The sequence below is a fragment of the Micromonospora sp. A200 genome (genome assembly GCF_029893845.1).
GTDB classification, from domain to species: Bacteria; Actinomycetota; Actinomycetes; order Mycobacteriales; family Micromonosporaceae; genus Micromonospora; species Micromonospora purpureochromogenes.
The window spans coordinates 1-56,086 of the sequence record NZ_JARXXY010000003.1 but is presented as its reverse complement, the minus strand read 5'-3'; the positions used below and the strand labels follow the sequence as shown (position 1 = coordinate 56,086).

At 76.4% G+C, this 56,086-nt stretch carries 53 protein-coding genes, 2 pseudogenes and 1 riboswitch (1 of these 56 cut by a window edge); of the genes and pseudogenes, 23 read left to right on the top strand and 32 right to left on the bottom strand.

The window, feature by feature from the left end:
• From M2302_RS03885 to M2302_RS03865, 5 genes are all read right to left on the bottom strand, one after another.
• Positions 1-231, bottom strand: the 5' portion of a protein-coding gene (locus M2302_RS03885; RefSeq protein WP_280836600.1) for an amino acid transporter. 1,869 nt of this gene lie to the left of the window's left edge; 231 of the gene's 2,100 nt are visible here — the first part of the coding sequence; the start codon lies at positions 229-231; its stop codon lies off the left edge, out of view.
• Between the two features lie 106 nt (positions 232-337).
• The gene (locus M2302_RS03880; RefSeq protein ID WP_280836599.1) at positions 338-730 is read right to left on the bottom strand and encodes a hypothetical protein; all 393 of its coding nucleotides are present in this window, start codon (positions 728-730) and stop codon (positions 338-340) included.
• A gap of 39 nt (positions 731-769) precedes the next feature.
• Positions 770-1,519 (bottom strand): phosphotransferase, encoded by a 750-nt coding sequence (locus tag M2302_RS03875; RefSeq protein ID WP_280836598.1) that lies wholly within the window; start codon positions 1,517-1,519, stop codon positions 770-772.
• 73 nt (positions 1,520-1,592) lie between these two features.
• Entirely contained in the window at positions 1,593-2,363 is a 771-nt protein-coding gene (locus M2302_RS03870; protein ID WP_280836597.1) for a DUF5995 family protein, read from the bottom strand.
• Positions 2,364-2,480: 117 nt separating this feature from the next.
• Complete coding sequence (locus M2302_RS03865) at positions 2,481-5,402, bottom strand: helix-turn-helix transcriptional regulator (RefSeq protein WP_280836596.1); 2,922 nt, start codon at positions 5,400-5,402, stop codon at positions 2,481-2,483.
• A gap of 190 nt (positions 5,403-5,592) precedes the next feature.
• On the opposite strand from M2302_RS03865, the gene M2302_RS03860 reads away from it, so the two are divergent.
• Positions 5,593-7,947 (top strand): adenylate/guanylate cyclase domain-containing protein, encoded by a 2,355-nt coding sequence (locus tag M2302_RS03860; RefSeq protein ID WP_280836595.1) that lies wholly within the window; start codon positions 5,593-5,595, stop codon positions 7,945-7,947.
• A gap of 499 nt (positions 7,948-8,446) precedes the next feature.
• Here the strand turns inward: M2302_RS03860 and M2302_RS03855 are convergent, their stop codons facing one another.
• The 3 genes from M2302_RS03855 to paaK are packed head-to-tail and all read right to left on the bottom strand — an operon-like array spanning position 8,447 to position 10,816.
• Positions 8,447-9,031 carry a dienelactone hydrolase family protein gene (locus M2302_RS03855; protein ID WP_280836594.1) on the bottom strand — a complete coding sequence of 195 codons (585 nt, stop codon included), beginning with the start codon at positions 9,029-9,031 and terminating at the stop codon, positions 8,447-8,449.
• Between the two features lie 47 nt (positions 9,032-9,078).
• Positions 9,079-9,507, bottom strand: a complete 429-nt coding sequence (gene paaI, locus M2302_RS03850; RefSeq protein WP_280836593.1) for a hydroxyphenylacetyl-CoA thioesterase PaaI — start codon at positions 9,505-9,507, stop codon at positions 9,079-9,081.
• Between the two features lies 1 nt (position 9,508).
• Positions 9,509-10,816: a phenylacetate--CoA ligase PaaK gene (gene paaK / locus M2302_RS03845; protein WP_280836592.1), complete on the bottom strand. Its 1,308-nt coding sequence runs from the start codon at positions 10,814-10,816 to the stop codon at positions 9,509-9,511.
• 407 nt (positions 10,817-11,223) lie between these two features.
• Here paaK and M2302_RS03840 point away from each other — a divergent pair, with 407 nt between their 5' ends.
• A complete protein-coding gene (locus M2302_RS03840) occupies positions 11,224-11,985 on the top strand; it encodes a hypothetical protein (protein WP_280836591.1) in 762 nt (253 codons plus the stop codon).
• A 129-nt stretch (positions 11,986-12,114) separates the two neighbouring features.
• On the opposite strand, the gene M2302_RS03835 is transcribed toward M2302_RS03840, so the two are convergent.
• On the bottom strand, positions 12,115-12,552 hold the full coding sequence (locus M2302_RS03835) for a DUF6766 family protein (RefSeq protein WP_280836590.1): 438 nt from the start codon (positions 12,550-12,552) through the stop codon (positions 12,115-12,117).
• 187 nt (positions 12,553-12,739) lie between these two features.
• On the opposite strand from M2302_RS03835, the gene M2302_RS03830 reads away from it, so the two are divergent.
• On the top strand, positions 12,740-13,219 hold the full coding sequence (locus M2302_RS03830; RefSeq protein ID WP_280836589.1) for a CrcB family protein: 480 nt from the start codon (positions 12,740-12,742) through the stop codon (positions 13,217-13,219).
• The gene (gene crcB / locus M2302_RS03825) at positions 13,216-13,578 is read left to right on the top strand and encodes a fluoride efflux transporter CrcB (RefSeq protein WP_280836588.1); all 363 of its coding nucleotides are present in this window, start codon (positions 13,216-13,218) and stop codon (positions 13,576-13,578) included. The genes M2302_RS03830 and crcB overlap by 4 nt, the downstream gene beginning before the upstream one ends.
• 71 nt (positions 13,579-13,649) lie before the next feature.
• Here crcB and cobA read toward each other — a convergent pair whose 3' ends face one another.
• From cobA to M2302_RS03755, 14 genes and pseudogenes are all read right to left on the bottom strand, one after another.
• Positions 13,650-15,332, bottom strand: a complete 1,683-nt coding sequence (cobA, locus tag M2302_RS03820) for a uroporphyrinogen-III C-methyltransferase (protein ID WP_280836587.1) — start codon at positions 15,330-15,332, stop codon at positions 13,650-13,652.
• A complete protein-coding gene (locus M2302_RS03815) occupies positions 15,329-15,925 on the bottom strand; it encodes a precorrin-8X methylmutase (RefSeq protein WP_280836586.1) in 597 nt (198 codons plus the stop codon). Before M2302_RS03815 ends, cobA begins: the two co-directional genes overlap by 4 nt.
• Positions 15,922-17,007 (bottom strand): HoxN/HupN/NixA family nickel/cobalt transporter, encoded by a 1,086-nt coding sequence (locus M2302_RS03810; RefSeq protein WP_280836585.1) that lies wholly within the window; start codon positions 17,005-17,007, stop codon positions 15,922-15,924. Before M2302_RS03810 ends, M2302_RS03815 begins: the two co-directional genes overlap by 4 nt.
• Positions 17,004-17,195 carry a 4Fe-4S binding protein gene (locus tag M2302_RS03805; protein ID WP_280836584.1) on the bottom strand — a complete coding sequence of 64 codons (192 nt, stop codon included), beginning with the start codon at positions 17,193-17,195 and terminating at the stop codon, positions 17,004-17,006. The genes M2302_RS03810 and M2302_RS03805 overlap by 4 nt, the downstream gene beginning before the upstream one ends.
• Entirely contained in the window at positions 17,183-18,877 is a 1,695-nt protein-coding gene (gene cobJ, locus M2302_RS03800; RefSeq protein ID WP_280836816.1) for a precorrin-3B C(17)-methyltransferase, read from the bottom strand. The genes M2302_RS03805 and cobJ overlap by 13 nt, the downstream gene beginning before the upstream one ends.
• 215 nt (positions 18,878-19,092) lie before the next feature.
• Positions 19,093-20,304 (bottom strand): annotated as a pseudogene (gene cbiE / locus M2302_RS03795) (precorrin-6y C5,15-methyltransferase (decarboxylating) subunit CbiE); the annotation flags it as partial.
• A gap of 137 nt (positions 20,305-20,441) precedes the next feature.
• Entirely contained in the window at positions 20,442-21,593 is a 1,152-nt protein-coding gene (locus M2302_RS03790; RefSeq protein WP_280836583.1) for a cobalt-precorrin-5B (C(1))-methyltransferase, read from the bottom strand.
• Positions 21,590-22,420: a precorrin-4 C(11)-methyltransferase gene (cobM, locus tag M2302_RS03785; RefSeq protein WP_088961633.1), complete on the bottom strand. Its 831-nt coding sequence runs from the start codon at positions 22,418-22,420 to the stop codon at positions 21,590-21,592. Before cobM ends, M2302_RS03790 begins: the two co-directional genes overlap by 4 nt.
• A complete protein-coding gene (cobI, locus tag M2302_RS03780; RefSeq protein WP_280836582.1) occupies positions 22,417-23,169 on the bottom strand; it encodes a precorrin-2 C(20)-methyltransferase in 753 nt (250 codons plus the stop codon). The genes cobM and cobI overlap by 4 nt, the downstream gene beginning before the upstream one ends.
• Entirely contained in the window at positions 23,166-24,530 is a 1,365-nt protein-coding gene (locus M2302_RS03775) for a cobyrinate a,c-diamide synthase (protein ID WP_280836581.1), read from the bottom strand. The genes cobI and M2302_RS03775 overlap by 4 nt, the downstream gene beginning before the upstream one ends.
• Positions 24,524-25,135 (bottom strand): cob(I)yrinic acid a,c-diamide adenosyltransferase, encoded by a 612-nt coding sequence (cobO, locus tag M2302_RS03770; protein ID WP_280836580.1) that lies wholly within the window; start codon positions 25,133-25,135, stop codon positions 24,524-24,526. The genes M2302_RS03775 and cobO overlap by 7 nt, the downstream gene beginning before the upstream one ends.
• Complete coding sequence (locus M2302_RS03765) at positions 25,135-27,405, bottom strand: VWA domain-containing protein (protein ID WP_280836579.1); 2,271 nt, start codon at positions 27,403-27,405, stop codon at positions 25,135-25,137. The genes cobO and M2302_RS03765 overlap by 1 nt, the downstream gene beginning before the upstream one ends.
• Entirely contained in the window at positions 27,402-31,097 is a 3,696-nt protein-coding gene (gene cobN / locus M2302_RS03760) for a cobaltochelatase subunit CobN (RefSeq protein WP_280836577.1), read from the bottom strand. The genes M2302_RS03765 and cobN overlap by 4 nt, the downstream gene beginning before the upstream one ends.
• 137 nt (positions 31,098-31,234) lie before the next feature.
• On the bottom strand, positions 31,235-31,384 hold the full coding sequence (locus M2302_RS03755) for a hypothetical protein (protein ID WP_280836576.1): 150 nt from the start codon (positions 31,382-31,384) through the stop codon (positions 31,235-31,237).
• Between the two features lie 47 nt (positions 31,385-31,431).
• Positions 31,432-31,561, bottom strand: a riboswitch (cobalamin riboswitch).
• A gap of 429 nt (positions 31,562-31,990) precedes the next feature.
• Between M2302_RS03755 and M2302_RS03750 the strand changes: the two genes are divergently transcribed.
• Positions 31,991-32,620, top strand: a complete 630-nt coding sequence (locus M2302_RS03750) for an MBL fold metallo-hydrolase (protein WP_280836575.1) — start codon at positions 31,991-31,993, stop codon at positions 32,618-32,620.
• 4 nt (positions 32,621-32,624) lie between these two features.
• On the opposite strand, the gene M2302_RS03745 is transcribed toward M2302_RS03750, so the two are convergent.
• The 5 genes and pseudogenes from M2302_RS03745 to M2302_RS03725 all read right to left on the bottom strand — a co-directional run.
• The gene (locus M2302_RS03745; RefSeq protein ID WP_154936393.1) at positions 32,625-32,960 is read right to left on the bottom strand and encodes a hypothetical protein; all 336 of its coding nucleotides are present in this window, start codon (positions 32,958-32,960) and stop codon (positions 32,625-32,627) included.
• Positions 32,961-33,052: 92 nt separating this feature from the next.
• Positions 33,053-33,949 (bottom strand): aldo/keto reductase, encoded by an 897-nt coding sequence (locus tag M2302_RS03740; RefSeq protein WP_280836574.1) that lies wholly within the window; start codon positions 33,947-33,949, stop codon positions 33,053-33,055.
• Positions 33,950-34,029: 80 nt separating this feature from the next.
• Positions 34,030-35,241 carry an MFS transporter gene (locus tag M2302_RS03735; protein ID WP_280836573.1) on the bottom strand — a complete coding sequence of 404 codons (1,212 nt, stop codon included), beginning with the start codon at positions 35,239-35,241 and terminating at the stop codon, positions 34,030-34,032.
• A 97-nt stretch (positions 35,242-35,338) separates the two neighbouring features.
• Positions 35,339-36,463, bottom strand: coding sequence for an FUSC family protein (locus tag M2302_RS03730; RefSeq protein ID WP_280836572.1), 1,125 nt, complete (start codon positions 36,461-36,463; stop codon positions 35,339-35,341).
• A gap of 48 nt (positions 36,464-36,511) precedes the next feature.
• Positions 36,512-36,979 (bottom strand): annotated as a pseudogene (locus M2302_RS03725) (NmrA family transcriptional regulator); the annotation flags it as partial.
• An 18-nt stretch (positions 36,980-36,997) separates the two neighbouring features.
• Between M2302_RS03725 and M2302_RS03720 the strand changes: the two are divergent.
• Positions 36,998-37,936: an AraC family transcriptional regulator gene (locus tag M2302_RS03720; RefSeq protein ID WP_280836570.1), complete on the top strand. Its 939-nt coding sequence runs from the start codon at positions 36,998-37,000 to the stop codon at positions 37,934-37,936.
• A gap of 106 nt (positions 37,937-38,042) precedes the next feature.
• Here M2302_RS03720 and M2302_RS03715 read toward each other — a convergent pair whose 3' ends face one another.
• On the bottom strand, positions 38,043-38,672 hold the full coding sequence (locus M2302_RS03715) for a TetR/AcrR family transcriptional regulator (RefSeq protein ID WP_280836569.1): 630 nt from the start codon (positions 38,670-38,672) through the stop codon (positions 38,043-38,045).
• 68 nt (positions 38,673-38,740) lie between these two features.
• Between M2302_RS03715 and M2302_RS03710 the strand changes: the two genes are divergently transcribed.
• On the top strand, positions 38,741-39,901 hold the full coding sequence (locus tag M2302_RS03710) for an FAD-dependent oxidoreductase (RefSeq protein WP_280836568.1): 1,161 nt from the start codon (positions 38,741-38,743) through the stop codon (positions 39,899-39,901).
• Between the two features lie 52 nt (positions 39,902-39,953).
• On the opposite strand, the gene M2302_RS03705 is transcribed toward M2302_RS03710, so the two are convergent.
• The 3 genes from M2302_RS03705 to M2302_RS03695 are packed head-to-tail and all read right to left on the bottom strand — an operon-like array spanning position 39,954 to position 41,131.
• Entirely contained in the window at positions 39,954-40,097 is a 144-nt protein-coding gene (locus M2302_RS03705; protein WP_280836567.1) for a hypothetical protein, read from the bottom strand.
• Between the two features lie 43 nt (positions 40,098-40,140).
• Entirely contained in the window at positions 40,141-40,617 is a 477-nt protein-coding gene (locus M2302_RS03700; RefSeq protein WP_154936386.1) for a cupin domain-containing protein, read from the bottom strand.
• A 28-nt stretch (positions 40,618-40,645) separates the two neighbouring features.
• Positions 40,646-41,131, bottom strand: coding sequence for an Rrf2 family transcriptional regulator (locus tag M2302_RS03695; RefSeq protein WP_280836566.1), 486 nt, complete (start codon positions 41,129-41,131; stop codon positions 40,646-40,648).
• 310 nt (positions 41,132-41,441) lie between these two features.
• On the opposite strand from M2302_RS03695, the gene M2302_RS03690 reads away from it, so the two are divergent.
• The 16 genes from M2302_RS03690 (at position 41,442) to M2302_RS03615 (ending at position 55,995) form a co-directional block, all read left to right on the top strand.
• A complete protein-coding gene (locus M2302_RS03690) occupies positions 41,442-42,251 on the top strand; it encodes a DUF3153 domain-containing protein (RefSeq protein ID WP_280836565.1) in 810 nt (269 codons plus the stop codon).
• Between the two features lie 118 nt (positions 42,252-42,369).
• Positions 42,370-42,714: a hypothetical protein gene (locus tag M2302_RS03685; RefSeq protein ID WP_280836564.1), complete on the top strand. Its 345-nt coding sequence runs from the start codon at positions 42,370-42,372 to the stop codon at positions 42,712-42,714.
• 14 nt (positions 42,715-42,728) lie between these two features.
• Positions 42,729-43,337 carry a glycine zipper family protein gene (locus tag M2302_RS03680; protein ID WP_280836563.1) on the top strand — a complete coding sequence of 203 codons (609 nt, stop codon included), beginning with the start codon at positions 42,729-42,731 and terminating at the stop codon, positions 43,335-43,337.
• Positions 43,334-44,029 (top strand): carboxypeptidase-like regulatory domain-containing protein, encoded by a 696-nt coding sequence (locus M2302_RS03675; RefSeq protein ID WP_280836562.1) that lies wholly within the window; start codon positions 43,334-43,336, stop codon positions 44,027-44,029. Before M2302_RS03680 ends, M2302_RS03675 begins: the two co-directional genes overlap by 4 nt.
• A 29-nt stretch (positions 44,030-44,058) precedes the next feature.
• Complete coding sequence (locus M2302_RS03670; RefSeq protein ID WP_280836561.1) at positions 44,059-45,297, top strand: phage tail sheath C-terminal domain-containing protein; 1,239 nt, start codon at positions 44,059-44,061, stop codon at positions 45,295-45,297.
• Positions 45,298-45,299: 2 nt separating this feature from the next.
• The gene (locus M2302_RS03665) at positions 45,300-45,785 is read left to right on the top strand and encodes a phage tail protein (RefSeq protein WP_088961616.1); all 486 of its coding nucleotides are present in this window, start codon (positions 45,300-45,302) and stop codon (positions 45,783-45,785) included.
• On the top strand, positions 45,757-47,343 hold the full coding sequence (locus tag M2302_RS03660) for a hypothetical protein (RefSeq protein WP_280836560.1): 1,587 nt from the start codon (positions 45,757-45,759) through the stop codon (positions 47,341-47,343). The genes M2302_RS03665 and M2302_RS03660 overlap by 29 nt, the downstream gene beginning before the upstream one ends.
• Positions 47,343-48,095 (top strand): hypothetical protein, encoded by a 753-nt coding sequence (locus M2302_RS03655; RefSeq protein WP_280836559.1) that lies wholly within the window; start codon positions 47,343-47,345, stop codon positions 48,093-48,095. Before M2302_RS03660 ends, M2302_RS03655 begins: the two co-directional genes overlap by 1 nt.
• Positions 48,092-49,669 (top strand): phage baseplate assembly protein V, encoded by a 1,578-nt coding sequence (locus M2302_RS03650; protein ID WP_280836558.1) that lies wholly within the window; start codon positions 48,092-48,094, stop codon positions 49,667-49,669. The genes M2302_RS03655 and M2302_RS03650 overlap by 4 nt, the downstream gene beginning before the upstream one ends.
• Positions 49,669-50,007 (top strand): hypothetical protein, encoded by a 339-nt coding sequence (locus M2302_RS03645; protein WP_280836557.1) that lies wholly within the window; start codon positions 49,669-49,671, stop codon positions 50,005-50,007. Before M2302_RS03650 ends, M2302_RS03645 begins: the two co-directional genes overlap by 1 nt.
• Positions 50,004-50,462, top strand: a complete 459-nt coding sequence (locus M2302_RS03640; protein ID WP_280836556.1) for a GPW/gp25 family protein — start codon at positions 50,004-50,006, stop codon at positions 50,460-50,462. The genes M2302_RS03645 and M2302_RS03640 overlap by 4 nt, the downstream gene beginning before the upstream one ends.
• The gene (locus M2302_RS03635) at positions 50,459-53,080 is read left to right on the top strand and encodes a putative baseplate assembly protein (protein WP_280836555.1); all 2,622 of its coding nucleotides are present in this window, start codon (positions 50,459-50,461) and stop codon (positions 53,078-53,080) included. Before M2302_RS03640 ends, M2302_RS03635 begins: the two co-directional genes overlap by 4 nt.
• Positions 53,061-53,735 carry a phage tail protein gene (locus tag M2302_RS03630; RefSeq protein ID WP_280836554.1) on the top strand — a complete coding sequence of 225 codons (675 nt, stop codon included), beginning with the start codon at positions 53,061-53,063 and terminating at the stop codon, positions 53,733-53,735. The genes M2302_RS03635 and M2302_RS03630 overlap by 20 nt, the downstream gene beginning before the upstream one ends.
• Positions 53,732-54,667, top strand: a complete 936-nt coding sequence (locus M2302_RS03625) for a hypothetical protein (protein ID WP_280836553.1) — start codon at positions 53,732-53,734, stop codon at positions 54,665-54,667. Before M2302_RS03630 ends, M2302_RS03625 begins: the two co-directional genes overlap by 4 nt.
• On the top strand, positions 54,664-55,116 hold the full coding sequence (locus M2302_RS03620) for a hypothetical protein (RefSeq protein ID WP_280836552.1): 453 nt from the start codon (positions 54,664-54,666) through the stop codon (positions 55,114-55,116). The genes M2302_RS03625 and M2302_RS03620 overlap by 4 nt, the downstream gene beginning before the upstream one ends.
• A gap of 123 nt (positions 55,117-55,239) precedes the next feature.
• Entirely contained in the window at positions 55,240-55,995 is a 756-nt protein-coding gene (locus M2302_RS03615) for a hypothetical protein (protein WP_280836551.1), read from the top strand.
• Positions 55,996-56,086: the final 91 nt, after the last annotated feature.

Sequence of the window (56,086 nt, the reverse complement as noted above, 5' to 3'; positions counted from 1 at the left end):
GGGACCGGCGGGCGGCACCTGGTGGGCGAAGAGCCACCGCCGCAGCGGGTCGGCCGCCGGGCGAGGGCGGGCGTGGCTCTCCACGCACTCGGGGACCGTCACCGACCCCGACCGGCTGCGCTCCCCCTGCAGCGGATCGCGGGCCGCCCGTACCTCAGGCCCGAGACCCGCCGGCGTGCCACGCCGCCCCCGGGTACGCCGTGGCGTCGCCCCGTCCCGCCCGTCCCCCATGCCCGTCCCACTCTCTACGGCCCTGCACCGACCGTAGGCGGTACTCGTGGCACCGCTCGGCGGAACCGGCAAGCCGGGAGATCATCGACCGCGTGGGCGGCTCGCCTCAGCCGGGCGGCGTCATCAGGGCGTCCCGCAGGGCCTCCGGGTCCGAGACGGTGACCGTGGCGCCGGGGTGGCGCGGCCACGGTCCCGGCACCAGGGCCGCGACGGGCTCGGCGAACCGCACGCACACCCCGGCGGCGGTGCTGCTGCCGAAGGTGACCCCACCGTCGGCGAACGACAGGCGCGGCCCGATCGCCCGCCACCACCGGTACGGCCCGTCGAGCTGCGCCCCGGTGATGTTGGCCCGGGGGGCGCGCAGCCGCCAGGGTCCGTACCGGATCTCGAGCGCCTCGTCGTCGACGAGCACCCAGGAGGTCTCCGGGCGTACGCCGAGCAGCGCCAGCGGGGCCCGGAAGGCCGGGTCGAAGCGGAACGCGGAGCGGTGCACGGGCATGACCCGCGCGTACCCGGTGCGGGCCGGCCGACACCCGGCTCACTCCAGCGCGCGGGTCCAGTCCGCGACGTGCGCGTCCAGGTGCGCGGCGGTGGCCCGCCAGTACGGGCCGTCGACGGTGAAGATCCGGGCCCAGGGCTGCACCCCGTCGCGGGCGCCGTCGCGCAGCAGCGCGTACATCGCCCGGGCCCGGCGGCCCAGGGTGGCGGCCAGCGCCGGGCGGTCCGCGCCGGCCAGGCCGTACCCGTCGACCAGGGCGCGCAGCCGGCGCGCGGACTCGGCGACCGGCCGGTCCGGCCGCATGCCCGCCATGGCCTGCGCGGCGTACGCCAACTCCCAGCGCCGGGTGCCGGGGCCGGCGCCGTCCCAGTCGATCAGCACCCAGCCGCGGTCGGCGCGGACCAGGTTCCAGGACGCGGCGTCGTGGTGGCAGACGAGGTCGGCGCCGTCCGGGGCGATGGCCACCCGCCAGCCGGCCGGCTCCGGGGGCACGAACCCCGCCACCGCGTCGTGCAGGTCGGCCAGCAGCCGGCCGATCGAGGCCAGCTCCGCCAGCGGGTACGTCCCGGCCTCCGGCCCGCACTCCCCCGGCACGTACTCCAGCACCTGGCGGCCCCGCGCGTCGCGGCCCAGCGGCCGGGGCGCGCCGGTGAACCCCACCTTGTGCAGGTGTGCCAGCAGCGCGTCGACGCTGTCGGTCCACGGGCCGGCCGGCCGGCGCACCGTGTCGCCGACCCGGACCACGCCGGTGGTGACGTTGCCGGGCAGGGGCTGTTCGGTCAGCGGCATCCGGCCATCCTGCCCGGCGGGGACGCGTCCCCGCGCCCCGGTTGCCCGGAGCGCGGGGACCCCCCGTCCCCGGCTACTGCAGGAACGCCCCCAGTGGCGACAGCAGCAGCCGGCCGAGCGCCGCGGCATTGTCGTCCAGCCGCGTGCGCTCGCAGTCGCGGGCATGCGGGTCGTGCCGGCACCGCCAGATCTTCTGGGCGTTGCGCCAGGCCACGTCCCGGGTGTATTCCACCAGTTCGCCCTGGTACCAGTCGTCGACGTCCCCGTTGAGCATGTCGATCAGCAGCTGCCACCGCTCCAGGTAGCCGCGCCGCAGCGAGGGGATCTTGTCGGCGAAGATATCGTTGATCTTGAGATAGTCGCGGTGCTGCTCACTGCCGTCGACCGGCTCGGACTCCAGGTGGTCGAAGGTCGTCACCAGCGCGAACGGCAGGTCGAAGTTGATGTGCGCGTTCACCCCCGCCGCCGCCGACGGCAGCGGCCGGGCGTCCGGGCCGCGCATCCGCTGGAACAGGCACGACCAGGCCTTCGGAGTGGTCGGGCTGGACTCCGTCCACAACCGCAGCGCGTCGAAGTAGCGGGTGGCGAACTCCACGTCGAGCCGGGACAGGAAGACCGGGTCGGCGAAGAAGTCGTCGTACAGCCCCTCCAGCACGCTGGTGGTGATGGTCAGGTACAGCTCGTTGAAGTCGGCCAGCGGGCAACTGCGCTCCAGCGGAGGCAGCCGCACCAGCAGGTCCTGGAGCTTGGTGAGGTGGTCCACCACCGCCGGCACGTCGCCCGGGTGGTCCGCCAGCAGCCCGACGATGTCGGCGTGGACCGGGCCCCAGACCGGTTCCGTCATGTCTCCTCCACAGTGGTCGGGGCACCCCCGTGCCGTCGGCGTCGCTGGACAGCCTTCCAGCGACACCGACGTACGGGATCAGTAGAACGACGTATTCGTCGCGGCCCGGTGTGTGCGTCAGTCGGCGCGGTTGCGCAGGTAGATCGCGCTGGCCTGGACCCGGGTACGCACCTGGAGCTTGTCGAAGATGTGCGAGACGTGCACGCCGATGGTCCGCTCACTGATGAACAAGCGCTGGCCGATCTCCTTGTTGGTCAACCCCTCGGCCACCGCGGCGAGCACCTCGCGCTCCCGGGCGGTCAGCACCGCCAGTTCGTCGCTGACCGGCTCGCTGCGGGTCGCCCCCGCGCCGCCGGCCGGCTGGGCGCGCTCCTCCAGCTCCACCCGGGCCCGCCCGGCGAGGGTCTTGATCTCGCTGGTCAGCGGCACGGCACCCAGCCCCTGCGCCATCTCGTACGCCCGGCGCAGCAGCTTGGCCGCGGTCGCGCTGCGGCTGCGTCGGGCGAGCAGCGCCTCGGCCTGCCGCAGCCGCGAGTACGCCGCCGGGTACGGGTGGTTGCGCCGGTCCCACTCGGCGGCCGACCGGGCCCACAGGTCGGGGTCGCCCCGCCCGTCGAGCCGGCTCAGCTCGGCCGTGCAGAGCACCAGGAAGCCCTCCGCGCCCAGGCGTACCGGCCGGGCGGCGTGGGCGCTCTTGCGGGCCACCCGGTCGACCACCTCGCGCAACCGCCGGACCACGGTCTCGTCGACCGGCACCGTCCGGCTGGCGTGCGCCTCCGCCTCGGCGCGCAGGCCGTGCCAGGCGAGGGTGGCCAGCAGCACCACGTCGTCCGAGCGGCTCTCGGTGAGACCGCGCTGCACGGCCTGCCGGGCCACGTCGTGCCGGCCCTGCCACATCGCCAGCCCGGCCCGCAGGATCAGCATCGGCAGCACGTGCCGCGCCCCGCCACCGGCCAGCACCGTGGCCACCGCCTCCAGATCGCGGTCGGACGCCTCCACGTCGCCGTAGCCGACGGAGAGGCGGCACCGGGCCAGCAGCAGCTCGACCGCGTCCGCGCCGGACGGGCGGTGCCGAAGCGCCGCCGCGACGACCTTCTCCGCCTCGGCCCACTGCCCCACCCGGAACAGCCCGTTGGTGGCGATGGCCAGCAGCCGGGTCTCGTAGGTGCGTCCCAGGCCCAGCTCGGCGACCCGCTCGGCGCCCCGGCGGGCCACCACCACCCCCTCCTCGAGGATGTTCAGCGGCCCGGTCAGCAGCTCCGCCAGGTGCAGGTACGCGCACGCCACGTCCTCGGGCCGGCCGGCCCGCTCGGCGATCTCCAGCGCCCGCCGCACCACGGCCAGGCCGGCGTCCGGGTCCTCCAGGAACGCCTCGCTGAAGCCGAGCGCCGAGCTGGCCAGCACCACCTCGGTGGTGCTGCCGTCGACCTCGGCCGCCAGCGCCAGCGCCTCCCGGGCCCGGGCGCCGGCGTCGGCGTACCGGCCCAGGTGCAGCAGCAGCTCGGCGAGGTGGGCGGCGGCGGTGGCCCGTTCGCGGGAGGTGCAGTCGGCGGCCTCCAGCACGCGCTGGTACTCGGCCTCGGCGGGGGCGGAGCGCCCGGCGGCGGCGAGGTAGCGGGCCCGCCGGATGCGCAGCGCGCAGGACGCCTCCGCGTCGTCCCCGCCGGCCAGCTCGGCCAGCAGGGAGAGCGCCCGGGCGTGCTCGCCGCACTGGTGGGCGGTCTCGGCCGCGTGCTCCACCAGCGTCGCCCGGTCGACCTGCACCGGCGCCGCCTCCGTCGGCCCGGCGGGCGGGGTGTCGGCCAGCTGCAACGCCACCGACCAGTGCCGGTGCGCCTCGGCGAAACCGTGCAGCCGCTCGGCCTCGCGGGCCGCGGCCATCGCCGCCGGCAACGCCCGGCCGGGCTCGCCCGCCAACCGCCAGTGGTGCGCCAGCCGGGCCTGGTGCAGCTCCGCCGGCGCCCGGGTGAGCGCCTCGGCGTAGCGCCGGTGCAGGGCGGAACGCTCGGCGGGCAGCAGCTCGTGGGCGAGCACCTCGGCGACCAGGCGGTGCCGGAGCCGGTAGCCGTCGTCGGCGCCGACCAGCAGCCGGTGCGCCACCGCGGCGCGGACCGCCTCGATCAGCTCCTGCTCGGGCAGGCCCAGCACCTCGGCCAGCAGCCAGTGCTCGACCGGCTCCACCCCGGCGGCGACGGCGTGCACCACCGCGTGCGCGTGCTGGGGCAGCGCGTCGACCCGGGACAGGAAGATCTCGCGCAGCGTGTCGGAAAGCCCGTCGCGGCCGTCGCGCAGGTCGCGCGCGAGTTCCTCGACCACGAAGGGGTTGCCGCCGCTGCGCTGCCATACCTGTTCGGCGGCCTCCGGCGCCGGCGGCGTGCCGACGATCGCGGCGACCAGCCGGTCGGTGTCCGCGCGGTCCAGCGGGGCCAGGTCGACCACCCGGACCGAGCGCAGCCGGCGCAGCTCGGTGAGCACCCGGCGCAGCGGGTGGGCGCCCTGCAACGACTCGGCCCGCACCGCGGCGAGCACGGAGAGCTGGAGGTCGCCCAGACCGGCGAGGAGGTAGAGCAGCAGCTGCCGGGTGCTCCGGTCGACCCACTGCAGGTCGTCGAGGACCAGCACCAGCGGACGGCCCTCGGCGATCAGGCTCAGCCCGCGGGACACCCGCTCCAGCAGCGCGCCGCCGTCGGCCGTGGCGGTCTCCTCGGCGAACGTCCGCAGCAGGCCGCGGACGGCCGACGAGGTCCGCGCCTGGGTGGCGGTCAGCTCGGCGTCGAAGCGGCGCAGCGCCTGGATCACCGGGTGCAGCGGCGAGGCATCGCCGATGTCCAGGCAGGTGCCGGTCAGCACGACGGCTCCCCCGTCGCGCAGCCGTGCCCCGACCTCGTGCAGCAGCCGGGTCTTGCCCACCCCGCTCTCACCGCTGACGAAGACCGCCGCCGTCTGCCCGGGCCCGAGCTCGTCGAGCAGCGCGGAACGCAGCGCCGTCAGCTGGTCGGCACGGCCGACGAGCGGTGCACTGTCCACATCGCTGGCCATGCCCGCAGCCTAGTCACAGGTCCCCGCACCGTTCTACGGGCTTGATCCCGCTGTGGTACTCCTCGCGTCGACATTGCGACTAAAGGTTGCGGCCGGCCGACATACGTCGTTCTGCAGATCCCCCGACGGCCCGGTGGTGACAGTGTCCGGATGTCGTAAGGCACCACTGCTGGGGGGAAAGGTGGGTGCGATGCCACTGTCCACGGTCGCCACCGGTCGGAAGGACGTCACGTCGCCCTGGCCGGTCCGGGAGGAACGGCGCGTGGTCAGCGTGCTGTTCGCCGACATCGTCGGTTCGACGGCGCTGACCGAACGGCTCGACCCGGAGGACGTCCGCGCGCTGCAGCGCGCGTACTTCGACACCGTCGCCGGGGTGCTGCGGCACTGGCACGGCGTGGTGGAGAAGTACGTCGGCGACGCGGTGATGGCGCTGTTCGGCGCGCGCCGCTCCGACGGGCTCGACGCGTACCGGGCGGTGCGGGCCGCGCTGGAGATCCAGCGCGCCCTGGACCGGCGGCCCATGCCGGGGGGCGTGCGGCTGCGGGTCCGGGTCGGGGTGGCCACCGGCGAGGCGGTGGTCGACCTGGCCGCCGCACGCGACGGCGGGCACGGCGCGGCCAGCGGCGCGGTCACCACGACCGCCGCCAGGTTGCAGGAGTACGCCCCGGCGGGCGGGGTGGTGGTCTGCGCCGCCACCCACCGGGCCACCGCCGACCTGCTCGACCAGCGGGCGCTCGCCCCGGTGGCGCTGGCCGGCAAGGCGCTGCCGCTCGACGTCTGGCGGGTCACCTCGCCGGCCCGGCCGCGACGGCCCCGGCACGAGGGTCCGCTGGTGGGCCGGCGCCGAGAGCTGGCCACCGCCCAGGACCAGCTCGTCCGGGCCGCCCGCGAACACCGCCCACGATGGGTGTCGCTGGTCGGACCGGACGGCATCGGCCGCAGCCGGCTGCTGCACGAGCTGCGCCACGCGCTGCGCGAGGTCGACGGGGTGGCGGTCCGCTGGTGCGTCGCGCACTGCCCGCCGTACCCGCAGGGGGCGCTCGGGCCGGTCGCCGAACTGGTGCGCGACCTGGCCGGGGTGCGCGACAGCGACCCGCCGGCGGTGGTCCACCGGCGGCTGACCACCCTGGTCGACGGGCTGGTCGCACCGGCCCGGGCCACCCCGACGGTCGCCGCCCTGGCGGCGCTGCTCGCCGCGCCGGAGGGCACGGCCACGGCGACCGGTGGCCCGGCGGCCTGCCGCCAGCTGCTGCTGGCCCTCGCTGCCCGGCAGCCGGTGGTGGTCGCGGTCGACGACCTGGACCGGGCCGGGCCGGAGCTGGACCGCTTCCTGCGGGCCCTCTTCGCGGCGGCCACCCTGCGCGGACTGCCGCTGGCCGTGGTCGCCACCCACCGGCCGCAGCTGGCCGACCCGCTGCCCGTGCCCGACGACCGCCGCTGCCGGGTGGCGCTGGCGCCGCTGGGCGCGGTCGACACCGGGCGGCTGCTGCGCCGGCTGCTCGGCCGCGCCGGACGGCCCGCCGCGCTCGCCGGCCGGCTGCTGCCGCTGGTCGGCGGCATGCCCGGGTACGCCGGCGCGTACGTCGCGGCGAGCGGCGACGGAGAGCCCGGACTGCCGGAGGCGGTACGTCGGATGGCCTCCGCCCGGCTGGACCTGCTCGACGACGCGCGGCGGGCGGTGCTGACGGCGGGCGCGGCGCTCGGCGTCGACTTCACCGCGCCGGCCGTCGACCGGCTGCTCGGGTGGGCGCCCGGGCGGGCGGCGGCGCTGCTGCGCCGGCTCGCCACCGCCGACGCCCTGCTCCGGTGTGACCGGCACGGCCGGTACGAGATCGTGGACCCGGCCCTGCGCCGGACCGCGTACGACCGGCTGCCCCGGGCCGTCCGCGCCGAGTTCGGCCGGCGGGCCGAGCAGTGGCGCGCGACGGCGCCCGGGCGGGTGGCGCCCACCCGCTCGGGCACGGCCGCTCCCCGCCTCGCCCCGCCCCGCCTGGCCGGCGCCGAGCCGGCTCCCGCCCTCGCCGCCGAGCAAGTGTCCGCCCTCCACGCCGAGCGGGTGTCCGCCCTCGCCGCCACGGCGGCAGCTCCCGAAGGCCGGCGGAAGCGCAACGCCACCGCAACGCGCCGCAATCCGGTGTCACCCGGCAGTTGGTCCGGTCTGGACGGTCCCGGGCGGTGGTCGACGCCACCGGCGTCGTCGACCCGAGACCGGGGCCGGAGCGGGCGTCACCGGGCGGCCGACGGGCTTGACCCCGACCGGAGTCGGAGGCCGATTTCCGGCGGTGCCCACGAGGACAGGGTCGTGCCGATCCTCCCCCGGCTCGCGGCCGGGCCGCGCCGGCACGGGCGAGCCTCCGACTCCGTCGCGGGCCACGACCGGCCCCTGCGCAGCGCGCCGGACGGGCGCGCGCACCGGCCGTCGTCGCCTCCCGCCTCCACCGGTCGGGGCAGCGCCGCCGTCGTGCTGGCACTGCGTCACGCGGCACCGGAGCGCGCCGACCAGACGCGGCCCCACGGTGGCCCGCCGCCGAGACGAGTGGCCTGAACGAGTAACCGGCACGCGGGGCCGGCCGGCGAACCGGCGGATCGCGCGGCCCGAGGACCAGGGCGGCCCCGGGCTTCGGGGCGACGGCCCGCCGCTCGTGCCAGTGGCCTCAACCGCGAACGCCCCGAAGACCGCCGGGGACGGCACCACCCCTCGCGCCCCGTTTGCTCTGCTGCCGCGGACGCAACAGTGACCCCGCGTGCCTGTTGCCTCGGGGGCAGCAGAGCAAAGGAGGTACCGAGGGTGCGGCCTGCCGGAAGCCCGGGTGACGCCCTCCCGATCGGCCGGGCTTGGGTCCCGGCGTGTCGTGGCGTCGGTGGCAACGTCGGTGCGAGCGATATGCCTGAGAGGCATATTTATGACTCTCAGGCATATCGCTCGTGCGGGTGTCCGCCTTCCGGCCGGCCCCGGTTCCGGGAGGTCGCGCTGTCGCGTCCGGAGCATCCGTGGTTCACGGACGAGGCGCACCTCAAGCCGGACAGGCCCCGGCCGGGTCGGGTCAGTCGGCCGACGGGCCGGGCAGCCCGGCGAGGAAGGTCAGTACCCGCTCCCAGGTCTGCTCGGCGGCCCCCGGGTCGTGGTCCGGCACGTCCGGGTCGGTGAAGAGGTGCCCGGCCCCCGGGTAGCGGAACACCTCCAGCCGCGCCCCCGCCCCGGTCATCGCCCGCTGCCACTCGGCGATCTCCTCCGGCGTCTCGTACTCGTCGGGGTCGGCGAGGTGCAGTTGCACCGGCAGGCCCGGGCGGACCGCGGCCGGGTCGGCGCCGGTGCCGTGCAGGAGCAGCAGCGCGGCGGCGTCGGGCCGCTCGGCCAGCAGCGCCCCCGCCACCCCCGCGCCCATCGACCAGCCGGCCAGCACCGTCTCGGGCGGCAACGGGGCCAGCGCGGCCCGGCCCCGCCGCAGCACCTCGTCGTGGCCGATCTTGTCGAACAGCGCGAAACCCGCCTCCACGGTGTCGGTGGGCGGCTCACCGTAGAGGTCGGGGGTGACGACGCGGTGCCCGGCCGCGCGCAACCGGTCGGCCTGGGCCAGCACGGCCGGCCGGAGCCCGTACACGGAATGGAAGAGCACGATGTGTGTCATCCGGTCATCGTGCCGGAGACCGCCGACAGCGGCGGCGCGCCGCGCGGTCAGCCCCCGGTCCCGCGGGCCAGCGTCCGGCTGCGGCCCCGGAACTCGGCGACCACCTCGTCGCCCCGGGAGACGGTGACGTCGTAGATGCCGCTGCGACCGTAGCGGGTCCGTTCGGTGGCCCGGGCGGTCAGCAGATCGCCCTCGCGCACCGGGCGCAGGAAGCTGATCTCTCCGCCGGCGGCGACCGTGGCCGGGCCGTGGCTGTTGCAGGCCAGCGCGAAGGCCGTGTCGGCGAGCAGAAAGACGAAGCCGCCGTGGCCGATGGCGTGCCCGTTGAGCATGGCCGCGGTCACCCGCATCCGGGCCACCGCGGCGCCGTCACCGGCGGAGACCAGCTCGATGCCCAGAGCGCGGGAGGCCACGTCCGCGTCGAACATGTCGTGCGCGGCGGTACGCCCCGCCGCGACCCGGCCGTTCTCCGCCATCTCAGCCCACCCGCCGCTGGTCGACGATCCGCCGCATCTTGCCCATCGAGCGCTCCACTCCGTCCGGCGCGATCACCTCCACCGCCACGCTGACCCCGATGGTGTTCTTCACCTGCTCCACCAGGGCCCGGCCGGCGCGGGCGGCCTCCTCGACGCCGACTCCGGTGCGGCGCTCCACCTTGACCGTCAGGGTGTCCATCCGCCCCTCGCGGGCCAGCACGCACTGGAAGTGCGGCGACAGCGCGGGGGTACGCAGGATCAGCTCCTCGATCTGGGTCGGGAAGACGTTCACCCCGCGCACGATCATCATGTCGTCGGTCCGGCCGGTGATCTTCTCGATCCGGCGCATCGGCCGGGCGGTGCCGGGCAGCAGCCGGGTGCGGTCGCGGGTGCGGTAGCGGACCACCGGCATCGCCTCCCTGGTCAGCGAGGTGAGCACCAGCTCGCCCTGCTCGCCGTCGGGCAGCACCGCGCCGGTGACCGGGTCGATGATCTCGGGATAGAAGTGGTCCTCCCAGAGGTGCAGCCCGTCCTTGGTCTCCACGCACTCGGTGGCCACCCCCGGGCCCATCACCTCGGACAGGCCGTAGATGTCCACCGCGTGCATGTCGAGGCGCTGCTCCATCTCCCGGCGCATGTCCTCGGTCCACGGCTCGGCGCCGAAGATGCCGACCCGCAGCGAGGTGGCGCGCGGGTCGACGCCCTGCCGCTCCATCTCGTCCACGATGGCCAGCATGTAGCTGGGGGTGACCATGATGACCTCGGGCTGGAAGTCGCGGATCAGCAGCACCTGCCGCTCGGTCATCCCGCCGGAGACCGGGATGACCGTGCAGCCCAGCTCCTCGGCGCCGTAGTGGGCGCCCAGGCCGCCGGTGAACAGGCCGTAGCCGTACGCCACGTGCACCCGGTCGCCGGGCCGCCCGCCGGAGGCGCGGATCGAGCGGGCCATCAGCCGCGCCCAAATACGCAGGTCCTCGCGGGTGTAGCCGACCACAGTGGGCCGGCCGGTGGTGCCGGAGGACGCGTGCAGCCGCGCCACCTGCTCGCGGGGCACCGCGAACATGCCGAACGGGTAGTTCTCCCGCAGCTCCGCCTTGCCGGTGAACGGGAACCGGGCCAGGTCGGCCAGTTCCCGACAGTCGTCGGGGTGCACGCCGGCCGCCTCGAACGCCCGCCGGTAGTGCGGCACGTTGTCGTACGCGTGCCGCAGCGACCAGCGCAGCCGGTCGAGTTGCAACGCACGCAACTCGTCGACGCCGACCCGCTCGACGGGTTCCAGCTCATCCGGCGAGGGGGTGCGGTCCTGCACGGTGCCTCCTGTGCGCGCGGGTACCGGCGCGGGTCCACGCCGAGGCGACGTTGCGTACCGTACGCCCCACCCCGGACGGCCGACCAGCGCGGCGACGGTCGATGAGCCTGCTGCCCGATCACGCAGCGAAGCGGCACAATGGCCCAGGGTGGCACACGGCGTGGGAGGGTGGCGACGATGACGCGTACCGACACGGCACCGGCGGGGATCGGCGGGCGGGCGGCCAGCCGACCGGGGGTGGCCCCGGCGAGCCGGCGGGAGGATCTGGTCACCGTCCTGCTCGGCGCGTGCCTGGTGGGCGGGGCGCTGGCCGACGGGTGGGCGCACACCAGCCTGCTCGAGACCATCGAGGGCTTCTTCACGCCGTGGCACGGCCTGCTGTACGCCGGCTTCGCCGGCAGCGCGGGGTGGATCTGTGGCTGGCGTACCGGCGTCGGGAGCGCGCGCCGCGGTGGTGGCGCGACGGCTGGCCGCAGGGGTACCGGGTGGGCGCGATCGGCGTCGCGGTCTTCGCCGCCGGCGGGCTGGCCGACCTGGTGTGGCACGAGACGCTCGGGGTGGAGGTCGGGCTGGACGCCGAGTTCAGCCCCAGTCACCTGCTCCTCGGCGGCGGGGCGGTGCTGCTGCTGACCAGCCCGGTGCGCTCCTGGTGGGCCAGCCGGGAGGGCGGGGCCCGGGCGGCGATCGGGGTGGCGTCGTTGGCGCTCGGCACGATGGCCACCACCATCCTGCTCAGCCATTCCTCGGCGTTCCTCAGCGCCGCCGCCACCGGGGAGACGGGGGCCGCCGGTGCCCAGCAGGCGGCCGTCCTCGGCGTGGACGCGTACCTGGTCACCACGGTGGTCATCGGCGTGCCGTTCCTGCTGTCGCACCGCCGCCGGGCGACGCCCGGGGCGGCCACCGCCGTGGTCGCCGGGGTGGCGCTGTTCGCCCTGGTGATGTTCGAGTTCCCGGTACCGCAGGCCTGGGGTGCGGTCGGCGCGGTCGCCGGCGCCGCCCTCGCCGACCTGGTGCTGTGCCGGTCGGACGCGGTACGCGGCCCGGACGCGGCGCTGCGGCTGCCGGTCGCCGGCGCGGTGCTGGCCGCGCTGGTCTGGGGTGGCCACCTGGCCGGGCTGGCGCTGGCGACGGGATCGGCTGGACGCCGGAGGTGTCCAGCGGGGTGGTGACGCTGACCGCGGTCGAGGCCGCGCTGCTCGGTGGGCTGGCCGCCCGCCCGCTGCCCGGCGCGAACTGATCCCCCGACGGGCCGGGCCCGGGCGGATGGTCCGGCCAGGCCCGCCGTGGCCCGGCCGCTGTCAGGGGTTCTGCGGGTCCAGGTTCCGGTCCCGGAGCAGGGCGTCGAGCTTCGCCTCGATGCGCTCGTCGGACTCGCGGGACTGCGACGATCCCCAGTGGTAGAACAGCGCCAGCCCGGCGGCCTGCCAGATCAGCTGGAGGAACTCCGACTGCCAGTTCTCCAGCGTCGAGGCGAAGAACTGCGGCAGGAACTCGCTCCAGGCGAAGGACTGCCCGTGCTGGCTGGCCTCGTTGCTCTCCACGACCATCTGGAAGATGAACTGACCGGCCCAGGAGAGGAGGAAGAACGCACCGGTGACCAGGGCGAACGAGTACGCCTTCGGCCACCCGGGCCTGCGGAACGGCGGGCCGTCCGGCCGCCGGCGACCGCCATGGGACCCCTTCTGCTCCCCGTCCCCCGCCGCGCGTGTGCCGGCTGTGGTGCTGCTTCCCGCCATCACGAACCCCCTCTCGACGATCGTTGTCGCGCGGGTTGTGCCCGGACGCCGGTCAGTCGAAACCGAGGCAGCGCGGCGCGGGCGGTGCTCCAGGCCTCATCGACGCCACCGCCGACGACCGTATGGTGGACCCGATCGGGCAGGTCAGGCCCCTGCGCCCGGGGGTCGACCGGTGGTCCGTTCACTGATGGGAGGACGGGTGTCAGCAGCCCGGCGGATCGACCCCGACGTCGACCTGCGCGTACCCGCCGACCGGCGCGAGCTGGGCGCACACCCGGCCGCCGTGCTCGGCGCCGTCGCCGCCGGCGGGGTGCTGGGCGCGCTGGCCCGGGCGGGCGTGCAGGCCGCGCTGCCGCACCCGCCCACCGGCTTTCCGTGGTCGACCTTCTGCGTCAACGTGACCGGGTGCCTGCTGATCGGGGCGCTGATGGCGGTGCTCGGCCGGCGTGACGCCGCCCCGCTGGTCCGCCCGTTCCTCGGCGTCGGCGTGCTCGGCGGGTTCACCACCTTCTCCGCGTACGTGGTGGACGCCCAGCGGGCGGTCACCGCTGGGGCCGTGCCGATCGCGCTGGCGTACCTGGCGGCGACGCTGGTCGCCGGCCTGCTGGCGGTCTGGATAGGCGACGCGCTGGCCAGCAGGCTGCTGGATTGGGGCGCCGCCCGGTGACCGTCCTGCTCATCGCCGTCGGCGCGGCGCTCGGCGCGCCGCTGCGCTACCTGACCGACCGGGCCGTGCAGGCCCGGCACAGCTCGCTGCTGCCCTGGGGGACCCTCACCGTCAACGTGGCCGGTTCGCTGCTGCTCGGCGTGCTGCTGGCGGTCCCCGCCGGGTCGGCCGTCACCGCCCTGGTCGGCACCGGCTTCTGCGGCGCGCTGACCACCTGGTCCACCTTCGGCTACGAGACCCTGCGGCTGGCCCGCGCCGGCGCCCGGCGCCACGCGCTGGCCAACGTGCTGCTCAGCGTGGCCGCCGGGCTGGCCGCCGCGACCCTCGGGTACGCGCTGGGCCGGGCGCTGGCGGGCTGACGTCGACCGGGGCCCCGACGGGTGGGGCCACGGGGACACGTCCCACCCGTCCGGGGCGGGCCGGTCCGAGGCTACGGAACCGGATCGGCCGGCCGGGCGGGCCCGGGCAGCCCGACCACCGGGCCCACCACGAAGACCGCCGGCGGCCGGACGTCCTCCCGGGCCGCCAGCTCGCCCACCTCGTCCAGCCGGGACGACAGCGACCGCTGACCCGGCTGGCCGGCGTCCTGCACCACCAGGACCGGGGTGTCGGCCGCCCGGCCGTGCTCGACCAGCACCGCCGCGATCTTCTGCACCGTGTCGACCGCCATCAGCAGCACCAGGGTGCCCCGGGCCCGGCCCAGCGCCGCCCAGTCCACCAGGGAGTCCGGGTGCCCGGGCGGCAGGTGGCCGGAGACGACGGTGAACTCGTGCGCGACGCCCCGGTGGGTGACCGGCACACCGGCCAGGGCCGGCGCGGCGACCGCGCTGCTCACCCCGGGCACCAGCACGGTCTGGACCCCGGCCGCCGCGCAGGCCTGGACCTCCTCGTGGCCCCGGCCGAAGACGTACGGGTCGCCGCCCTTGAGCCGGACCACCCGCCGGCCGGCACGGGCGTGCGCGATCAGGGTGTCGTTGATGGTGTCCTGCCCCATCGACGGCCCGCGCGGCACCTTCGCCGCATCGACCACCAGCACCCCGGGGCGCAGCCCGGCGAGCAGGCCCTGCGGGGCCAGCCGGTCGGCCACCACCACGTCCGCGGCGTCCAGCAGCGCCCGGCCCCGTACCGTGATCAGGTCGTCCGGGCCGGGGCCGCCGCCCACCACGGCGACCTGCCCCGGGCGCAGGCCGGGGTCCTGGCCGTACTGGTGGTGCCCGTGGTGGTGGTGCCCGTCGTGGTGGTGGTGATGGTGGCCGCCCACCGGGTCGTCCGGGTGGTCGTGCGGGGTCTGCGGCCGGCCCACCTTGTCGGCGAAGCCCGGCATCAGCACCCGGTACGCGCAGGTGTCGCAGTTCATCCGGATGTCCCCGCGCAGCGCCTCGGCGTGCCGTTCCAGCACCAGGTCGGCCAGCGCGTCGCAGTCGCCGATCAGGTCGGCCACCCGCACGTCCAGGTCGGGGTGGGCGGCGGCGAACTCGGTCGACCGGGCGACGATCCGGTCCGGCAGCACCCCGGCGAAGAGGAAGTACGGGGCGACCACGATCCGTCGGGCGCCGAGCCGGCGCAGCCGCTCCAGCACCGCCGGCACGGACGGCTCGGCCAGGGAGACGAAGCCCGGTTCGACCCCGGCGTAGCCGCGCCCCTCCCAGAGCAGCCGGGCCACCTTCGCCACCTCGGCGTTGGCGTCCGGGTCGGTGGAGCCCCGGCCGATCAGCGCCACCCAGGTGCCGGCCCGGTCGGCCCCGGCCAGGGCGGCGTCGATCCGCTCCGCCAGGGCGGTGAGCAGCAGCGGGTGCGGCCCGAGCGGCCGACCGTAGCGGTAGGTCAGGCCGGGGTGGCGGTCCTGCTCGCGGGCCAGCGCGGCGGGGATGTCGCCCTTGCCGTGCCCGGCGGCGGTGAGCACCAGCGGCAGCGCCACCAGCGACCGGTGGCCCCGGCCGGCCAGCGCGCCGACCGCGTCGGTCAGCGGCGGGCGCGACAGCTCGATGAAGCCGCCCTCGACGTCGCCGACGCTGCCGGCGGCGCGCCGCCGGACCCGGTCGACGAGCGCGGTGAACTGGTCGACCCCGGCCGCGCTGCGCGTGCCGTGCCCGACGATGACCAGCGCGGTCATGGCGCCTCCTCCTGGTACAGCAGGGCGTTGAGGGCGGCGGCGGCGACCGCCGAGCCGCCCTTCTCGCCGACGTTGGACACGGCGGGCAGGCCGCTGGCCCGCAGCGCCGCCTTGCTCTCGGCGGCGCCGACGAAGCCGACCGGCAGCCCGACCACCAGGGCGGGCGCCGCGTCGAGCGTGATCAGTTCGGCCAGCGCGGTCGGCGCGCAGCCGACCACCCAGACGGCGCCCGGCCCGACCCGGTCCAGGGCGATGCGCACCGCCGCCGCGGACCGGGTCAGGCCGGTGTCGCGGGCCAGCTCGGCGGCGGCCGGCTCGGCGACCGGGCAGACGATGTCCCGACCGGCCCCGGTGATCCCGGCGGCGACCATCCAGACGTCGGCCACGATGGGCGCGCCGGCGCGCAGCGCGGCCAGCCCACCTGCCAGCGCCGCCTCGTCGCAGACCAGCTCGGTGACGTAGCCGAGGTCGGCGCTCGCGTGCACCACCCGCTCGGTGACCGCCCGGCTCAGCGGGGGCAGGTGGCGCAGGTCGACCCGGTCCCGCAGGATGCGGTACGACTCCCGCTCGATGGGGTGCACGACGCGGGTCACGGGCGCTCCTCGGCCGCACCGCCGTAGCGCCGGTCGTGGCCGCGCAGCTTCCACAGCACCACCGCCCCGACCCAGGCCAGCACGAAGAGCAGCACCACCGCGTAGCCGAGCTGTTCGAAGTGGTCGCCCAGCGCGGCGTACCCGGACAGCGCGGTCAGCCCGAGCTGGTCGACCAGCAGGCTGGCCAGGTAGACGCTGGCGACCAGCGCGCCGACCAGCACGGTCATCCCGGTGGTGGCCAGGTTGTACCAGAGCCGCCGGGCCGGGTGCCGGTACGCCCACGAGTAGGCGCGGGCCATCAGCAGGCTGTCGGCGGTGTCCATGGCGGACATCCCGGCGGCGAAGAGCAGCGGGAGGGTGAGCAGGGCCAGCACCGGCAGGCCGCCGCCGGCGGCGGTGCTCGCCGACAGCGACAGCAGGGTGACCTCGCTGGCGGTCTCCAGCCCCAGGCCGAAGAGGAAGCCGATCGGGGCCATGTGCCAGGAGGAGCGCACCAGCGACCGGGCCCGCGAGCCGAGGATCCGGTGCACCAGGCCCCGGTTGAGCAGCAGCAGGTCCAGCTCGGACTCGTCCAGCGCGCCGGCCCGCAGCCGCCGCCACAGCTTCGCCAGCCCGGCCAGCACCGCCGCGTTGAGCACCGCCACCAGCAGCAGGAACGCGGTGGCGGTGGCCGCGGCGACCACCGCGCCGACCTCGCGGACCCCGGCCAGGCCGCCGTCGGTCATGGTGGCCGAGGCGAGCCCGATCACGAGGGAGAGCAGCAGCACCACCGCGCTGTGCCCGAGGGCGAAGAAGAACCCGACGCCGACCGCGCGGCGGCCACGCAGCAGCATCAGCCGGGTGGTGTCGTCGATGGCGGCGATGTGGTCGGCGTCGAAGGCGTGCCGCACCCCGAGCGCGTACGCGAGGGCACCGGCGCCGGCCAGCCCGCCGGCCGCCGCGGGCTGGTCGTTCCAGTACAGGTAGAGGCTCCACCCGGCGACGTGCAGGGCGGCGACGGCGAACACGATGCCGCCGAGGCGTACCCGCTCGGCACGGCTCCAGCGGCCCACGGGCGGGACGGCGGTCGGGGTGGAAGTCATCGCTCTCCTCGGGGTTCGGCGGTGGCGCGGATGGCGTCCACCGGGCAGATCTCCAGGCACTCCAGACAGCCGGTGCAGCGGTCCTCGCGGACGGTCAGGCCGCCCGGCGTCGGCCGGATGGCGTGCGTCGGGCAGGTGAGCAGGCAGGCGCCGCAGCCCTGGCAGGCGCCGATGGTCACCCCCGCCACCGGTACCCCCGGGGCGTGACCATCCGGCCGGCGACCAGCCGGGTCCGGGTGCTGCCGACGACCACCACGCCGTACATGTCGACCAGGGCCGGGTCGAAGGTGGCCAGGGTGGCCAGGTGGACCCGTTCCCCGGCGCGGCTGGCGTTGCGCACCACGCCGACCGGGGTGTCCGGCGGGCGGTGCGCGGCGAACAGCTCCAGCGCCGCGCCGAGCTGCCAGTCCCGGGCCCGGCTGCGCGGGTTGTAGAGCAGCGTCACCAGGTCGGCCTCGGCGGCGGCGGTGATCCGCCGGACGATGACCTCCCACGGGGTGTGCAGGTCGGACAGGCTCAGGTAGACGTGGTCGTGCCCGAGCGGCGCGCCGAGCAGCGCCGCGGCGGCCAGCCCGGCGGTCACCCCGGGCACGCCGACCACGTCGACGCGGGCGTCGGCGTACTCCAGGGCGGGGCTGGCCATCGCGTACACCCCGGCGTCGCCGGAGCCGATCAGCGCGACCGCGTGGCCGGCGGTGGCCTCGGCGACGGCGGCGCGGGCCCGCTCCTCCTCCGCGCCGAGCCCACTGGCGAGCACCCGGGTGCCCGGCCGCAGCAGGTCGCGGACCTGCGCGACGTACTGGTCGAGGCCGACGACCACGGCGGCCCGGCGCAGCTCGGCCACCGCGCGCGGGGTGCGCAGGTCGGACGCGCCGGGGCCGAGCCCGACGATCGCCAGCCGGCCACGCGGCGCGTGCTGGGCGACGGCGACCGTCGCCATCGCCGAAGCGGTCTTCGGCACCAGCAGGGTGGCGTCGCCGCCGCGCAGCGCCGCGGCCTCCGCGACGCTGGGGGTGCCGACGGCGGCGCGGACCACCTCGCTGGGGTGCGGCACGTCGACGGCGGCCAGCTCCGCCACCGGCCAGGTCCGCAGGGGTACGCCGAGCGCGCCGGCGGTCTCCACGATGCCCACCTCGTCGGCCTTGAGGTCGACGCTGGCCAGGCAGCGCAGGCTGGCCTCGGCCAGCCCGGCCCCGGCGAGCGCCCGGCGCAGCAGCCCGGCCACCTCGGCGGCGGCCACGCCCCGGCTGGAGCCGATCCCGGCGACCAGGGACGGTGGGCGCAGCACGGCGGTCCGCCCGTCCAGCGGCACGACCCGGTCGGTGACCAGCAGCCGGTACCCGCCGTCCGGCGCGTCGGCGCGCACGTTGTCGGGCAGCGGCGGCAGCGGCCAGGTGGCGTCGGCGTCGAGGCGGACCGGCTCGCCGTCGAGGATCGCCCGGGAGACGGCGGCCACCGCCCCCTCGACCGGCCAGCCGAGGGTGTCCAGGCCGGGCAGGCCGACCGCGTCGGTGGCGGTGGTGACCACCGGGCGGGCGTCGAGCAGCGCGGCCACCTCGGCGGCGAGGGCGTTGGCGCCGCCGGCGTGCCCGCCGAGCAGGGCGACCGCGTGCCGGGCGGCCTCGTCGACGACCACCACGGCCGGGTCGGTGCGCTTGTCGCCGAGCAGCGGCGCGAGGATCCGGACCACCGCCCCGGTGGCCAGGAACGCCACCACCGCGTCGCACTGCGCCCAGGCCGTCCGCAGCGCGTCGGCGACCGTCTCGCCCGGGATCTCATGGGCGTGCGGCCAGGCGTCGGCGAGGGTCCGGACGTGCCGCCGCCCGGCGGCGGTGGCGGCGACGAGCCCGAGGGTGCCGGGGCCGGGCACAGGGCCGGCCGTCGCACTCGTGTTGGCCGCAACGGTCGTGGCCCCGCCCGGGCCGGGCACGGTGGCAGCCGAGCCGGGCGCGGTGGCAGCCGGGGTGGGCACGGTGGCAGCCGGGCCGGGCGCGGTGTCGGCTCCGGTCGGGGCGGTGCCGGGTGGTGCGGTCTGCTGCACGTGCGCTCCCCGTGAAGGTCCGGTGTGGTGGGTGGATGGACTGGTCACCGGCGCTCCCCGGTGAGGACGACCACCGGGTTGGTGGCGGCCAGGCGCAGTGAGCCGCCGGGCAGGTCGGCGAGGCGGGCGGCGGCGAGCTGGCTGCCCTCGACCGCGTAGCCGGCGTCGCGCAGCAGGTGTACGGCGGGGGCGACCCGGTCCAGCGCGGCGAGGGTGACCACCACCCGGTCCGGCCGGCGCTCGGCCACCGCGGCCAGCACGTCGGTGCCGCCGCCGCCGACGAAGACGGCGTCCGGGTCGGGCAGCCCGCGCAGCGCCTCGGGGGCGGAGCCGGTCACCAGCCGGACGTCGACGCCGTGCCGGGCGGCGTTGGCCCGCACCGGCGCCCGCGGGTCGCGTTCCACCGCGATCACCGCCGCGCCGAGCAGCGCGCACTCGATGCCCACCGAGCCGCTGCCGGCGCCCACGTCCCAGACCAGCCGGCCGAGCCGGGGGCGGAGCCGGGCCACCGCGAGGGCGCGAACCTCCGCCTTGGTGATCATCGAGTCCCGGTGGGCGTAGGCGGACTCGGGCAGCGCCCAGCCGCCGGCCGGCGCGGCGGCCGGCTGGTTGTCCGCGCGCATCGGGCTGATCCCGCCGCCGGCAGCCCGGTCCAGGGCGAGGCTGAGCAGGACGTGCGGGTCGGCCCAGCAGCGGCCGGCGGCCTCCTCGGGGGTGGTCCAGGTGACCCGCTCGTCGGCCGTGCCGAGATGCTCGGCCACCACCAGGCGGCGGGGCCAGCCGACGAGGCCCGCGCCGAGTTCGGCCGCCCCGGCGCCGGGCGCGGTGAGCACCACGACGGCGGGCAGCGCGCGGCAGGCGTTGAGCGCCGGCCGGGGGTCGCGGCCGTGCGCGGTGACCACGGCGGCGCCGTCCCAGGGCAGCCCGGCGCGGGCGAACGCGGCGGCGACGCTGGAGACCGCGGGCAGCACCCGCAGCGGCAGCCCGGCCGCTCGCAGCCGCCGGACGATGCCGAAGAGGCCGGGATCGCCACTGGCCAGCACGACGGCATGCTCGCCGGCGGCGACGGCGGCGCGCAGCCGGTCCACGGCGGGGGTGAGCGGCCCGAGGGTCACGGTCGGGCAGCCGGGCGGCACCGGCACGGCGGCGAGGTGCCGGGCCGCCCCGACCACCAGCCCGGCCGCGGCGAGCGCCTCGGCCAGCCCGGGGTGCGCCGGGCGACCGGCGGCGTCGATGCCCACCACGGTCACTGCCGCGCCGGAAGAAGGGTCTTCGGTGAGCGGTATTCCTGTCAGGCATAAATATGACTGGGAGTCATATCGGTCGCCGGTGGATCGCCCGGGCCCGCTACCACCCTGAGTGACCGGGTCACCGTTCGGCGACGACGGGGCGGTCACGCCGCCCACCGGCCCGAGGAGGCGACGACCCGGGAGCCGGCGAAGTCGACCATGGCCACGTCGACGGTGACCGCCCGCTCGGCGAAGCGGAGCAGCACCTGCCGTACCCGGTGGCAGAGCAGGTCCCCGGCGGGGCCGAGCAGGCCGGCCGCCTCCCACAGCTCGTACGCGTGCCGCCCGGTGTTCGCCGCGGTGACCGCCGCGACCAGGTCGGCGTCGCCGCCGGCCTCGGCGGTGACCGCGCCGAGCAGCGACAGGTCCACCTTGGATCGGGTGTAGTGGGTCATCAGGATGCCGGCGGCGAGCTTGGCCAGCTTGCCGGCCATCCCGACGAAGACCACCCCGGTCATCCCGTCGCCGACGGCGGCGGTGACCGCGGCGCCGGTGAAGTCGCCGACCTCGACGAAGCACACCTCGGGCAGCTCCGGCAGCAGTTCCCGGGCGGCCCGCTCGGTCCGCCCGCCGGTGCAGAGCACCACGGTGGACTCGCCCTGGGCGGCCATCACGTGCACCGCCTGCACCACGCTGGCCCGCCAGGAGGCGGTGGAGAAGGGCCGGACGATCCCGGTGGTGCCGAGGATCGAGATGCCGCCGAGGATGCCGAGCCGCCGGTTGGTGGTCTTGCGGGCCATCACCTCGCCGCCCGGCACGCTGATCACCACCCGGACGCCCACCTCGGTGAGGTCGACCACCTCGGCCACGGCCTGGCCGATCATCCGGCGCGGGGTCTCGTTGATCGCCGGGCCGCCGACGGCCAGGCCGAGCCCGGGCTTGGTGACGGTGCCGACGCCGGGGCCGCCGGCGAGGTCCAGGCCGGGCTCGGCGCGCCAGCCGACGGTGGCGGTGAGGTGCGCGCCGTGGGTGACGTCCGGGTCGTCGCCGGCATCCTTGACCACCACCGCCTCGGCGCGCGCCTCCGGCGCCGGGGTGAGGTCGCACCGGGCGACCGGGAAGCTCACCCGCCGGCCGCCGGGCAGCCCGATCTCCACCTCGGGCAGCGGCACGCCGGTGACCAGGGCGGTCACCGCGGCCTTGGCCGCCGCCGTCGCGCAGGCGCCGGTGGTCCAACCGGTACGCAGCGCGGTGGGCCGGACCTTCGCGGTACGCGGCAGGTCCGGCTCGCGCAGCGGCGGCTCGGCGTACGTCACCGGGGGCCGTCCCCCGACCCGGCGGCGCGGGCGCGGCGCAGCTCGGCGCGGGCGGCCGGCTCGGCCCGGCGGAAGGTGTGGAAGTGCCCGGGGTGGTAGAGGTGCGAGCGGGTGCCGGTGGCGGCGAGCGCGGGGCCGACCAGGAAGAGGGTGTGCTTCCAGAGCCGGTGCTCCTTGACGGTGGCCTCCAGGTCGGCCAGCGCGCAGCGCACCACCAGCTCGTCCGGCCAGGTCGCCTGGTACGCCACCACGACCGGGGTGTCCGGCGGATAGCCGCCGGCGAGCAGCTCGGCCTGCGCCTGCCCGGAGCGGGCGGCGGAGAGGAACAGCGCCATCGTGGTGCCGTGGCGGGCGAAGTCGCGGACCCGCTCCCCCGGCGGCATCGGCGTCTTGCCGCCCTCGAGGCGGGTGAGGATCACCGACTGGGCCACCTCGGGGATGGTCAGCTCCCGGCCGACGATGGCCGCCACCGCGGTGAACGAGGACACCCCGGGCACGATCTCCACCGCCAGGTCGAGCGCCCGGCAGAGGTCGAGCTGTTCCTGCACCGCGCCCCAGAGCGCCGGGTCGCCGGAGTGGATCCGGGCCACCGTCAGCCCCTCGGCGGCGGCCCGCCGGTACAACGGCAGCACCCCCTCGATCGGCAGTTGCGACGAGTCGACGATCTCGGCGTCGGCGCGGGCGTGGGCGAGGACGTCGGCGTGCACCAGGCTGGCCGCCCAGATCACCACGTCAGCGGCGCCGATCACCCGGGCGGCGCGCAGGGTGAGCAGGTCGGCCGCGCCGGGCCCGGCCCCGACGAACCAGACCTTTCCGGTGGTCGTCACAGTTTTCCTCCCCGGCGGTCCCGGCGCGCCGGGACCAGCAGTGTCGACAGGTACGGCAGGTCGTCGGCGGCGGCGTCGACCGGCCCGATCCGCTCCCCGGGCAGGCCGACCGACCGGCCGAGCACGGCGTCCGGCAACCGGTCGTGGCGGCGCAGCTCGTCGACCAGCTCGGGGTGCCGCCGCCAGCCCTTGTAGACGACGACGGTGCCCGGCCCGGCCAGCGCGTCGGAGACGAGCGCCAGCCCGGCGGTGGCCGGCAGCAGGGTGAGCGGTTCACGGCCCTCGCAGAGCGGCACGCCGCTGCGCGCGGCCAACTCCTGCATGGCGGTGACCCCGGGCACGGTGCGCACCTCGACGGCCGGCCGCAGCGCGCGGACGCTCTGCGCCAGGTAGCCGAAGGTGGAGTAGACGTTCGGGTCGCCGATGGTGGCGAAGGCGATCGAGGCAGCGCCGCCGTCGAGGGCGGCCACCACGGCCCGGGCGGCGGCGTCCCAGGCCCGCTCCCGGCGGGCGGTCACCCCGCCCCGGTCGTCCAGGGCGAACGGCAGCCGGCGCAGCCGGTCCGCGTCGACGTGCGCGAGCACGGTCGCCTCCGCCCGGCCCGGGGGCGCGTCGCCCTCCGCGGCCAGCCGGTCCATCACCGGTACGACCACCAGGTCGGCCTCGCGCAGCACCCGCACCGCCTTCAGGGTGAGCAGTTCGGGGTCGCCGGGGCCGACGCCCACCCCGGTCAGCGTCGGCGCGCTCACCGGGCCGCCGCCTCGACCAGGCGGCGGGCGGCCGACGGGTGCGCCGCCCAGTGGGTGTGCAGGTAGGAGGCGTGCACCCGGCCGTCGACGAAGCCGTGCCGGCCGCCGTCCCAGCCCCACGCCGCCCGCTCGCCGTGGCCGGGGTCGGTGGCGGTGCGGTGGAACTCGTGGCCGCGTACCGGCTCGCCGGCCCGGTGCGCTGGGGAGTCGGCAGCGGCGACGGCCTCCCGGTAGCCGAGGGTGAGCGTCCCGGTCATCCGGGCGGTGTGCGGCAGCCGCCCGCACATCGGCACCCCGTCGAGGGAGCGCCCGAGGTAGAGCAGGCCGGCGCACTCGGCGACGACCGGCCCGTCGAAGTCGGCCAGTTCGGCGCGGAGCGCGGAGTTCGCCGCGAGGGCCTCGACGTGCACCTCGGGGAAGCCGCCGCCGAGGACGACGGCGCGGGTGCCGGCGGGCAGGGCGGGGTCGCGCAGCGGGTCGAAGCGGACCACGGCGGCGCCGGCCGCGGCGAGCAGTTCGGTGGTCTCGGCGTACGAGAAGGTGAAGGCCGGACCGCCGGCCACCGCGACGACCGGACGGTCCCGGCCGGCGGGGCCGCCGACGGCGCTGGCCGGGTCCCAGGCTCCGACGGTCAGCGGCGGGGCGGTCCGGGCGAGGTCGAGCACCGCGTCGAGGTCCACGGTGGACTCGACCAGTTCGGCCAGGGCGTCGACGACGGCGAGCGACTCGGGGGCCCGTTCGGCGACCGGCACCAGCCCGAGGTGCCGCGACGGTGCGGTCACCTCGGCGGCCCGGGTGACCGCCCCGAGCACCGGTACGCCCACCTCGGCGAGGGCGTCGCGCAGCAGGGTCTCGTGCCGGGGCGAGCCGACCCGGTTGAGCAGCACTCCCCCGATGCGCACGTCGGGGTCGAAGGCGCGCATGCCGAGCACCAGCGCGGCGGCCGAGCGGCCCTGCGCGGTGGTGTCGAGGACCAGCAGCACGGGCGCGTCGATCAGCCGGGCGACGTGCGCGGTGGAGGCGTACGACCGGCGGCCGACCGCGCCGTCGTGCAGCCCCATCACGCCCTCGACGACCGCCATGTCGGCGGGGGTGGGCACGCTCGCGCCATGCCGCAGCAGGGGCGCGATCCGCTCCTCGCCGACCAGCCAGGGGTCGAGGTTGCGACCGGGCCGGCCGGCGGCGAGGGCGTGGTAGCCGGGGTCGATGTAGTCGGGGCCGACCTTGTGCGGGCTGACGGTCAGCCCGCGCCGGCGCAGCGCGGCGAGCAGGCCGGTGGCCACGGTGGTCTTGCCGTGCCCGCTGGCCGGGGCGGCCACCACCAGCCGGGGCAGCGGCCACGGCGCGTCCAGGCTCACCATTCGATGCCCTTCTGACCCTTCTGGCCCGCGTCCATCGGGTGCTTGACCTTGGTCAGCTCGGCGACGAGGTCGGCGGCGGCGACCAGCCGCGGGTCAGCGTCCCGGCCGGTGATCACCACGTGCTGGAAGCCGGGGCGGCCGGCGAGGGTGTCGACGACCTCGTCGACGTCGACCCAGCCCCACTTCATCGGGTAGGTGAACTCGTCGAGGACGTACAGGCCGTAGCGTTCGGCGGCCAGGTCGCGCTGGATCTGCCGCCAGCCCTCCAGGGCGTCGGCGGCGTGGTCGGCCTCACCGCCGCGCTGGATCCAGGACCAGCCCTCGCCCATCTTGTGCCAGGCGACCGGGGCGCCCTGGCCGGTGCGCTCGTGCACCTCGCCGAGGGCGCGGAAAGCGTTCTCCTCGCCGACCCGCCACTTGGCGCTCTTGACGAACTGGAACACCCCGATCGGCAGCCCGGCGGTCCAGGCGCGCAGGGCCAGCCCGAACGCGGCGGTGGACTTGCCCTTCATCTGTCCGGTGTGCACGACCAGCAGCGGGCGGTGGCGCCGCTGCCGGGTGGTCAGCCCGTCGGCGGGCACCGTGGACGGCTTGCCCTGCGGCATCAGGCGCTCCTTCTCGTCGTGGTGGCGGGTCCGGTCGCGCAGTTGTGGTGGGTGCCGGCACGGCAGGCGCAGGCCGGACCGGTGGCGAGCTTCAGGAGGGGGTCGGTGGCAACCGCGTCGAGGCGGTGGTGGTCCGCGCCGAGTTGGGCGGCGAGGCGGCGGCCGAGGCCGAGCCGGACCGGGCCGGACTCGCAGTCGACGACCACGCTGGGCGCGCCGGTGGCGGCGAGCACCGCCGCGGCGCGGGCGGCCCGGTCCAGCGGGCGGTCGCCGGCGGTGGCCCGCCCGTCGGTGACGACCAGCACCAGCGGACGGCGCTTCGGGTCGCGCAGGCGCTCCACCCGCAGCAGCTCGGCGGCGGCGAGCAGCCCCTCCGCCAGCGGGGTGCGCCCGCCGGTGGGCAGCTCGGCCAGCCGGGTGGAGGCGGCCAGCACCGAGGAGGTGGCCGGCAGCAGGGTACGCGCGCCGGTGCCCCGGAAGGCGATCACGGCGACCTTGTCCCGGCGCTGGTAGGCGTCGGTGAGCAGGGCGAGCACCGCGCCCTTGACGGCGGACATCCGCTGCCGGGCGCCCATCGACCCGCTGGCGTCGACCACGAACAGCACGAGGTTGCCCTCGCGTCCCTCGCGGACCGCCTCGCGCAGGTCGTCCGGGCGCAGCAGCAGCGGCCCGCCGCGCCGGCCCCGGCCCGGCTGGTGCGGGGCGGCGGCCCGCAGTGTCGCCGGCAGGTGCAGCGCGCCGGGCCGGCCGGCCGGCACCCGCGCGCCGGTGGTCCGGCCGCGCCCGGTCCGGGCCCGGGAGCGCCGTCCCGGCACGCCGTCGCCGACACCGGGCGCGGTGAGCAGCCGGGCCTTCAGCCCGCTGTGCGGCACGGCCACCGACCGGGTACCGGGCGACCCGTCGTCCCCGGCCCGGTGGCGGTCGCCGTGCTCCCCGGTCGACCCGCCACCCTGGTCGGGGCGGGTGGCACCGCCGGCGGAGTGACCGGTGTCGGTGGGTTCCGGCCGGCCGTCGGTGGCGTCGCGCTCCGGCGTACCGGCGTCAGCTTCGTCGTCGCCGAACCCGTGGGCCGTCCGACGCCCGCTCCCGCCGTCGTCCCCGGCGTCACCGTCCCCGGGGCCGGGCGGACCGGCCCCGGGCTGACCGGGACCACCCGGGCCGGTGCCACCAGGACCCGCGCCGGGACCACCCGGACCGTCGTCGGGGTCCCCGTCGGGGCCGGGGCCGTCGCCGCCGGGCGGGTCGTCGTCCGGGTGCTCGTCCTGGGCCCGCTGCAACGCCTCGTCCAGGCGCTTCTCGTCCAGGTCGGGGCTGTCGAACGGGTCGCGGCGGCGCCGGTGCGGCAGCGCGAGCCGGGCGGCGACCCGGACGTCCTCGGCGCCCACCCGGTCCCGGCCCTGCCAGGCGGCGTGCGCGAGGGCGGTGCGGGCGGTGACGATGTCGGCGCGCATCCCGTCCACGTCGAACGCGGCGCACACCTCGGCGATCTGGCGCAGCGCGGCGTCAGGCAGCCGTACCCGGTCCAGCCGCCGCCGGGCGGCGGCGACCTGGTGGGCGATCTCGGCGTCGGCGGCGGCCCACCGGGCGGCGAACCCGGCCGGGTCGGCGTCGGCGGCGAGCCGGCGGCGGACCACCTCGACGCGGACGGCCGGGTCGCGGCTGGCGCCGACGGCGACGGTGAGCCCGAACCGGTCGAGCAGCTGCGGGCGCAGCTCCCCCTCCTCCGGGTTCATCGTGCCGACCAGCAGGAACCGGGCGGCGTGGCTGACCGAGACGCCCTCCCGCTCGACGTGGCAGCGGCCCATCGCGGCGGCGTCGAGCAGCAGGTCGACCAGGTGGTCGTGGAGCAGGTTCACCTCGTCGACGTAGAGCACGCCGCGGTGAGCGGCGGCGAGCAGGCCCGGCTCGAAGGCGCGTACCCCCTCGCCGAGGGCCTTCTCCAGGTCGAGCGAGCCGACCACCCGGTCCTCGGCGGCGCCGACCGGCAGCTCGACCAGGCGGGCTGGGCGGCGCTCGGCCGTCGGCTCGGCCGGGTGCGGCCCGTCCGGGCAGGCGGGGTCGGCGGCGGCCGGGTCGCAGGCGAAGCGGCAACCGGCGACCCGGTCGACCGGGGGCAGCAGCGCCGCGAGGGCCCGCACGGCGGTGGACTTGGCGGTGCCCTTCTCGCCCCGCACCAGCACCCCGCCGATGGCCGGGGAGACGGCGTTGAGCAGCAGGGCCAGGCGCATGTCGTCCATGCCGAGCACCGCGCTGAACGGGTAGCCACTCATTGCCGGTCCTCCAGGTCGCCCTCGCTGGCCAGGTAGGTCTCGCGGAGCCGGTCGAGGGTGGCCGGTTCGGGCGCCGCCCACAGGCCGCGGTCGGCGGCCTCCAGCAGCCGCTCGGTGATGCCGCGCAGCGCCCACGGGTTGGACTGCTCCAGGAACTCCCGGGTGGTCTCCTCGAAGACGTACGCGGCGGCCAGGTGCTCGTACATCCAGTCGTCGACGACGCCGGCGGTGGCGTCGTAGCCGAACAGGTAGTCCACGGTGGCGGCCAGCTCGAACGCGCCCTTGTAGCCGTGCCGGCGCATCGCGGCGATCCACTTCGGGTTGACCACCCGGGCCCGGAACACCCGCCGGGTCTCCTCGCCGAGGGTGCGGGTGCGTACGTCGTGCGGCATCGCCGAGTCGCCCACGTACGCGGCCGGCGCGGCGCCGGTGAGGTGGCGGACCATCGCCACCATCCCGCCGTGGTACTGGAAGTAGTCGTCGGAGTCCACGATGTCGTGTTCGCGGGTGTCCTGGTTCTTGACGGCGACGGCGATGCGGGCGAAGGAGCGTTCCATGTCGGCCCGCGCCTCCCGCCCGTCCAGGTCCCGGCCGTAGGCGTAGCCGCCCCAGACGGCGTACACCTCGGCGAGGTCGGCGTCGGTGCGCCAGTTCCGGGCGTCGATCAGCGGCAGCAGCCCCGCCCCGTACGCCCCCGGTTTGGAGCCGAAGATCCGGGCGGTGGCCCGGCGGGCGTCGCCGTGTTCGGCGAGGTCGGCGTCCACGTGGGCCCGGACGTAGTTCTCCCCGGCCGGCTCGTCGAGGGCGGCTACCCGGCGTACCGCGTCGTCGAGCAGCGCCACGACGTGCGGGAAGGCGTCGCGGAAGAAGCCGGAGATGCGGACGGTCACGTCCACCCGGGGGCGGCCCAGCTCCGCCAGCGGCACCACCTCGACGCCGGTGACCCGCCGGGACCGGTCGTCCCAGGTCGGCCGGCAGCCGAGCAGGGCCAGCACCTCGGCGATGTCGTCGCCCTGGGTACGCATGGCGCTGGTGCCCCAGACGGTGAGCCCGACCGAGCGGGGGTACCCGCCGGTGTCGGCGAGGTGCCGGGCGAGCAGCGAGTCCGCGAGCGCCACCCCGACGTCCCAGGCGTTGCGGGACGGGATGGCCTTGGGGTCGACGGAGTAGAAGTTGCGGCCGGTGGGCAGCACGTTGACCAGGCCACGGGTGGGTGAGCCGGAGGGGCCGGGCGGCACGAACCGCCCGTCGAGCGCGCCGAGCACCCGGTCGATCTCGTCGGTGGTCCGGGCCAGCCGGGGCACCACCTCGCGGGCGGCGAAGCGCAGCACGTCGGCGGCGTCGCCGATCGCCCGGCCGGTGACCTCCTCGACCACCGCGTCGACCTTGTCGGCGTCCCAGCCGAGGGTCTCCATGCCGACGACCAGCCGGCGGGCCAGGGCCTCGACCAGGTCGACGGCGTCGGCGGCGGTGGCGGCCGGCCCGTCCGCCGCCTCGGTCAGCGGCTCCGGGACGGCGATCCGCCGTCCCGGCTCGGCGAGCAGGTCCTGCTCGTCCAGCCCGTACGCGGCGGCGAGCGCCTGGCGCAGGCCGGGCAGGGCGCGGGTGCCGCCCCAGACCTGGGGGGCGCGCAGCACGGCGAGGACGAGGTTGACCCGGGCCTCGCCGGTGGGCGCCTCGGCGAGGATGTGCAGACCGTCGCGGATCTGCACGTCCTTGACCTCGCAGAGGTACCCGTCGAGGTGCAGCACGAAGTCGTCGAAGTCGTCGGCGGCCGGCATGTCCGCGGTGTGCAGGTCGTGGTGCAGCTCGGCGGCCCGGACCAGCTCCCAGATCTGCGCCCGCACGGTCGGCACCTTGGCCGGGTCGAGCGCCTGGACGGTGGCGTACTCGTCGAGGAGCTGTTCGAGTTTGGCCAGGTCGCCGTACGTCTCGGCGCGGGCCATCGGCGGGACGAGATGGTCGACGACGACGGCGTGCGCCCGGCGCTTGGCCTGGGTGCCCTCGCCGGGGTCGTTGACGATGAACGGGTAGACCAGCGGCAGGTCGCCGAGGACGGCGTCGGGGGCGCAGTCGGCGGCGAGCCCGAGCCCCTTGCCGGGCAGCCATTCCAGGGTGCCGTGCTTGCCGAGGTGCACCACCGCGTCGGCGCCGAAGCCGCCGTCGGCCACCGGCGCGGCCAGCCAGCGGTACGCGGCCAGGTAGTGGTGGCTGGGCGGCAGGTCGGGGTCGTGGTAGATGGCGATCGGGTTCTCGCCGAAGCCGCGCGGCGGCTGGATCATCAGCACCACGTTGCCGAAGCGCAGCCCGGCCAGGACCAGGTCGCCGCCGTCGGCGTACAGCTCGCCGGGCGGCTCGCCCCAGTGGGTGCGCATCCGGTCCCGCAGCGGCGCCGGCACCCGGGCGAACCAGCGCCGGTAGGTCTGCCCGGGTACCCGCGCCTCGGCGCCGGCGAGCTGCTCGGGGGTGAGCCATTCGACGTCGTGCCCGCCGGCGGCGATCAGCGCGTGGATCAGCGCGTCCCCGTCGGTGGGGACCGGCTGGTCGCCGAGGTCGTAGCCGGCGTCGGCGAGGGCGGCGAGCAGCCGTACCGCCGAGGCGGGGGTGTCCAGGCCGACCGCGTTGCCGACCCGGGAGTGCTTGGTCGGGTACGAGCTGAGCACGACGGCGAGGCGCTTGTCGGCGTTGGGCACGTGCCGCAGCCGGGCCTGGCGGACGGCGATGCCGGCCACCCGGGCGGCCCGCTCCGCATCGGCGGCGTAGACGGAGAGCCCGTCGGCGTCGACGCGCTTGAACGAGAACGGCACGGTGACGATCCGCCCGTCGAACTCGGGGATGGCCACCTGCATCGCGGCGTCCAACGGGGAGAGTCCGGCGTCGCTGCCGGCCCACTGCTCGCGGGTGCTGGTGAGGCAGAGCGCCTGCACGATCGGCACGTCGAGGGCGGCGAGCGCGCCGACGTCCCAGGCGTCCTCGTCGCCCCCGCCGGAGGCGTCCGCCGCGACGGCGCCGCCGGCCGCGAGCACGGTGACGACCAGGGCGTCGCAGCGGGCGAAGAGGGGCAGCGGCCCGTCGCCGGGGGTGAGCCCGCGCAGCGAGCCGCAGAAGATCGGCAGCGGGTCGCCGCCGGCCGCCTCGACCGCGTCGGCGAGGACGTCGACGAAGCCGGTGTTCCCGGCGAGGGCGTGCGCCCGGTAGAAGACGATCCCGACGGTGGGGCGGGTCTCCGTGGCCGCTCCGGTCGCCGTCGAGACCGCGGCGGCCCGGTCGCCGTGCACCCCGTACGCCGGGGTCGGCGCGGGCGGGTCGAAGCCCTCGCCGGTGAGCAGCACCGTGTCGGAGAGGAACCGGGCCAGCTCGGCCAGGTTCGCCGGACCCCCCTCGACCAGGTAGGACAGCGCCTGGGTGGCCACTCCGGAGGCCACCGTGGAGGCGGCCATCAGCTCCGCGTCGGGCACCGCCTCGCCGCCGAGCACCACCGTGGGCACGCCCGAGGCGAGCACGGCGGCCAGCCCGTCCGGCCACGCCTGCCGGCCGCCGAGCAGGCGTACGACGGCGAGGTCGACGCCGTCGAGCAGCGCCGGCACGGCGTCGGCGGCGACCCGGGCGGGGTTGGCCAGCCGGTAGTCGGCGCCGCTGGCGCGGGCGGCGAGCAGGTCGGTGTCGGCGGTGGAGAGCAGCAGGATGCGCACGGACGGCTCCGGAGAGTGACGCCCGGACCGGCGCGGGGCCGGTCGGGCGAGGCGAGGGGACGGGCGCGGTTCAGCGGGTACGACGGGCCGCCGGGCGGATCACCGGCGATGAACCGGTGGGCGGCACGGTGTGGCGGTCAGCGGTGAACGGCGGAACGCGGGGCGCGGGCGCCGGACGGGGTGTCCGGGCCGTCGGCCGGCGCGACGGCGCGGCCGGGCAGGGGCGCATCAGCGCGCCCGGAACGGGTACGACGGAACTCGTCGACGGTGGAGACGCTGCGCGTCATCGGGGTCCTCCTCGGGTGTCCACGCCCTGGGGTCGCTCCGACGGCCGAAGTATCCTGGCTTCCGGATCAACGCTCTCCCCCGGCCTTCCAACCGCAGGAACACGGCCGTGACTCGCAAGGGGGGATCGCTCCCCGGTGACAGTGGCGGGACCGCGCCGGAATCGCACCGACTTCCTTCACTGCCGTCAGGCCGCGAATGCTGCCACACCCCGCGGCGCCGGGTCAACGCCGCCCCGGCTCGCGCCGGGCGGGCCGGCCCATCGAAGCCTGACGATCATCAGCGACCGTACCCGCACTTCGGACAATGTCCGACCTCGATGCCGCACCCCCTTTGCTCTGCTGCCCCGGAGGCACCACTGGGAGCGCTTTGCTGGTGCCGGGGCGGCAGCAGAGCAAAGGGGACGGTGCGGGCGGGTATCCGCCGGTCAGCGTCGACGGCGGGGCCATCGGCCGGGGGCCGAACGCCTACGATCGGTCCCGCCGGCCGAAGAATCGCCGGTCGATCGGGAAAGGACCCCAGCCATCGCCGAGCCCACATTCCACCACCTCGCCGGCCGGGTCTGGCTGTACCCGGGCGATCCCGACCCGGGCACCATCCAACCGAGCGTGGCGTTGATCACCGACGAGCGCGGCGGCGTGCTGGTCGACGCCGGGCACAGCCCGGGCCACGCCCGCGAGATCCGGGCCGCCCTGACGGCGGCGGGGCTGCCCGAGCCGCGCTGGCTGGTCTACACCCACCACCACTGGGACCACGTGTGGGGCGCCTGCGCCTGGCCGGGCGTGGAGATCGTCGGCCACGTCGCCGGGGAGGCGCCGCTGCGCGCCGAGGCGGCCCGCCCGTGGAGTCATCGCTACCTACGCGAGCAGGTCCGTGCCGAGCCGCGACTCGGCCCCAGCTTCCGGGCCCGCGCCCTGGCCATGGACTCCTGGGACGACTTCGCGGTGCTGCCGCCCACCCGCACCTTCACCGACGAGCTGGAGCTGCCCACCGGCGTACGGCTGCGCCACGTCGGCGGCCGGCACGCCGCCGACTCGACCGTGGTGCTGGTGCCCGACTCGGCGGTGCTGCTGCTCGGCGACTGCTTCTACCCGCCCCCGGTGCACCTGCGCCAGGACGGGGACGGCCCCGACCTGGCGCTGGTGCGCCGGCTGCTCGACGACCGCTACCACTGGTACGTCTCCAGCCACGCCGACCCGATGACCCTCGACGAGGCCCGCGCCGCCGCCGAGGGGTGAGCGGTCAGCGCATCCGGCGTTCCGGGTGGGCCCGGTTCCAGACCCGCATCCGCTCCGGGTAGCCGGTCTTCGCCGCCTCGTAGAGCGGCACGGCGTGCCGGCCGGCCAGCTTCGCCGCCACCTGCGGCGAGCCGGTCCGGCGGCGGATCCACTCGCCGTCGTGGGCGATCGCCACCACCGTGGTGTCCGTGGCGGTGGTCTCCGGCTCCAGGTAGAACTCCACGCCCTGCCGGCTCGTCACGAACTCCTCCAGCGCGGCCAGGTCCTCGCGGGTGGCCTCCCGGTCGAGCTTGGTCGGGGTGGGGACGGCGGCCCGCGACCGCCGGCTGAACCAGCCCATCTGCCCGCTCCTCTCCTCGGCGTCCATCCAGTGGAGCACCGTCACCTGACAGTCGGCTGCGAGGCTGGTGAGCGTGAGCTGACCGGGCGTGCTCAGTCGAGCGCGGCCAGCTCCTCGGCGGAGAGCCGCAGCGCGCCGGCCGCGACGTTCTGGATCAGGTGCGCCTCGTCGCCGGTGCCGGGGATGGCCAGCACGTGCGGCCCCTGGTGCAGGGTCCAGGCGAGGCGTACCTGGTGCGGGGTGGCGCCGTGGGCCCGCGCGATCTCGTGGACGGCGGCGGTGTGCTCGGCCGCCGCGCCCGCCTCCCGCCGGACGCCGGCGATTGCGAAGAACGGCACGTACGCCACCCCGCGCGCCCCGCACTCGCGCAGCAGCGCGTCCTGGTCGCCCCGGTTGTCGACGGCGTAGCTGTTCTGCACGCACACCACCGGGGCGATGGCCTGCGCCTCGTCCAGGTGGTCCAGGCGGACGTTGGAGAGGCCGAGGTGCCGGATCAGCCCGGCGTCGCGCAGCTCGGCCAGCGCGCCGAAGGACTCCGCCACCGAGTCCCGCCCGGGGCGCTTCACGATCCGCAGGTTCACCAGGTCGAGGTGGTCGCGGCCCAGCCGGCGCAGGTTCTCCTCGACCTGGGCGCGCAGCTGGGCCGGCGTGGCCTCCTCGCGCAGGCCGGTCGCCGGGTCGTACCCGAAGCCGACCTTGGTGGCGATCACCAGGTCCTCCGGGTACGGGGCGAGCGCGGCGCGGATCAGCTCGGTGGCGTACCGGGCGGGGCCGGTGCCGACGTTCAGGGTGCCGCCGGGCGAGACGTAGAAGGCGGCGGTGTCGATGTGGTTCACGCCCAGCTCGACGGCGCGGCGCAGCACCCGCACCGCGCGGTCCGGGTCGGGGTCGGCGGTGGTCCGCATCGAGCCGAACCCCATCCGGCGGACGGCGCGGTCGCCCAGGGTCCAGTTGCCCGCGGCGGCGGCGGTGATCTCTTCGGTAGGCATCCGGCGACCGTAGCCAGCACGGCTGGACTGCGCAGTCGGCCGCGCACCCGATACCGGCCGGGGCCGGCCGCTGTTAGGTTCTATCTGCTGGCGGGGTGCGCCGGCGGCCGGGTCACCGGCACCAGCGCCAGGGTGGGCAGCAGCAGCAGCGGCACCACCAGCAGCGCGTGCAGGATGCCCACCCGGTCGCCGAGCAGGCCGAGCAGCGGCGGCCCGGCGAGGAACGACGTGTAGCCCAGCACCGCGACCACGCTGACCCGCGCCGGAGCCCGCTCCTCGTCGTCGGCGGCGGCGCTCATCCCCACCGGGAAGCCCAGCGAGGCGCCGAGCCCCCAGAGCGCCACCCCGGCGATCGCGACCGGCCCGGAGCCGGCCAGCACCGCCACCGCCGCGCCGAAGGCGGCGAGCAGGATGGTGGCGAACAGGACGGGCACGCGCCCCCAGCGGTCGAGGGCGACGGTGCCGGCGGTCCGCCCGATCGTCATGCCGGTGACGAAGACCGCGAAGACGGCGGCGCCGACGGCCTCGCTCGTGCCGTACCCGTCGACGAAGGCGACCGCGAGCCAGTCGTTCGCGCTGCCCTCGGCGAACGCCATCACCAGCACCAGCAGGCCGAGCAGCAGGGTGCGCGGCTCCCGCCAGGCGGCGAGCAGGCCACCGCGCCGGGTGGCGGCGGTGTCCGGTGCCGGCTGGGCGGGCAGGAAGGCCCGGGCGCCGAGGATCGTGCCGCCGAGCACCACCACCGCCAGCACCGCCAGGTGCACGCCGATCGGCAGCCCGACCCGGGCGGCCCCCGCGCCGATGCCCGCGCCGGCCACCGAGCCGAGGCTCCAGGCGGCGTGGAAGCGGGGCAGGATGGTGCGCCCCAGCCGCTTCTCGACCGCGGCGCCCTCGACGTTCATCGCCACGTCGCAGGTGCCGGAGCCGTAGCCGAGGGCGAACAGGGCCATCGCCACGCCGGCCAGCGAGCCGGTCATCCCCGCGGCCACCCCGACACCGGCCATCCCGACCGCCACCAGCACGGTGGACGCCACCACCGTGCGGGCCGCGCCGAGGCGCTGGGTGACCAGCCCGGCGGTGGTCAGGGCGAGCACCGCGCCACCGGACATGGCCAGCAGCAGCAGGCCGAGCCGGCCGGCGCTGAGCCCGAGCGCCTCGCGGACCGCGGGGACCCGGGAGAACCAGGACGCCACGGCGAGGCCGTTGAGGGCGAAGACCACCGCGACGCCGGTGCGGGCGGCCAGCACCTGCCGGGGTACGGCAGGGCTCGGCGCGGTGACGAGTGGGCTCACGGCGGGGTGGTCCTTCCGGTGGTACGGCGTCTCGCCGTCGATCACACACCGGTTTCGTCACGACCACAAGCCAGATGCGCTCCTTACCACATGCTGGTCAGAGCGCGGGCAGCCCGAGCGCCTCGTCGACCCGGGCCAGCACCGCCGCGTCGTCGTCGGCCCGTACGCCCCGCAGCAGGTCGATGGCGGTGGCCCGGACCTGCCCGACGATCATCGCCAGCGGCAGGGTCTGGCCGGGGGTGAAGAGCCGCCCGGCGACGCGTACCGCGGCCAGGGCGGCGGCCTCGGCGCGGGCGGCGTGCCGGTCGCCGGCCTCCTCCGCGCCGTCGAGGTCGGCGGCGAGCGCCTCGCCCGCCGCCCGGACCGCCTCGGCCAGGTCCCGCAGGGCCGCGCCCAGCTCGGGCGGCACCGGGGTGGGCAGCCGGTTGAACGTCACGCCGGCCCGGGCCAGGACCCGCACGTTGCGGACCGCGTAGTCGAGCTGGCCGACCGTGGCGTCGACGGTGCGCAGCCGGCCGATGTGCCGCCGGCGCCGGACGTTGAGCCGGACCGCCTCGCCGGCGGCGAGCACCGCGGTGCGCAGCCGCTCCACCGCGGCGTCGAGGTGGCGGGCCCGGTCCAGGGCGGCCAGCGCAGCGGGCTCGTCCCGGGCGTCGAGGGCCTCGCCGACCTCCTCCAGCACCTCGGCCATCCCCTGGTAGGTGCGGCGGAACTCGGCGACCAGCGGGGCGAGCGGCCGCCGGGCGTCGATCAGCTGGCTGGCCACCACCGCCACCCCGCCACCGATGAGCGCGTCGACGAACCGGAACGGCACCAGCGACTCGGTCGGTGGCGAGACCACCACCAGGTAGAGCGCGGAGACCGCGGCCTGCACCACGGCGACCGTGCTCGCCCCGACCGCCACCGCGAGCGCGATGGTGAGCAGGATGACCGTGAACACCGTCCAGCTGGTGCCCGGTCCGAGCGCCTGCACCACCAGGTCGGCGACGAGGACGCCGGCGGCGACCCCGAGCAGCACCTCGACCGCCCGGCGGACCCGCTGGCCCCGGGCCTGGCCGAGCACGATCAGCGCGGCGGCGGGGGCGAAGAACGGCTGCGGGTGGCCGACCAGCCGGGTGGCCAGGATCCACGCCACCGTCGCGGCCAGGGTCGTCTCGACCACCGGCAGCCAGCCCTGCCGCAGCCGCCCGGCGGCGTCCCGGAACCAGCCCCACCGGACCATCGCCGCCTCCTCGCCCCGTTCGGGCCCCACCGTAGCCCGGCCGGCGGGTCAGGGCCGCCAGGCCCCGGCCGCCTCCGCCGCGTACGCCCGGAAGTCGCGCGGCGGCCGGCCGAGCACCCGCTGCACCCCGTCGGCCAGCCGAGCGTTGCGGCCGTCGAGGACCTCGGTGAACAGGTACGTGAGCAGCGCCACCGCCGGCGCCGGGACACCTGCGGCGGCCAGCTCGGCCGCGTACGCGGAGCTGGTGACCGGCACGAAGCGCACCGGACGGCCGGCGGCCGCGGCGATCTCGTCGACCGCCTGAGCGAAGGTGAGCAGTCGGGGGCCGGTCAGCTCGTACGTGGCGCCGGTGTGCCGGTCGGAGGTGAGCGCGGCGACGGCGACCTCGGCGATGTCGTCGGCGTCGACGAACGGCTCCGGCACGTCGCCGACGGGTAGCGCGAGCACGCCGGCGCGCAGCGGCTGCACCAGGTGTCCCTCGCTGAAGTTCTGCGCGAACCAGCTGGTCCTACGCAGGCGTCTACGCTCGCCACCGTGGATCTCCTGACCGGATTGCTCGACGGCCCTCGCGCCCGGGGCGCGTTCCTGCTCCGCTCGCTGCTGGACCCGCCGTTCGCGCTGCGGATCGAGGACCGCGCCCCGCTGACCGTGGTGGCCGTGGTGCGCGGCACCGCCTGGGTGGTGCCCGACGACAGCTCCGCCGAGCTGCTGCACCCCGGGGACGTGGCGGTGCTGCGCGGTCCGGACGCGTACACCGTCGCCGACGACCCGGCCACCGCGCCGCAGGTGGTCATCCACCCCGGCCAGCGGTGCACCACGCTGCGCGGCGAGCCGCTGACCACCACCCCGGCGGCAGGGGTGCGCACCTGGGGCACCGGCACGCCGGGCAGGACGGCGCTGCTGACCGGGACGTACCAGTTGCCGGGGGAGGTCAACCGACGGCTGCTCGCCGCGCTGCCCGCGCTGCTGGTGGTCCGGGCCGACGAGTGGCACAGCCCGCTGGTCGGATTGCTCGCCGACGAGGTGGTGCGGGACTCCCCCGGCCAGGAGGCCGTCCTCGACCGGCTGCTCGACCTGCTGCTGATCGCCGTGCTACGGACCTGGTTCGACCGGCCCGGCGCCACCCCCTCCTGGTACGCGGCGGCGGCCGACCCGGTGGTCGGACCGGCGCTGCGCCTGCTGCGCGACGATCCGGCGCGTCCCTGGACGGTGGCGTCGCTGGCCGCCGAGGTCGGGGTGTCCCGGGCCGCGCTGGCCCGCCGCTTCACCGAACTGGTCGGCGAGCCGCCGATGGCCTACCTGACCGGCTGGCGGCTGAGCCTCGCGGCGGACCTGCTGCGCGAACCGGACGCCACCCTCGGCGCGGTCGCCCGCCGGGTCGGCTACGGCAGCCCGTTCGCGCTGAGCACCGCCTTCCGCCGGGTACGCGGCATCAGCCCCCGCGACCACCGCACCCGCACCCCGGTCGCCTGACCGAACTCACCGCCGGACCGTCGCTCCACCGAGGATTCTCGACGCGACCCCCAGGCGACCACGATCATGGCCGGCCGAGGACCGGACACCCGGCCGGTCGGACGGGTCAGGCGCCGGTGAAGGCGCGGAGCAGGGCGCGGACGGCGGAGCGCAGGTCCTCGCGGCTCTCCGGGCTGCCGGGCGGCGGCGCACTGAGCGCACCGGCGCCGACGAGGCGGTCGAAGAGCAACCCGTCGACGAAGGCGACGAACTGGTCGCCCTGCCGCCGTGGGTCCGACGCGCCGGCGCCCGCCAGCAGCGCCCGGGCCTGCTCGCGCAGCACGGTGCCGTGCGCCAGGATCGGCCGCAGCTCGGGTCGGTGCACGGCCTCCAGCAGGCAGGCGTAGCGGGCGAGGCTGCGGTCCCGCCCGACGGTGAGCCAGCGGTCCAGCACCTGCGCCGTGGCCACCGCGAGGTGGTCGAGGTCGGCCGGGGTGAGCCGCGGCGGCGGCCCGGGGGGCGGCGCGTCGGTGGGCAGCTCGCGGTCCACCAGGTCGGCCCGGTCCAGCTCGACCAGGCGGCGTACCACCGCCTCGATCAGCGCCTGCCGGGTCCGCAGGTACGCCGACGTGGTGCCGACCGGCACGCCGGCCCGGGCGTCGACGGCCCGGTGGGTCAGCGCGCGCATCCCGCCCTCGGCGAGCAGCGCGATCGCCGCGTCGGCCAACGCCGCCACCCGCGCGGACCGAGCGTTCATCCGGGCCTCCTCGTCGGTGTTCTACAGCTGTAGTATGAACTTCTACAGTTGTAGAAGGGGCGGTCGGGATGGACGGACACGCGGTGGTGGTCGGCGGCGGGATCGGTGGCCTGGCCGCCGCCCTCGCCCTGCACCGGGCGGGCTGGCGGGTCACCGTGCTCGAACGCGCGCCGGAACTGGGCGAGGTGGGCGCCGGGCTGACCCTGATGTCCAACGCGCTGCGGGGGCTGGAGGCGCTCGGCGTCGGCGCGGCCGTCCGCGCGCACGGCCGGGCCGAGGCTCCCGGCGGGCTGCGCACCCGGAGCGGGCGCTGGCTGTCCCGGGTCGACGGCGCCGACCTGACCCGGCAGCTCGGCACCACTACGCTCGGGGTCCACCGGGGCAGGCTGCACGGCGTCCTGCGCGACGCCCTGCCGGCAGCCGCGCTGCGCACCGACGCCGAGGTGGTCGACGTGACGACCGGCCCGGACGGCGCCCGGGTGCAGCACCGCTGGCGCGGGAAGCCCGCCGAGCTCGCCGCCGACCTGGTGGTGGGCGCCGACGGGCTGCGCTCGGCCGTGCGCTCCCGGCTCTGGCCGGAGCACCCCGGACCCACGTACGCCGGGACGACGGCGTGGCGGGCGGCGATCCGCTGGGACGACCCGTTGCCTTCCGCGGTGAGCTGGGGCCGGGGCGCCGAGTTCGGCATGGTCCCGCTCGGCGCCGACCAGGTCTACTGGTACGCCGCGGTGACCGCCCCACCCGGCGGGCGGGCCCCCGACGAGCTGGCCGCCGTGCGGGAGCGCTTCGGCGACTGGCACGACCCCGTCCCGGCGCTGCTCGCCGCCACCCGGCCCGACCAGGTGCTGCGGCACGACCTGCACCACCTGGGCACGCCACTGCCGTCCTACGTGCGCGGCCGGGTGGCCCTGCTGGGCGACGCGGCGCACGCGATGACCCCGTTCCTCGGTCAGGGCGCCTGCCAGGCGATCGAGGACGCGGTCACCCTCGGCGCGGCCTGCGCCGGCGGGCCGGCGGACCTCGACGCCGCGCTCGCCCGCTACGACCGGGAGCGCCGCCCGCGCAGCCAGGCGGTGGCCCGGGCCTCGGCCCGCGCCGGCCGCTTCGGCCAGCAGCTGCGCCACCCGGTGGCGGTCACGCTCCGCGACACCCTGATCCGGCTCACCCCGTCCCGCGTCGCGCTGCGCCAGGCGGCCCGGTACGCCGACTGGCACCCGCCACGCGACTGAGCGGACCGGCCCCGGCCTCGACCGACCCGGCGGCCTGAACCGGGCCCGGCGGTCAACGACCGGCGGCGGTCAGGCCGGCGTATTCGGGCGAGGCCAGGAAGCGGGTCAGCACGTCGACGGTGCCGGGGGTGTACGGGCGACCGTCGAGCACCTCGCCGGGCGGGACGAAGAGCATCGCCGCGCCCTCGCCGAGCACCACGTCCTCCCGCCACGGCGGCCGGGCCCGGCGGGCGGCGCGGTCAGGGGCGGTCGCGCCACAGCGGACTGTCGACGTAGTGGTTGTCGTAGCGCTGTCCGCTGGCGGCGATCTCGGCCGGATCGGCCTCGCCCCGGTACACCCGCTCGAGGAGCCGGTAGTAGTCGAACCGGTCGATGCCGGGGGTGAAGACCACCAGCACGTCGGCGGACTCGCCGCGGGCCGGGGCGAAGGCGTGCGGGGTGTGCGCGGGGACGAGCAGGAAGTCGCCGCGGCGCAGGGTGCGGATCTCGTCGGCCACCAGCACGTCGAGGACCCCGTCGAGGACGAAGAACGTCTCGGCGGCGCGGGTGTGCAGGTGCGGTGGGGCGCCGGGCGAGCCGGTGTGCAGGGTGGCCCGGTTGGCGGTGAGCGCGCCGCCGGTCTCTCCGGCGTCGCCGAGCAGGGTGATCAGGCTGGTCGGGCCGTCGGCGAGGACGGTGGCGTCGTCGGCGCGGACATGCAGGGGTGCCGTGGTCATGGTGCTCACCTTCTGGTGGGGACGATGGTCAGGACGGGGGCGCGACGAGGCGCTCACGGGTGTTCCGCGGGGTGTCCGGGTAGCGGTCGCCGACCGCCTCCCGCAGCTGCGCGAGGGTCTGCCCGGCCAGCTCCCGCCGCCAGGCCAGGTCGGCGCGGCGCATCGCCTGGGAGATCAGGCAGGCCTGCCGGTAGTCGACGTCGGCGCGACCTCCCGGCCCCTGGCGGAGGAGCTGCGCGCAGCGGAACGCCTCCTCCGCCCCCTCGATGGCGGTCACCACGTCGAGCAGGGTGATCTCCTCGGGGGCGCGGGCCAGTCGGAACCCGCCGCGCGGGCCGGAGACGGACCGGAGGATCCCGGCCCGCACCAGGGCCTGCAACTGCTTGTTGAGGTACGCCGTGGGCAGCCCGTAGAACGCGGCCAGCCGGGCGGCCGACACCGCCCGCCCCGGCTCCAGCCAGGTCATGTTGAGGCAGCTGTGCAGCGCCCACTCGACGCCCTCGGCCATCTTCATATTCTGGATATTATATGTCCAGGATTTGCTCGGCAAGCGTTCCGCACAGTCGGGCGCCGATGTCGGCCCGCCGTCGTCGGGCCGGCCCGTCGCCCGGCGGCTCGTCGCGGGCACCGTCCACCCTGGTCGAATTCCGTCACCGCCCGCCCGGAGGCGGAGCGCCGAAATTGCGTCGGGCCAACCCTCCAGATTATCGATCGCGCCCATTTCCGGCGTCAGCCGAAAGGGAGAAGGGGCCGGTAAGATCGGTGACACCGTTGTGACTGATCGCTGACTGCGGATAGTGAGGGCGATCACACACACTGCTGGCATGAATACGAGACTCGACCGCGGCAGGGCATTCCGCCTCGCGGTGTGTCTCGCCCTGGTGGCGATGCTCACCGGGTGCATGCAGCTCCACATCGGCCTGACCGTCAACGCCGACGACACGATCGACGGGCAACTGCTGCTGACCGCCGAGAAGCGGGTGCTGACCAGCAAGAACAGGACGGTCCAGGTCGGCTTCGCCGAGCTGCGGCAGAACATCCCCTCGTTGCCGGCCGGCGAGGAACGCGTCTACGAGAACGAGCGCTACTACGGTTTCCAGATCACCTACCGCCGCACGCCTTTGCAGGAATTCACCAGCGACAGCGTGAAACTGGTCCGGGACGGGGACCTCTACCGGTTCAGCCTCTCGCTCGATCCGAAGAAATACGGCGGGAAACTGGCCGAGCAGGACCCGCGGAACCAGGCCGCGTTCATGCAGTTGATGTCGTTCGAGATTTCGGTGACCTTCCCCGGTCGCGTGATCGACACCAACGGCACGGTCACCGGTCGCTCGATCACCTGGAAGGTCGGCTCCAACCGCGACAAGCCGACCGAGCTGCGGGCGGTGGCCGAGGCGCCGGCGAAGCCCTCGCCGTCCGCCACCGGAGCCGCCGCCACGGGCGGCGACACCGACGGCGGGTTCCCCTGGCTCCTGGTCGTCGGGGCCGTGGTCGTCCTGCTCCTGGTCGGCGCGGTCGTCGCCGTACTCCTGCTGCGCCGGCGCGGACGTCCCGCGACCGCCGCCACGACGCCGACGGGGCCGGCCGGCACGCCGGCGCCGACCCCGTCGGCGGAGCATCCGGGGCCGGTCTGACCCGCCTCGGGTCGGACCGCGCCACCACCCCGGGCGACCGGCCCGGGTCCGCCCGACCGGCCGCCGCACCTCACCACCACCACACCACCCTCCCGGCACCACCCGAAGGGAGATCGCCGTGAACGATCTCTTCACCTGGCCCGCCCTCGGCAGCCTCACCGGCGCGAGCGCCGCCACCCTGCTCACCGCCAACGTCGTCGGCGGCCTGCTCGGACCCGCGGGCGACAAGGCCCGCAAGTGGATCGCGTTGGGCGTCGCCCTGGCGCTGTCCTACCTGACCGCGGCGTTCGCCACGGACGTCGGCGCCGAGAAGTGGATCATCGCCTTCTTCAACGGGCTGATCATCTTCTCCGCCGCCCTCGGCATCAACCAGCTGCCGCCGGGCAACCGGCAGGCGACGCAGGCGTCGCCGAGCCGGATCGCCCAGGGTGGCGAGCCCCGCTACATCCGTTCCTGGGTCTGAGAGAGGTGAGCGTCATGGTCTTCGGAATCATCAGCGCCGCCGTCCACATCGTCCTCGGCGCCGCGCTCGGCGGCTGGGCCGGCGGCACCCTCGGCCTGCTGATCGGCGCCGTCGCCGGGCTGCTCGTCGGCGGCCCGTTCGGCTGGGCGGTCGCCTCCGCCCGGGTGTACGGCCCGGACGCCCGCGGCGTCTGGCTCTTCGTGGTGGACCACACCTGGAGCCTGCTGAACACCGCCGTCGGCGCGGTCTACCTCGCCGTACACCTGATCTTCGGCCACCAGCTCGACCGGACCACCTCGCAGCACAGCTGCCGGGTCGACGTCGTGGAGGGCGTCTCCCCGCGGTACGCCACCACCATCGGCACGGTCTGCGCCGGCTCCAGCCCCGGCATCCAGCGGCACGAGGACGTGCACATCTTCCAGGGCCGGCTGCTCGGCCCGCTCTACATCCCACTGGTGCTGCTCAACTACGTGCTCTTCACCATCGCCCCGGTCTGGTTGCTCTGGCACGACCACACCAACGCGCCGATCAACGCCTTCACCCGGTACTTCGAGATCGGCGTCTACCCGCACGTCTGGAACGAGGCCATCGCGTACCGGATCCAGGGAAGCCCGCCGCGATGACCGACGACGGGCGTGGACCGGTCGAGGCGACCACCGCCGACCTGGCGGCGTGGCTGGCCACCGCCGCGGGCGAGGTCGTCCCGGTCGGCCCGCCCGCCGACGGCGGACCCGCCGACGGGCTGACGGTCTGGCCGCTGGAGCTGCGGCCCGGCCGGCAGACCCGCGGCACCGGCAACCGGGAGCCGTACCGCTTCACCGTTCGCTACCTGCTCAGCGCCGCCGGCCCGGCGGCGCTGCCCCGGCTGGACCGGGTGCTCGCCGCCGCGGTCGTCGACGGGGAGCCGGAGGTGCTGCTGGAGGCCGGCGACCCGCAGCTGTGGCGGGCGTTCGGCGTGCCGCCCCGGCCGGCGCTGCTGATCGACGTACCCGCGCAGGTGGCCCGGCCACTGCCGGCGGCGCCGCCGGTGCTGCGCCCGCTGCGGCTGCGGCAGCTGCCGATGCGCACCCTGGACGGCCGGGTGGTCGGCCCGCACGAGCAGCCCCTCGCCGCGATGCGGGTCGAACTGGTCGGCACCTCGCAGGCCACGCACACCGACCCCGCCGGCCGGTTCCGGCTCACCGGCGTGCCGGACGACCCCGAGCGGCCCGGCCCGGTCCGGCTGCGCCTGGTCGGCCGCGGCCACACCCTGACCGCCGACGTCGACCCCGCCGACACCGACCTCGTCATCGTCTGCGAACCCCCGGCCCGCTGACCCGGACCGCCCGCGCACCAGGAGGACCGATGCCCAACTACTTCTCCCCCGGCATCTACGTCGAGGAGGTGCCGAGCGGGGCCCACCCGATCGGGCCGGTCGGCATGAGCACCGCCGCGTTCGTCGGCATCGCCCCGGACCGCGGCGCCCACGTCGACCGGGCGATGCCGGTCAACAGCTGGTCGGAATTCCTGCGGCTCTACGCCGGCGGCGAACGCCCGGAGAGCACCCCGCTGGCCCGCGCCGTCTTCGGCTTCCTCGACAACGGCGGCACCCGGTGCTGGGTGGTCAACGTCGGCGAGGGCGGCCAGCTCACCGGCGGCGGCCAGCGCCGCGCCGGCCTGCAACTGCTGGAGGCCGTCGACGAGGTCTCCATCCTCGCCGCCCCCGGCTTCCACGACCCGGTCTCGCACGAGGCGCTGCTGAGCACGGCCGAGCGGCTGCGCACCATGGTGGCGATCTGCGACCCGCCCCCGGGCATCGACGACATCTCGGCGCTGACCCGCGTCGCCACCCCCAGCTCCGCCCGGGCCCCCCGCGCCGCCGACGGCAAACCCGCCGAGGGTACGGCGAAGCCGACCGACGACGACGGCGGCACCACCGCGTACCGGCCCCGGCAGTCGGACTTCGGCACCTGCTACTTCCCCTGGCTGCGGGTGCGCGACCCGCTCAGCGGCGAGCTGGTGCTCACCCCGCCGAGCGGGCACATGGCCGGCATCTGGGCCCGCACGGACGGGCTGCGCGGGGTGCACAAGGCACCGGCCAACGAGCCGGTACGCGGCGCCGTCGACCTGGAGTACCTGGTCACCCGCCCGGAGCACGACGTGCTCAACCCCAAGGGCGTCAACGTGATCCGCTACTTCGCCGGCGAGGGCATCCGGGTGTGGGGTGCCCGTACGCTCGCCGCCGAGGCCAGCGAGTGGCGCTACCTCAACGTGCGGCGGCTCTCCATCTCCATCGAGCAGGCCATCGCCAACGGCACCCGGTGGATGGTCTTCGAGCCGAACGACTTCTCGCTGTGGCGCTCCATCCGGCGCGACATCGGCGCCTTCCTCACCCGGGTCTGGCGCGACGGCGCCCTGCTCGGGCGTACGCCGGAGGAGGCGTTCTTCGTCAAGTGCGACGAGGAGACCAACCCGGCCGACGTGCGCGACGCCGGCATGGTGGTCGCCCACATCGGCATCGCGGTGGTCAAGCCCGCGGAGTTCGTGGTGTTCAAGCTGAGCCAGTGGGCCGGTGGCACCGAGACCGAGACGATCGGAGGCTGACAATGACGACCCCCGCCACGCCGCAACCGGGCGCGCCGGTCGACCCGTACCGGGCCTACAACTTCAAGCTGCTCATCAACGGCATCACCAACGGGCACTTCACCGAGGTCAGCGGCCTGGAGGTGACGATCGCCCGGCGGGCGTACCGGGAGGCCGGCAACGACCGGATCCGGGCCGTGCCCGGCCAGGTCGACTACGCCCCGGTGACCCTGCACTTCGGGCTCACCTCCTCCCGCGAGCTGTGGGACTGGGTGCAGGCCGCGGCCCGGGGGACGGTGAACCGCCGCAACGTCTCGGTGGTGCTGCTCGACGCCGCCGGCACCAGCGAGGCGCTGCGCTGGAACATGATCAACGCGTGGCCGATGCGGTGGCGGGGCGCGCACCTGCACACCCTCTCCCAGGAGATCGCCATCGAGGCGCTCACCCTGGCGTACGAGGGCCTGGAGCTGGAGTCGGGCAGTGCCGCCGCCGCGCCCAGGACCGCGTAGCTGGCTGGCCCGGCGGCTGCGGGACGCCGCCGACGCCGTCGAGCGGTGGGATCCCGCCCCGACCGCCGGTGGCTCCCCGGGCGGGACGACACGGGACCTGCCGCCGGCCCACGCGACGCCGGGCCTGCCGGAGGCGAGACCGGAGGTGCCGTCGGCCGAGGCGACGGGGGACGTGCCACGCCGGCCGGGCCAGCCGCCGGAGCACTGGCTGCGCCTGGTCGCTGCGCACGCCCCCGGCCTGCTGCGCGGTCTGGACGTCGACCCGGACGCCCTGCCGGACGCCGGGCCGCCGACGGTTGCGCCCGACCCCCGGGGCAGGCTTGCCGACGGGGTGGGTGGCAATCGGCCGCCCGCCCGCTCGGGTACGTCGGCGCTACCCCCGACCGGCCCGGCCCGGCCGTCGTCGGGCACGGCCGCGGGCTCCTGGCCCCGCAACCCGGACGCCTCGTCGCCCAGTAACGCCGACGCCGCCGTGGGCTCCCGGCCCGGCGACCCCGGCACGGGCGTGGCCTCGTGGGCCGGCGACTCCGGCGCGGGCCTCGGTCCCAGGTCCACCACTGCGGGCAACCGGCCCGACGGCGTCATCGGCACAGCCGGGCCGAGTTCTCCGGCCGCCGGCGGGTTGCCCGGCGTCTCCGACCCGAGCGGCCGGCCGGGAGCCGCAGCGCCGGACTCCCGGCCGGGACCGCCGCCGGCGCATTCCTGGCCCGGCCCGCCGGAACACCACCGGTCCGGGCAACCCGAGCGACGGGTCGGGAGGTCGGCCGAGGTCGACCGGTCCTCGGGGCGTGGCGCCGGCGCTCACCCGGGGCCGGCAGCTTGGCGGATCCGTCCGGCGGTACCCGGCCCCGCCGCCGGATTCAGGAGCGACCTGTCGTACGCCGGGCCGGGCGATGGCGGGGCCCACCCGCACCGGGAGGCGCTGCCGCCCGCCGGTCCCGCTGAGCCCCGCGTCGGCCGGGTCGACCAGTCCAGGCCAGCCACCGGCCAGATCCCGACGACCGCATCCTGCGAGGGCACGACAGCCGATGGCCGGGCGGGCACCGCCACCGACGCGCACCGACCGGGCACGACCGGCGGGGACGGCGTCGGTGCGCTCCGGCTCCCCGCCCCCTGGTCCGTCCCCGCAGGAGCGCGGGCGGCCACCGGCCACCCCGGACCGCCGGCCGGCCCCGGGGCGGGCCGGGCGCGCGGGGCGTACCCGGGTGACCTCGCCCGGACGGCCGAGCACCCCGTCGGCACCACACCGGCACGCACCGGCCTCGACAGCGGATCCTGGTCCGCCGACCGGTGGCCGCCGGCGCAGCCCGGCAACGGGTGGCCCGACGCCGTCACGCCCGCCCCGGCACCCGACCCCTGGCCGGTCCTGCCGGACGGGCCGGCGGGCGGCGGCGCCGGCGGCGTACCCCCGACGGGAGCGACCACGACGGGGCCGACGGGGCGGTGGGCCGGGGATCCGTGGCCGGCGCTGCCCGACGACCCGGCGTGGCGGCCGGCCACCGGCGACGCTGACGGCGAGCGGCTGCGCCGCCTCGACCACGAGCAGCGGGGGGCCTGATGGAACGGGTGGCCTTCCTGGTGGACTCCTCCGGCGTCCGGGTGGACTGCCTGCTCAACCCGGAGACCGTGCAGGTGAGCCGGCTGGCCGGGGTACGCCCGCGCGGCGTCGGCGACGGGCAGCTCACCGGCGCCGGCCTCGCCGACGACCCGCTGGTCTTCACCGGCGGCGGCCGCACCGAGCTGGTGCTGGACCTGCTCTTCGACACCGACCTGGTGGACGCGCCGACCCGCCCGGAGGACGTGCGTGCCCTGACTCGTCCACTGTGGATGTTGGCGGAGAACTCCGCCACCGCGCACGGCTGGCTGCGACCGCCGCTGGTCCGGCTGGTCTGGGGCAAGACCTGGAACGTGCCCGGCGTGATCGTCGCGATCGCCGAACGGTTCGACGCGTTCACCCTCACCGGCTCGCCCCGCCGGTCCTGGTTGCGGCTGAAGCTGGTGCGGGTGGCGGAGTCCGCCGACGAGGCCCAGGAGGGCTTCGACGAGGAGCTGGCCGCCGCCACCACTCCGGTGGCCGCGCCCGGTTCGGCGGTGGTGGCCGCCGGGGACGGCTCCGCCGTGCCCGGGTACTCCGGGGTCCGCTTCGACCTGCTCGCCCACGACGCGCTCGGTTCGCCGCTGCGGTGGCGGCTGCTCGCCGAGCACAACCGGATCACCGATCCGCTGACCGTGCCGGCCGGCACCGCCCTCGCGGTGCCCCCGCTGACCGCCGCCGCGACCACCCCGCCCCCGCCGGGAGGTGCCCCGTGACCGCCTGGCCGACCGTGCTGCTCGACGGGGTACCGCTGGACGGGCGCCGGCTCCGGTCGGTGCGGATCGCCGGGCGGCTGGACCAGCCGACCCAGTGCGAGATCGGCTACGCCGCCGGCCCCGGCCCCGCCGCGCTGGACCTCGGCCCCGGCCCGGCGGTGCCGACCGGCGCGACCCTCGACGTCCGGCTGGACGACGCGCGCCTGTTCACCGGGGAGGTGACCTGCGTCGAGGTGGAGTACGCCGCCGACGGCGCCGCCCTGGTCCGGCTGCGCGGCTACCAGCCGCTGCACCGGCTGCGCAAGCGGCAGCAGTTGCGGGTGTTCGAGTCGGTCACCGCCGCCGACCTGGCCCGGGAGCTCTGCGCCGGGGTGGGCCTCGACGTCGACGCCGAGGAGGACGGCCCGCGCCTGGAGCGGGTGCTCCAGCACCGGCACAGCGACCTCGACCTGCTGCTGGAGGTGGCCGGCCGGGCCGGGCTGCACCTCGCCGACGACGAGGGCCGGCTGCGGCTGGTCACCCTGGACGGGCACGGCGAACCGGTCACCCTGACCCTCGGCCACACCCTGCACTCGCTGCGGATCGCGGCCAACCTGGACCGGGCCGCCGGGCAGAGCGCGGCGCTGGGCTGGCATCCGCAGCGCGCCGAGCCGATCAGGCAGCGGGCCGACGCGGCGCGCACCGGCCGGCGCATCCCGCTCGACCCGGACCCGGCCGCCGTCGGCGCGGACGGGGTGCGCACCGCGGTCGACCAGCCCGGCCGCAGCGACGACGAGCTGGCCGCCATCGCCCAGGCCGGCCTGGACGCCCGGGTGGCCGCGCTGGTCACCGCCGAGGGGGTCGCCGAGGGCGACCCGGCGCTGCGGCCCGGCCGCCGCGTCGAGCTGGCCGGCATCGCCGACCCGGTCGCCGGGGTGTACGTGCTGACCGAGGTGGTGCACACCATCGACGCCAACGGCCACCTGACCCGGTTCAGCACCGCCCCGCCGCCCGCCCCGGCACCCGCCCCGGTCGCCGGCGCGGTGGTCACCCTCGGCACGGTCACCGACGTCGACGACCCGGACCGGCTCGGCCGGGTCCGGCTCACCCTCCCCGCCTACGGGGACCTGGACGCCGGCTGGCTGGCCGTGCTCTGCCCCGGCGCCGGGGCCGGCAAGGGGATCGTGGCGCTGCCCGACCCGGACGACACCGTGCTGGTGGCGCTGCCCGGGGGCGAGCCGGCCGCCGGGATCGTCCTCGGGTCGCTCTTCGGCGCCGTCGAGCCGTACGACGCGGGCATCGCCGACGGGCGGTCCGGCCGGTGGTCGGTGCGGACCGGCAGCGGCCAGACGATCGTGGTGGACGACGCGGCGCGCAGCCTGAAACTCGCCACCGACACCGGCAGCTTCCTGGAGCTGACGCCGGAGCTGACGACCCTGCACGCCGCCACCGACCTGGTGCTCTCCGCGCCGGGCCGGGCGATGGTGGTCCGCGCCCGCAGCGTCGACTTCCTGCACGCCGACACGACCGAGGACGCGCCGACCGCGCGGGAGCGGGCAGCCGCGCTCGCCCGGCAGAGCTCAGGAGGCCGCTGATGCGCTGGATCCACCTGCAATCCGTGATCACCTGTGACCACGACGGGCGGGTGACCAACCGGGCGTCGCAGCGCTGGGTGACCGTCACCGGCGTACCGGTGCTGGTCGACGACGACCCGCAGGGGCGGGACATCGTGGCCTGCCCGAACTACGGGCCGACGGTGAAGCCCTGCACGAAGACGCTGCCGGTGCGGGTCGGCTACAGCGACTGGCTGCGCGTCGACGGGCGCCGGATCGTCCTGTCGCACCTGGACGGGCTGACCGACGGCACCCCGCCGGGCCTGGTCCACCACACCGTCCGCGACCCGCGGCAGCGCCTGGTGGAGGCGGACCGATGAGGGCCTTCCGCTTCGTGGGCGCCGGCTTCGACGCCGGCCGCACCGGGGGTCTGGCGTTGACCGCGGCCGGCGGGCTCGCGATGACCGAGGGCGACGAGACGGTACGCCAGGCGCTGTACCTGCTGCTCTCCACCACCCCGGGCGAGCGGCTGATGCGCCCCGGGTACGGCTCCCGGCTGCACCGGCTGGTCTTCGCGCCCAACGACGACACCACCGCCGGCCTGGCCATCCACTACGTGCGGCAGGCGATCCGGCGCTGGGAGCCACGCGTCGAGGTGATCGACGTCGACGCCGGACCGGACCCGGACGACCCGTGGCGGCTGGTGATCCGGCTCGACTACCGGGTCCGGGCCAGTCTCTCCCCCGGCCAGCTGGTCTTCTCCGTCGACCTGCTCCCCGACGACGAGGAGACCGACGGGCCGGGCCGCGACCACGCCGAGGGGGACCAGTCATGACGCTGCCCGTGCCGCACCTCGACGACCGTGCCTTCCTCGACCTCGTCGCCGAGGCCCGGGAGCGGATCCGGCAGTCCTGCCCGGCCTGGACGGACCTGTCCGCGCACGACCCGGGAATCGCCCTGGTGGAGGCGTTCGCCCACCTCACCGAGGTGATGATCTACCGGCTGAACCAGCTGCCGGAGAAGGCGTACGTGCAGTTCCTCAACCTGCTCGGGGTGGCCCGGCACGCCCCGTCGGCGGCCTGGGCGGACGTGCGGTTCGCCCGTACCGGCGGCGAGCACGGCGCGGTGCGCATCCCCGCCGGCACCCGGGTCGCCGCAGCGCGCGGCGCCGACCCGAGACCGGTCGTCTTCGTCACCACCGAGCCGGCGACGCTGGCCGCCGGGCAGGCCGAGGTGACCGTGCGGATGCACCACTGCGAGCCGGTCGAGGCGGAGCTGCTCGGCACCGGCACCGGGCAGCCGGGGCAGGCGCTGCGCGCCGCCCGGGCGCCGCTGGCCCGGACGGCGGAGCCGCTGGACCTGCTGCTCGGGGTGGAGGTGCCACCGGGCTCGGTGGAGCTGGGCGCGGCCGCGCGGGAGCACGAGGGACGGACGTACGAGATCTGGCGGCCGGTGGACAGCTTCGCCGGGGTCGGCCCGCAGGCCAAGGTGTACCTGGTGGACCGCTGCTCCGGGGTGGTCACCTTCGCGCCCGCCCTGGACCTGCGCCCGTCCGGCGACGGGCCGGCCGGGGCGGCGGTGACCGGGGCGGCCGGCTCCGGACTGGTGACGGTGGCCGCGGTGCCGCCGGCCGGGGCGGGGATCCGGCTCTGGTACCGGGCCGGCGGCGGGCGCACCGGCAACGTCGCCGCCGGCACCCTGACCAGCCTGCGCGATCCGCTGCCCGGGGTACGGGCGGACAACCCCGAGCCGGCCAGCGGCGGGCGGGACATGGAGACGCTGGACTCGGCGCTGGTCCGCGGGCCGTACGAGTTCTTCGCCCAGCAGCGGGCGGTGACCGCCCGGGACTTCGAGATCCTCGCCGCCGGCTCCGGGGCGGTGGCGCGGGCGCGGGCGTTCACCCGGGCCGCGGTCTACAGCTTCGCCCGGCCGGGCGAGGTCGAGGTGGTGCTGGTGCCGTACGTGCCGGACGAGGCCCGGCCCGGCGGCCGGCTGCCGGTGTCGGTGCTGCGCGAGCACGAGGTGGAGGAGGCGCGCCGCCGGGTCGAGGCGGACCTGGACCGCCGCCGCGCCCTCGGCACGAGCTGCCGGGCCGGTTGGGCCCGCTACAAGGCGGTCTCCATCCGGGCCCGGGTGGTGGTGCGCCGGGAGGAGGACGCCGAGGCGGTGCGGCGGCGCATCCACGACCGGCTGCACCAGACGCTGAGCCCGCTGCCCACCACGCTGAACCCGGCCGGCTGGGCGTTCGGCGAGCCGCTGCGGGCCTCCAACGTGTACCGGATGCTGGAGCACGCCGAGCCGGGCGTGCGCTACGTGGAGTCGGTCCGGTTCGTGGTCGACGAGGCCCCCGACGCCGAGGTACGCACCCTCGCCGTCGACCAGTACCAGGCCCGCACCTGGTACGCGGGCCGCGGCGAGGTGGTGTTCCGCTCCACCAACGCCGGCGCGGGCTGGGAGCCGGCCGGCCGGTTCGAGGGCGAGACGGTGGTGCGGGTGTCCCCCGCCCCCGCCCCGGTACGCCCCGGCGTGACCGCCCGCCCCGGCTCGGTGGCGGCGGTGACCGTCCGGGCCGCCGGTGGCTCCCGGGTGCACCTGAGCACCGACCTCGGCGAGAACTGGTCGCTCCTGACCGACCTGGACTCCCGCATCTCCGACGTGGCCTGGATCGACCGGGACGGCGCGGGCGCGCTGCTGCTGGCCACCGACACCGGCCTGTACGAGGTCTCCCTGCTGCCCGGCTCGGTGCCGTTGCAGATCCTGGTCGACCCGGCCGACGCCGACCGCGGCTTCTACGCCGTGCGCGCCTTCGTCTCGGAGCGGGGCGCCCCCGGCGTGGCGGTCGCCGCGCAGGCCGGGTTCGGCGTCTACCTCTCCACCGCCGCCGGCCGCCCGGGCAGCTTCACCCACGTCGGCCTGGCCAACGTGGACAACCGGGTCCTCGCCGTGCAGTACGACGGCCCGGCCACCCTGCTCTGGTCGGGCGCCGGCGAGCCCGACCCGAAGAAGCCCGGGCAGGGCTGCCACCGCACCCGGCTGTTCGAGTCGGACGTGAAGTGGCAGTCGGTGCAGGCCGGCTGGATCGGCGGCACCTGCCGCGACCTGGCCTTCGCCGGCACCCTCGCGCTGGCGGCCACCCAGAGCGGCGGGGTGGTGCGACTGGACACCCTCGCCGCGCAGCCGCAGTGGCAGCCGGTGATGGTCAACTGCGGGCTGCCGCTGCGGGACCGGTCCCGGTTCGTACCGGTCGACGCGATCGCCGCCACCGGCGGCACCGACCGGCTGGTCCTGGCCGGCGGCGAGCGCGGGGTGTACCGCAGCGGCGACGCCGTGGACTGGACGCCCAGCGCCAACCAGGCCACCGCCGACGTGGTGACCGTCCCCGACACCTGGCTGCTCTGCTCCGGCGAGCACGACATCGAGGTGGTGCGGCAGGATGCGCCGAGCGGCGATTGAGCGGCTGCTGCCCGCCGCGTACCAGCGGGCCAGTGTCCCCGGCAGCGTGCTGTTCGCGCTGCTGGAGGTGATGGAGGCGCTGCACGCCCCGGACGAGGCGGTGCTCGCCGACGTCGACGCGCTGTTCGCCCCGTACCGGGCGCCGGACGGGTTCGTCGGCTACCTGACACGGTGGGTGGCGATGGACCACGTGCTCGCCTCGCCCCGCCCGGACGCGCCGCCGGCGCTGCCGGTGGGGCGGCTGCGGGACCTGGTGGCGCACGGCGCGCACCTGGCCCGCTGGCGGGGCACCCCGTACGGGATGCGGAGCGCCCTGGAGCTGGCCACCGGGGTGACCGGATTCGTCCTGGACGAACCGGTCGACCGGCCCTTCCACCTGGTGGTCCGGGTACCGCCGGCCGCCGCCGGCTCCCTCGCCCTGATCAGCCGGATCGTGGCCGCCGAGAAGCCGGCCGCGGTGACCGCCGAGGTCGTCCTGCTCGGCGACGCCGCCCCCGCCGCCCCGCCGGCCGACCCACCCCCGGACCAGCCGGCCGACCCCGAACCGCCCGTCGACCCGCCGCCGCTGCCCACCGGCCCGGCGGTCGGCCGGGCCTCCGTCCCGCCCCCACGCACCCTTCCACCTCCGGGACCGTCCGCAGAGGAGCCGTCATGACCACCGAATGGGCCGTCGTCGCCGCCGCCGAGCAGTTCACCCTCGACACCGGCAACCACGGCGAACTCACCTTCACCGTCTCGAACCCCGGCGCGGCCCCGGACACGGTGGTCTTCGACGTCGCCCCCGGGGAGGGCAGCCAGCGGTCCTGGCTCACCGTCGCCGAGCCGCAGCGGGTGGTGCCGGGTCAGGGGTCGGTCTCCTTCCTGGTCCGCCTCGCCGTGCCGCCCGGCACCGCGCCCCGCCGCTACGACATGACCGGCTTCGCCTACTCGGCGAACACCGCGCCCGAGGAGAGCTCCCGCTCCAGCGGCCGGGTGACGTACGAGGTCCGCGCCGTCGCCGCCCCCCGCCGCGCCCCCTGGCCGTGGATCGCCGCGGCCGTGGCGCTGGTGGTGCTGGTCGGGGCGGTGGTGGGCTGGCTGGTGACCCGGCCGGAGGACGCGCCGGCCCCCGGGGAGCCGCAGGTGGTCACCCTGGAGGCGGAGAGCCTGGTGCCGCAGGCGAAGGTGGAGTCGCCGACCGGCACCGCGGCGAAGGTGGTGGTCCAGCCGAACTGCTGCGGGGTCACCTGGTCGCAGGACCGGCAGCTGTTCTTCCAGGGTTTGGCGGTCGGCGACCAGGTCACGATGACCGTCGACCTGCCGAAGGACGCGGTCTGGCGGTTCTCCGCCGCCCGCACCACCTCGTTCGACTACGCCAACACCATCTTCCAGATCGACGGCGTCCAGGTCGGCGGGACGTTCCTCGGCTTCACCCCGAAGGTGGTCCGTACCGACTTCGAGGACGTCGGCACGCTGCGGCTCGGCAAGGGGCCGCACCAGGTGACGCTGGTGGCGGTGAGCAAGACGCAGGCCTTCGACCGGTACTTCGCCGGGATCGACCAGATCCGGTTCACCGAGGTCGGCGGGGCGGCGGCGGCCCGGCGATGAGCGGGCGACGCAAGCTGCTACTGGTGGGGCTGGCCGTCCTGCTGGTGCTGCTCTTCGTGGTGGCCGTCGGCGCGGGTCGGGGCGACCGGGGCGGCCCGGACGACGACGGCGCCGTCCGCTGGCTGGGCCGGCTGGTCGGCGACAGCGCCACGGTCGACCCGGCGACGGTGCGGGCCGGCTGCGACCGTACCGGGGACACCCTCGCCGTGGTCGGCGCCTGCGTGCTGCGCGTCGCCGACCCGGACGGGCTGCGCACCCTGGTGCTGCGCAGCCCCGGCCGGTTCCGGGTCACCGCGCCGGCGCCCCGGGACGCCGGCTTCACCGTGGACGACGAGGTGGAGCCGGACGAGGACGGTACGGCAGTGGCGAAGGTCGCCGTCGACCGGGCCAGCGAGATCACCGTCGGCTGTGCGGGAGGTGTGGCGTGCGCGGTCACGATCGGATCCTGAGCCGCCGGGCGGCCGGCCGTCACCGGCCCGCGCCGTCGCCCCGCCGGGCCGGCCCGGTCCCGGCGGCCGTGCGGGAGCGGATGGTCGCCGTCCTGGTCAGGTACGTCCGCGAGGAGGCCCGCCGTGGGTGAGCTGCGCAAGCCGTTCCTCCTGCTGGCGCTACTGGCCGTGGCGCTGGTGGTCGGGGTGGAGCTGGGCTCGTCGCTGCTCACCGGCGGCGGGGACGCGGGCGGCTCGCTGCGGGCCAGCGCGCAGGACCTGGGGGTGGACGTCGGCGAGGTGGGCCGGGTCGACGAGCCCTCCGGTCGGGGCACCGGCTACCTGGCGCTGATCGACGTCGTGGCGCTCTGGACCACGGGGCTGTTCTGCCTGAGCCTGGTGGTGCCGGACCGGGTCCAGGGGCGGGTGCAGGGCGTGGCGACGCTGATCTTCTCGATCGTGCTGATCCTGGTGTCGCTGCTGATGCTGGTGCTCGCCTTCGTGGAGCTGTCCATCATGGTCTCGCTCTTCCTGGCCGCGCCCTTCGGCACGCTGGCGTACCTGGCGCTGTGGGGTTTCTTCCCGGTCGGCGAGGCGAGCCTGCTGCTCGGCCTGGTGCTGCTGCTCAAGCTGGTCTGGGTGGTGCTGCTGCTGCTCGCCCAGCCCCGCTTCCTGCAGAACAAGGGGCTGGTGCTGCTGGCGCTGACCACGCTGCTCTGCACGGTGCTGCTGGAGTTCCTGCACAACCTGGTGCCGGTCGTCGTGGTGAGCATCCTGGACGACGTGGGCGCGCTGGTCTTCGCGGTGGTCGCGATCGTCTGGGGCCTGGTCCTCCTGATCGGCTCGATCCCCGCGATCGTCAAGGCGATCCGGGTAACCGCCGCCCTCCCCACCCGCTAATGGGAGGTGTCGGGTCGGCTGGGAGGCAGACTCGACGTCCGGTAGCCGCGGGCGAGTGAGCACTCCCACCCCTTGGACCGGTGAGTCCTAG

Bases quoted from the DNA above. Each gene is read 5' to 3' on its own strand.
- M2302_RS03880 (WP_280836599.1), bottom strand. From the start codon at position 730: ATGCCCGTGCACCGCTCCGCGTTCCGCTTCGACCCGGCCTTCCGGGCC.
- M2302_RS03875 (WP_280836598.1), bottom strand. From the start codon at position 1,519: ATGCCGCTGACCGAACAGCCCCTGCCCGGCAACGTCACCACCGGCGTG.
- M2302_RS03870 (WP_280836597.1), bottom strand. From the start codon at position 2,363: ATGACGGAACCGGTCTGGGGCCCGGTCCACGCCGACATCGTCGGGCTG.
- M2302_RS03865 (WP_280836596.1), bottom strand. From the start codon at position 5,402: ATGGCCAGCGATGTGGACAGTGCACCGCTCGTCGGCCGTGCCGACCAG.
- M2302_RS03860 (WP_280836595.1), top strand. From the start codon at position 5,593: ATGCCACTGTCCACGGTCGCCACCGGTCGGAAGGACGTCACGTCGCCC.
- M2302_RS03855 (WP_280836594.1), bottom strand. From the start codon at position 9,031: ATGACACACATCGTGCTCTTCCATTCCGTGTACGGGCTCCGGCCGGCC.
- paaI (WP_280836593.1), bottom strand. From the start codon at position 9,507: ATGGCGGAGAACGGCCGGGTCGCGGCGGGGCGTACCGCCGCGCACGAC.
- M2302_RS03835 (WP_280836590.1), bottom strand. From the start codon at position 12,552: ATGGCGGGAAGCAGCACCACAGCCGGCACACGCGCGGCGGGGGACGGG.
- M2302_RS03830 (WP_280836589.1), top strand. From the start codon at position 12,740: ATGGGAGGACGGGTGTCAGCAGCCCGGCGGATCGACCCCGACGTCGAC.
- cobA (WP_280836587.1), bottom strand. From the start codon at position 15,332: ATGACCGCGCTGGTCATCGTCGGGCACGGCACGCGCAGCGCGGCCGGG.
- M2302_RS03810 (WP_280836585.1), bottom strand. From the start codon at position 17,007: ATGACTTCCACCCCGACCGCCGTCCCGCCCGTGGGCCGCTGGAGCCGT.
- M2302_RS03775 (WP_280836581.1), bottom strand. From the start codon at position 24,530: ATGGTGAGCCTGGACGCGCCGTGGCCGCTGCCCCGGCTGGTGGTGGCC.
- cobO (WP_280836580.1), bottom strand. From the start codon at position 25,135: ATGCCGCAGGGCAAGCCGTCCACGGTGCCCGCCGACGGGCTGACCACC.
- M2302_RS03765 (WP_280836579.1), bottom strand. From the start codon at position 27,405: ATGAGTGGCTACCCGTTCAGCGCGGTGCTCGGCATGGACGACATGCGC.
- M2302_RS03755 (WP_280836576.1), bottom strand. From the start codon at position 31,384: ATGACGCGCAGCGTCTCCACCGTCGACGAGTTCCGTCGTACCCGTTCC.
- M2302_RS03745 (WP_154936393.1), bottom strand. From the start codon at position 32,960: ATGGGCTGGTTCAGCCGGCGGTCGCGGGCCGCCGTCCCCACCCCGACC.
- M2302_RS03740 (WP_280836574.1), bottom strand. From the start codon at position 33,949: ATGCCTACCGAAGAGATCACCGCCGCCGCCGCGGGCAACTGGACCCTG.
- M2302_RS03730 (WP_280836572.1), bottom strand. From the start codon at position 36,463: ATGGTCCGGTGGGGCTGGTTCCGGGACGCCGCCGGGCGGCTGCGGCAG.
- M2302_RS03715 (WP_280836569.1), bottom strand. From the start codon at position 38,672: ATGAACGCTCGGTCCGCGCGGGTGGCGGCGTTGGCCGACGCGGCGATC.
- M2302_RS03710 (WP_280836568.1), top strand. From the start codon at position 38,741: ATGGACGGACACGCGGTGGTGGTCGGCGGCGGGATCGGTGGCCTGGCC.
- M2302_RS03700 (WP_154936386.1), bottom strand. From the start codon at position 40,617: ATGACCACGGCACCCCTGCATGTCCGCGCCGACGACGCCACCGTCCTC.
- M2302_RS03695 (WP_280836566.1), bottom strand. From the start codon at position 41,131: ATGAAGATGGCCGAGGGCGTCGAGTGGGCGCTGCACAGCTGCCTCAAC.
- M2302_RS03690 (WP_280836565.1), top strand. From the start codon at position 41,442: ATGAATACGAGACTCGACCGCGGCAGGGCATTCCGCCTCGCGGTGTGT.
- M2302_RS03680 (WP_280836563.1), top strand. From the start codon at position 42,729: ATGGTCTTCGGAATCATCAGCGCCGCCGTCCACATCGTCCTCGGCGCC.
- M2302_RS03675 (WP_280836562.1), top strand. From the start codon at position 43,334: ATGACCGACGACGGGCGTGGACCGGTCGAGGCGACCACCGCCGACCTG.
- M2302_RS03670 (WP_280836561.1), top strand. From the start codon at position 44,059: ATGCCCAACTACTTCTCCCCCGGCATCTACGTCGAGGAGGTGCCGAGC.
- M2302_RS03665 (WP_088961616.1), top strand. From the start codon at position 45,300: ATGACGACCCCCGCCACGCCGCAACCGGGCGCGCCGGTCGACCCGTAC.
- M2302_RS03655 (WP_280836559.1), top strand. From the start codon at position 47,343: ATGGAACGGGTGGCCTTCCTGGTGGACTCCTCCGGCGTCCGGGTGGAC.
- M2302_RS03645 (WP_280836557.1), top strand. From the start codon at position 49,669: ATGCGCTGGATCCACCTGCAATCCGTGATCACCTGTGACCACGACGGG.
- M2302_RS03640 (WP_280836556.1), top strand. From the start codon at position 50,004: ATGAGGGCCTTCCGCTTCGTGGGCGCCGGCTTCGACGCCGGCCGCACC.
- M2302_RS03635 (WP_280836555.1), top strand. From the start codon at position 50,459: ATGACGCTGCCCGTGCCGCACCTCGACGACCGTGCCTTCCTCGACCTC.
- M2302_RS03630 (WP_280836554.1), top strand. From the start codon at position 53,061: ATGCGCCGAGCGGCGATTGAGCGGCTGCTGCCCGCCGCGTACCAGCGG.
- M2302_RS03625 (WP_280836553.1), top strand. From the start codon at position 53,732: ATGACCACCGAATGGGCCGTCGTCGCCGCCGCCGAGCAGTTCACCCTC.
- M2302_RS03620 (WP_280836552.1), top strand. From the start codon at position 54,664: ATGAGCGGGCGACGCAAGCTGCTACTGGTGGGGCTGGCCGTCCTGCTG.